This is a genomic window from Bifidobacterium aesculapii (genome assembly GCF_001417815.1).
GTDB lineage: Bacteria > Actinomycetota > Actinomycetes > Actinomycetales > Bifidobacteriaceae > Bifidobacterium > Bifidobacterium aesculapii.
In genome coordinates, this window is record NZ_BCFK01000003.1 from 115,344 (window position 1) to 173,014 (window position 57,671).

Genomic DNA, 57,671 nt, shown 5'->3' on the forward strand with positions numbered 1-57,671 from the left:
GTTCGTTCATGGTCTTCCTGGGGTTTGGGTATTTCCCCGGAAGCGTGCGCCGTCCGGGGCTGTCGGTGCTGGGGACATTGTAGCGCCGTGGCGTAACGGTGCGTCAGGAGCGTCGGCGCAGTCGTCGCCGGACGGACTGCATGAGACGCAGCGCGCCGTAGAACGCCGTCTTCACCGGCACGTCGCGTGAGGGGGCGACGTCCGTGATCTCCTCGGTGAACTTCGTCTTGAATTCGTTGAGCCCCTTGAGCGAGGGGGCGAAGTCGCTGCCGATGCCCATCAGGTCGTAGGCGGTCACGCCCCGCGCGCCGAGCATGCAGCACTCGGTGTACAGGAGCTTGTCGGTCACGTGCATGCGCATCGCCTCCGAACGCATGCCGGCATAGTAGCGTACGGCATGCGTGCCACTGACCGTCACGATGGACCATGCCATCACCTTGCCGTCGAGGCGTGCGGCGAAGACGCGGCAGTGGTCGGGGCCGAGCGTGCGGATCATGTCCTCGTAGTCGCTTTGCGGCGCGGGGGCGAATCCGTCGCGCGACCCGGTCTCGACCATCACCGCGTAGTAGTCGGAGAAATCGGCGGTCGCGAGGTCGGTCTCGTCGGCGCATTCGGCCGCGCACTCGCGCAACGACTTGCGCACGTCCCTCCTGCCGCGCCGCTTCATGCGTTTGAGGATCTCCTCATCGCCACCGGTCACGTCGATGACGACGGTCGAGTCGTACGGCACAGTGGAGAGCACGGGGACCGTCCCGTCCTCATACCAGGTGTCCAGACGCAGGAACGCGGCATTGCGGTCGAACGAGCGCATCGCCTTGACGAGTGCCTGAAGCGTCTCGAGCTCCGTTGCGGCGTCGGGCTTGCCGTCGAGCCATACCGGTCCGTGCATCGCGCGCAGGTAATGGTAGCCATGCGTCAGGTAGTCGACGAGAGAGAGGAACGCGACCGGCTCGCCGTCCCTCAACACACAGAGCACGCCCCAATGGCGCCGACCGTCGATCGTGCTCTGGTACCGCGCCCATGCCTCGGTCTGTTCGATGGGCAGGTCGAGGCCGTGGGCCGCGGCTTCCTGTCCGAACCGTTGAAACGTCGTCTTTTCGATCGTGAGCATGGGAACCGCCTCTGTGTCTTGGATATCCGTCATTCGTGCCGTGTTGCGGATCGAGAGATCCGAGCCACAGCGTACCGGAAGCCTATGTAACGACATGCGAATGCATGCTCGCGGGAAGAAGGCTGAACGTTCGCTGTGGCATGTGTGGGCGCTATTCGCCGCGTATGCCGTCACGCATCCGCTTGGCGGCCTGCAACGCCTGGTACATGGTGCGACGCACCGGAACGTCGCGCGAAGGGGCGACGGGGGTCGTCTCCTCGGCGAACTTCGTCTTGAACGTGTTGAGCGAGCGGATCGACGGCGAGAAGTCGTTGCCCACTCCCATGAGGTCGATGCGTCCGACGCCACGTTCGCCGAGCGCGCAGCAGAACGTGTACAGCAGTTTGTCCGGTACGAGCGCGCGGCGGAATTCGGTGCGCACGCACGCGTAATAGTAGACGGCCTCGTCCCCGTTGACGGTGAGGATCGCCCAGGCGACCACTTCGCCTTCGACACGTGCGGCGAAGACGCGGCAGTGGTCGGGGCCGAGGTCCCGGATCATGTCCTCGTAGTCGCTTTGCGGTGCGGGCTCGAAACCATCCCTCTCGGCGGTCTCGACCATCACGTCGTAGTATGCGGAGAAATCCTCGGCGGCGGCGTCCGTCTCGTCCGCGCAGACGGCGGGGCTTTCGCGCAGCGCCTTGCGCACGTCGCGGCGGCCGCGCTTCCTCATGCGCGCGAGGATCTCCTCGTCGCCGCCGGTCAGGTCCACGACCACCGTCTCGTTGTACGGCACGGTGGAGAGCACCGGGAAGGTGCCCGTTTCGTACCAGGTGTCGAGGCGGAGGAACACGACGTCATGGTCCTTTGCGTGAACGTACGCCGCGAGGGCTTCGAGCAGTTCGCGCTCCTCGTCCTCGCCGGGCTTGCTCGCCCACACCGGTCCGTGCGTGGAACGCAGGTAATGGTAGCCGTGCGTGTGGTAGTCGATGAGCGAAAGCAGGGCGACGACACGGCCGTCACGTCGGGCCAGCACGCATCCCCACGGGGCGCGCCCGTCGATGCCCGCCTGATAATCGGCCCACACGCGCGTCTGCTCTATGGGCAGCGTGACGCCCATCCGCGCGGCTTCGCGCTCCATGGTTGCGGAATCGGTTTCCTCGATGATCGTCGACATATCCTTCGGTGGTCTTCTTCCTTGGTGTTCTGTTGCCCTTGGTGTTCTTCCGTGCGATGGCCAGGTCCCGCGCGTGCGTCAGTTCCGGCGGTCTTCCAGCACCCGCCTGACGACGTTCGCGTCACCGGGCCATGCCACGGCCTCGCCGTTGATGATGTTGCGGGTCTCGTGCCCTTTGCCGATGACGAGCACGATGTTCAGACGCCCGGTGGCGGCCACATCGGCGCGCGCCTCGTCGATGGCCGTGGCGATCGCCCGTTCCCGGTCCACGACCACCTTCGTCTCGGCCTTCGGGTCGGTCACGTGGGAGGCCATCTCCTCCGCGATCGCGCGCGGATCCTCGAAATTGGGGTCGTCGGTGGTGAGGATGAACGAGGAGGCTCGGCCCAACGCCCCCTTGACGATGCCCTCGCGACGGTCGATGGCCTTGCCGCCGGTCGAACCGGCGACCAGCGTGATGCGCGGATCGCGTTCGCCGTACACGCGCAGCACCTCGTCCACGACGGATTTGGTGGAGATGTAGTTGTGCGCGTAGTCCACATACACGTGCAGGTCGTCGCCTTCGGTGAACCGCTCCATGCGCCCGGGGACCTGTACATGCTCGACGGCGCGCATCGCGGGGTCGTCGAACGGCACGCCGGTCCTCATCGCCAGCGTCATCGCGGTGCCGGCGTTGAGGAAGTTGAACTCGCCGAGCATGTCGAGCGCGAGCGTGACGGTCCGGTCGCCGCACGTCACGCGAATGCCGGTCCTGCACGACGGGTCGATGGACACCGTCACGTCCGCGGGCGTCGTGTGGCCGTCGGCCGCATCATGCAGGGCGAACGTGGTGACCGGCGTTCCCGCGCGGCGCGCGTCCTCGCGCAGCAGGTCGGCGTGGTCGCAGTCCGCGCCGAGCACGAGCGTGCGCGAGTTGCCGATGATGCGGCGCTTGCAGTACAGATAATCCTCGAACGTGGGGTGTTCGATCGGGCTGATGTGGTCGGGGGAGATGTTGAGGAACGCGCCGACGTCGAAGGTGAGTCCGTATACGCGGTTCACCTTGTACGCCTGGGAACTGACCTCCATGACCATGTACTTCATGCCGGCGTCGACCGCCTCGCGCATCATGCGGAACGCGTCGAGCGATTCGGGCGTGGTGAGCTTGGAGGGCGTCCATGTGCGCCCGTCCAGACAGCACGCCAGCGAGCTCATCATCGCGGCGCGGCCATGCGAATACGCGTTGAGGATCGCATGCGTGAAGTAGTCGGTGGTGGTCTTGCCCTTCGTGCCGGTGATGCCGACGAGCGTGAGCGAGTCCTGCGGACGGCCGTAGAACTCTGCGGAAAGCAGGCTCATCGCCTTGCGCACGTCCTCGACGATGAGACCGGGCGCCTTCGTGCGGTCCGCGTAGGGGGTCTGCGCCACGTAGGAACCGAGCCCCCGCCCGTCGATGCCGTCAAGGAACTCGGGCTTGAACCGTCCCTTGACGAACAGCATGGAGCCGGGGGCGACTTGACGGGTGTCGTAGGTGACGGCGGGGATCGGGGCATCGGCGCCGGGCAGCGACGCGGCATCCATCGTCCACCGGTCGCCGGCGACGATCTCACGCAACAGATGATGGTTATCCAGCAGCTTGGCCGCGGAGACGAGACTCAACGGCGAAGTCGTGGTGGGCATAGGCAAACTCTCCTGGATGTCATGGCGCTGCGGGTCTCGCGGACGCCACGCAAGATACTACTACAATGGGCAACCGTGACCAGCGAGACGACAGAGACCACGGCGCAGCGCCGGGAACGCTTCGAACGGCTCGCCATGCCGGCGCTCGACGCGCTGTACCGGCGGGCGATGCGCCTGACCAACAACCCCGACGACGCGCAGGACCTCGTGCAGGACACGTTCGAACGCGGGTTCAAGGCGTTCGACTCGTTCCGCCCCGGCACGAACTTCGAGGCGTGGATGACGACCATCGAACGCAACGCCTACTTCAACCAGTATGCGAAGGAGAAGCGCCGCCCGCAGCGGGCGAACGCCTCCGACGGCGAATACGACGACTGGGACCTCTACGAGGCGTCCGAGCACTCCTCGGACGGCCTGAGGTCCGCCGAGGACGAGTATCTCGACGCGTTCGCGCCCGAGGAGATCATGGAGGCACTCGCGAAGCTTTCGCCCGAACGCCGGCAGGTGTTCATCGACACGGCCATCGACGGCAAGACGTACCGGCAGGTCGCCGAGGAGCAGGGCGTCGCCATCGGCACGGTGATGAGCCGTCTCAACCGCGCCCGCACGCAGCTCAAGCACGAGCTCGCCGCATATGCGCGCGAGCACGGCTACGGCACGCAGCTGCCGTCCGGTTCACCCTCGGCGAAGTCCGATGCGAAGCGTGCCGGCGCGCGTGTCTCCGGCGATAATGGAGACGGAGGCCGCGAGGCGTGCGATGGCGCGGACGCGGCCGGGCGAAAGGAGATGCGATGAACGAACGGTCCGTGGGTCGGGTGCGTCATATCTCCGTCACCCGAACGACATCAGACGGCATGGTGAGTCATACCGAGGTGCGCATCAGTGAAGTGAGCGTCGTCGGTGACGCCGATGACGCCGGCATGGGCGATGCCGTGGCCGGCGCGGGGGAGCGTTTCGACCCCTCGACGTGCTGTTCGCGGCGCGAGCAGGCGATGATCGCCGCGTTGCGGGAGTACCTGCGGCCGCAGGAGGCGCCGGAATGCCTCAGGGAACGCATCAGGGTATGCCTCGACCGCTGCTGCGACGGACGGTGACCGCCGGCCGGCGGCCATGCATCTGACGGCGTGAAGCGGCATGGGACGTGGAATGAAAAAGGACCCGTCGAATCTAACGATTCGACGGGTCCTCGCGTCTTGGAACGACAAGAATCAGGCGTTGGGGCGCTTGCCGTGGTTGGCGGCCTTCTTGCGACGATCCCTGCGCTTACGTCCGCGCATGCCCATGATGGACTCCTTTGCTGAAGAGAAATAAGCCTTCGGCATTATGCCATAGGACGCGGACACGCCGCAAACCGCGTTTCGTTCCGTTCGGGAGCGGCCGCGGTCCGCGGCGTGTGGGCGTCTGCGGGCGTCAGTCGAGCTCGGCCTTGATGAACAGCTTCGTGACGCTGGTCTCGCCCGGCTTGATGGCGATGAGGTCCTTGCCAGTGTTGAACGCGTTCGCGTAGGCGGTCTGCGGCTCGACGGCGGTGCCGGCCGGGTGCTTGAACGCGGGGAAGCCGGTGCCGGTGCACACCTGGAAGGAGGTGATCGTCTCGTCGCCGCCGACGTGCACGGTCAGGCCGTCCGGGCGGTGGAACGTCGCGGTCGCGGTGCCGTCGGCGGCGTGCTCGACGTCGGTCCACGCGTCGTCGTACGGCTGCTCGGTGAGCAGGCGCGGCTCGCGGAAGTCGTACTTGGTGCCGTCCACCGGCTCGGTGCCGGTCGGGATGAGGTTCTCGTCGACGGTGACGTGCGTGCGGGCCGGAACGGTGAGCGTGCACTGCGCGTTGTGGCCGTCGATCTCGTCGCCGTAGCCGTTGAAGCCGTTGTCGAGCCACGGGTGGATGGCGAGGGCCCACGGGGCGTCCACGTCGCCGTTGTTGTACGCCTCGACGGTGATCTTCAGGCCGTCGTCGGTCAGCTGGTGCGTCGTGGTGACGACCACGTCGAACGGGTAGCCGAGCAGGAACGGCACGCGCCAGGACTGCGTGACGGAGTCCTCGGTGAGCGCTTCGAGCTTCCAGAAGGAGCGGTAGCCGTAGCCGTGGATGGCGGTGTTCTTGTCGTGCTCGTCGATCGGCAGCTCGTAGGTCTTGCCTTCGAAGGTGTAGACGCCGGCCTCGATGCGGTTCGGGAACGGCACGAGCAGCTGGCCGTGGCAGCAGGTGACCGGGTCGTCGGCGCCGAGCGGGACGATCACGTTGCGGCCCTTGTAGGTGACTTTGCGCATCGTCGCGCCCAGCTCGGTGATGACGGCCTCGTAGTCGCCATGCTTGATCGTGTACTGCTGGCCCGTGCGCGGGGGAAGGTTCTTTACCATATGGCTCACTCCAGAGTGAATATGTTGTGTGGTGTCCGATAACCGGGGTTATCGCTAACATGCCCAGTCTAACGCCTGCGGGGGGCTTGCGGCGCGGATTCGTGCGGCGATTCCTCCGCGGGCGTGCGGCCGTCCGCGTGCGGTAGAGTCGTCAACGGATGCGCCGAGACGCGGCGCGGGGGAGGAGCACCAGTGACCGACAGGGGCAGACGCATCGTATTGGCCGACCCGCGCGGGTTCTGCGCGGGAGTGGACCGCGCCATCCTCACCGTGCGCACGATCCTCAAGGGGGCGCATGGGTCGCGTGGGCAGGGGCTGCCGCCCGTGTACGTGCGCCGTCAGATCGTGCACAACAAGCACGTGGTCGAGGATCTCGCCTCGCAGGGCGCCGTGTTCGTCGAGGAGCTGGGGGAGATCCCCGACGAGGCCGCCGCGGCCGGCGTGCCGGTCGTGTTCTCCGCGCATGGCGTGTCGCCGTCGGTCAAGGCGGAGGCGAAGGCGCGCGGACTCAACGTGGTGGACGCCACCTGCCCGCTCGTCGCCAAGGTGCATCGCGAGGTGCTGCGTTTCGCGAAGTCCGGCTACGAGATCGTCTACATCGGCCACAAGGGGCACGACGAGGCGGTCGGCGTGGTGGGCGAGGCTCCGGCGCACGTGCACCTCATCGAGCATGAGGGCGATGTGGAGGGGCTGGACTTCACGCCGGGCACGAGACTCGTGCTGCTCAGCCAGACCACGTTGAGCGTCGACGAGACCGCAGGCACGATCGCCGCCCTGCAGACGCGGTTCCCGTGGATCGAGATGCCGCCCAGCTCGGACATCTGCTATGCGACGTCGAACCGGCAGGCGGCTGTCAAACTCGTCGCCGAACGCTCCGACTGCGTGGTGATCGTCGGCTCGGCGAACTCGTCCAACTCGGTGCGTCTGGTCGAGGTCGCGCAGGAGGGATTGGGCGGGCGCGGGCGCGCGCACCGCGTCGACGACGCCGGCGACCTGGACCCCGCATGGTTTGACGGCGTCGAGGCGGTGGGCGTCTCCTCCGGCGCGTCCGTGCCCGAGGAGTACGTGGAGGGCGTGATCGCCGCGCTGCGCGAACGCGGGTACACCGACGTCGAATCGGTGGAGACCATCAAGGAGACGATGCATTTCGTGCTGCCGGCAGAATTGCGCCGGCAGCCCTCGCGGTGACCCGCGGGCACGGTCAATACGTGCGGTTATCATCGGGTCGGTTTGACTCATGTTCCAACAAGGCGGCGCGCGGCTCGAACCCGCGCCGTGCGGTTACGCGACAAGAACGACTAGAACAAACAGCATCATTGAATAAGAGAGGTTTCGATGGCGGTTCGCGGTGATATCCGTAATGTGGCGATTGTGGCTCACGTCGACCACGGCAAGACCACGCTGGTGAACGCTATGCTCCAGCAGTCCCACGTGTTCAACGAGCGCGAGGAAGTGCCGGATCGCGTGATGGACTCCAACGACCTGGAGCGCGAGAAGGGCATCACCATCCTCGCGAAGAACACGGCCGTCGAGTACACCGGCCCGCTGGCCGCCAAGTACGGCCACCCGGAGGGCATCACCCTCAACATCATCGACACCCCCGGCCACGCCGACTTCGGCGGCGAGGTCGAGCGCGGCATCTCCATGGTCGACGGCGTCGTTCTGCTCGTCGACGCCTCCGAGGGCCCGCTGCCTCAGACCCGCTTCGTGCTGCGCAAGGCGCTCGAGGCGAAGCTGCCGGTCATCCTGTGCGTCAACAAGGTGGACCGTCCGGACGCGCGCATCGAGGAGGTCGTCGGCGAGACGTCCGACCTGCTGCTCGGTCTGGCCGACGACGTGCAGCACGAGGGCATCGACCTCGACCTCGACCAGCTGCTCGACATGCCCGTCATCTACTGCGCCGCCAAGGCCGGCTACGCCTCCGTGAACCAGCCCGCGGACGGCGGCCTGCCCGACAACGACAACCTCGAGCCGCTGTTCGAGGCCATCATCTCCAACATCCCCGCCCCGGAGTACGAGGAGGGCGCTCCGCTGCAGGCCCACGTCGCCAACATCGACTCCTCCGACTTCCTCGGCCGTCTCGGCCTCGTGCGCATCTACAACGGCACGCTGGAGAAGGGCAAGACCTACGGTCTGAGCCGCGTCGACGGCTCCATCGAGAACTTCCGCGTCGCCGAGCTGCTGCGCACGCAGGGTCTGGACCGTCTGCCGGTCGAGTCTGCGGGCCCCGGCGACATCGTCGCCGTCGCCGGCGTCAACGACATCATGATCGGCGAGACCATCGTCGATCCGAACGATCCGAAGCCGTTGCCGCTCATCCACGTCGACGACCCGGCCATCTCCATGACCTTCGGCGTCAACGACTCCCCGCTGGCCGGCACCGAAGGCAAGGACCACAAGCTCACCGCCCGCATGATCAAGGACCGTCTCGACCGCGAGCTCATCGGCAACGTGTCCATCAAGGTGCTGCCCACCGAGCGTCCGGACGCGTGGGAGGTGCAGGGCCGCGGCGAGCTCGCGCTGGCCGTGCTCGCCGAGCAGATGCGCCGCGAAGGCTACGAGCTGACCGTCGGCCGCCCGCAGGTCGTCACCAAGAAGATCGACGGCGTGGTCAACGAGCCTATGGAGAACACCACCATCGACGTGCCCGAGGAGTACATGGGCACCGTCACGCAGCTCATGGCCGACCGCAAGGGCCGCATGGACGGCATGACCAACCACGGCTCCGGCTGGGTGCGTCTGCAGTTCACCGTGCCGTCCCGCGGCCTCATCGGCTTCCGTACCGCGCTGCTGAGCGCCACCCGCGGCACCGGCATCTCCTCGTCCATCTCCGCCGGCTACGCGCCGTGGGCGGGTCAGATCTCCATCCGTCAGAACGGCTCCATGGTCTCCGACCGCAAGGGCGTCGCCACCCCGTACGCCATGCAGCGTCTCCAGGCGCGCGGCAGCTTCTTCGTCGAGCCGCAGTCCCCGGTGTACGAGGGCCAGGTCGTCGGCGTGAACAACAAGCCCGACGAGCTCGACGTGAACATCACCCTCGCCAAGCACATGACCAACATGCGCTCCTCCACCGCCGACGTGCTCGAGACGCTCACCCCGCCGATCAAGATGAGCCTCGAGGAGTCGCTCGACTTCGCCAACGAGGACGAGTGCGTGGAGGTCACGCCGGAGTCCATCCGCGTGCGCAAGATCATCCTCGGCCGTGAGGACTGGTACAAGTGGCGCGCCAAGCAGCGTCGCCAGAACGCCGCCCAGGGCAAGTGACGGCGAAGAAGGACGGCAACGGGCGGGCCCGCACGCCGGGCCGTGCATCGGACGCGTCGCTGCTGCCGTGGTCGCACCGGTTCGGCCCACTGGGCCGGACCGTCGTCACGGTGTTCGCGGCGGCAGGCGTCGCGTTCGTCGGCACGCTCGCGCACCGTATGGGCGCCATGGTGAACATCCCCTATGGATTGGCGATTGCATTCGCCGTCACGGCGTTGTCCACCTATGCGGCGCGCGCCCGTCAGGGCGTCACCGGTCTCGCCGTGCACCTCATCGTCTCCTCGGCCGTCGCGTGGGCGTTCGCCCTGTACGGCGGCCCCGGAGGGGATGCGCTGGTCGTTGCCGGGTTCAGCGAGCCGGAACCGTTCTTCAGCGAGCATGCCGGCTACATGTGGCTGTACGGCGTGATCGTCGTGCAGGTGGCCATGCTGGTTCTGCCCGCATCATGGTTCCGCATCCCCGCACCGAAGACGCGGTGACGCTACAGTAGTGCCCTATGACACGTGAAACCCTGTTCTATCTCGGGCCGGAAGGCACGTTCACCCATCAGGCGGCCATGGAGGCCGCCGACCAGCTCACGCGCGCCGGCGTCGCGGACGACGGGTTCACGCTCCGGGCGCTCGACGATGTGCCCGCCATCATGCGCGCCGTCGAGCACGGGGAAGGCTGGGGCGTCGTCGCGTGGGAGAACAACGTCGAAGGCTACGTCGTGCCGAACCTCGACGCGCTGATCGACGCGCGCGACGTCGCCGGTTTCGCGCGTGTGCGCGTCGACGTCGCGTTCGACGCGTTCACACGCCACGGCGACGATCCGCTCGCCGCGCGTGCCGACGGCGGCGATGTGGAGGACGCCGCCGCCACAGGCACGACGACCATCCCCGTGTCCGCGCACCCGCACGGTCTTGCCCAATGCAAACGCTTCATCGCCGCGCACGGGCTCACGCCCACGCCCGCATCCTCGAATGCGGCCGCATGCCGCGACCTCGAACCGGGGGGCGTCGCGCTGGGCCCGCACATCTGCGGCGAACTCTACGGACTCGACACGCTCGCCGCGCATGTGCAGGACTTCGAAGGCGCGCACACCGACTTCCTCGTGCTCGGCTCACGCGACGCTGTGCGTGCGCTCAACGCACATGCGCGCGCCTCGCACGGCGAGTTCGAGACCATCCTCACGCTCATCCCGCTCGTCACCGGTCCGGGTGTGCTCGCCGATGTGCTCGACGTGCTGCGTGACGCCGGGCTCAACATGACGAGCTTCATCTCGCGCCCCATCAAAGGCACCGACGGCACGTACAGCTTCATCGCGACGCTCGACGCGGCCCCATGGGAGCCACGCTTCCGTGCCGTGCTCAAGGAGATCGCCGAACACGGCGACTGGCTCAAGACCCTCGCCGTCTACCCGCGGCGTGAGCGTCCGAACCCACCGGTCGAGACGTGGCGCCTGCCCGATGGGGGAATGCGGTTCGACGCCTCGCCCGGAGCCGCAAAGGCGGATGACGGCGATGCGCCCGCCGCGGATTGGGATGAGCGCCATGATGTCAGGAGGGAACTGCTGTGGTAGCCAAGCATGACGGCATATTGGCACAAGACGTCATGACGGGGGGAGAGGGGCCCCGTCCCGATGGTGCGGCGCCGCGCCTCGTCGGCATCGTCGGTCTCGGACTCATCGGCGGGTCCCTCGCGCGCCGGCTTGTGGGCAGGGGCGTCGCCGTCATCGCGTGGAACCATCGTCCGCACCCGTACGAGACGGCCGAACGCGACGGCATCCGCTGCGTGGAGACGCTCGCCGATCTGGTCACGGCGGCGCCGGACGTCATCGTCCTGTGCAATCCGCTCAAGGCGATGCCCGCGATTCTCGGCGAACTCAAGCCGTTGCTCGCTGCGGCGCCCGGCATCACGCTCACCGACGTCGGCAGCGTCAAGGGCATGGTGCGCGACCAGGTCGAGGCCGCGGGGCTCGGGGAATGCTACGTGGGCGCGCATCCGATGGCCGGCAACGAACTGTCCGGCTGGGAGGCCGCCGATCCCCACCTCTACGACGACGCCCTGTGGGCCATCACCGTCACTCCCGGCACCGACTACCGGCGGTTCCTCACCGTCGCCCGTCTCATCGTCGAGGGCGTCGGCGACCGCGTGATCGTCCTCGACGATGAGACGCATGACAGGGCGGCCGCGCTCATCAGCCACATGCCGCACGTCGTCGCCACCGCGATGATCAACACGCTCGTCGCCGATCCGGACCGCAACATCGCCGCCGCGCTGGCGGCCGGCAGCTGGCGCGACATGACGCGCGTCGCCCTCACCGATCCGGACCGCACGCGCGCGATGGTCGAGGAGGACGCCGAGAACGTCGAACGGCTGCTGCGCGATATGGCCGCACGTCTGCTCGACGCGGCGGACCTGCTGCGCGACGGCCGTGCGCGCAGCGAGGCCGTGCGCGGCCATGCGCGTGGCGGCATGCTTGCCTTCTTCACTGAAGGGCAGTCGTTCCGCGACTACAAGGCGCGTGGCCGTGCGCCGGCGACGCCCGCGCCGGCGCACGACACCCGGGAATTCTCGTACGGCATCGATGACTGGCGTGAGCTTCTGCTGGCATCCGCGCGTCGCGGCGAACACGTCGTCGCGTTCACCGGCGAGCACGCCGTGCGTGTCGAGATGCGGTCGGCCGTCTGACGTCGGATGGCCTGACGGTCAGGCGTCCGACATGGTCGGACGAGCCAGGCTCAACTCGACGCCGGCCCGCCGTACCCCGCTACGGACGCGGCTTCGGCCGTTCCGGCACCGGCTTCAACGTGGCGATCGTGTCCGCGTCGATGGCCACGAACTGCTGCGGGCGCGAACCGTTCGCGGCCGCGTCGCGCGACAGTTCCAGCGTGCGCCCGTCCCAGCCGAGCACATGGCCCACATAATCGCGGAACTTGGTGCGCCCGTCGGCGGGGTCCACCCCTTCGATGACGCGCACGACCACGCGCGCGCCGTTCGGAATCTCCTTCGGCAATGCCATGTCTCATCCTTTCCCATGCACGACTGACCATTCTGAACGTTCGCGCCGGAAACGCTCCCGCAGACGAACGTCGGCCGGGCCCCACTGCCCGGTAGAGACCACTGTACGCGCGTGTGGCGCGGCATGCCGGGCACGAAACCGGGAACTCCCAGTGGAACCATGCCGGAAACACCATGCTCGGCGGAATCGAGTTCGGCGGAATCGCGTCAGTCCGTGGCGACCGCGTCGAGCACCGGCACCTTGAGCGCGCGGCGCGCCGGCGGCAGCGCCGCCACGACGCCGACGACGATCGAGGCGACGAGGAACTCGCCCAGCTGGTCCCAAGGTATCGACAGCCGTTCCAATCCGTTCGACGCGTATACGAGACGGATGACCGCTCCGGCTGCCACGCCCGTGACGACGCCGAGCAGCGTGCCGAGCACGGCGATCAGCGACGCCTCGATGGCAAGCATGCCTCGCACCTGCGCCCGGGACGTGCCGATCGCGCGCAGCAGGCCGATCTCGCGCGTACGTTCCGACACGCTCAACGCCAGCGTGTTCACGATGCCGAACACCGCGATCACGATGGACAGGGCGAGCAGCGCGTACAGGATCACGAGGATCTGGTCGACCATCGTGCCCATCGTGGATTTGAATTCGTCGCGGTCCTGCACGTTGACGACGTAGAACGGTTTGACGGCGTCGACGAGACGACGTTTCAGCGCCGCCACGTCCGCGCCCTCCTGCGCGTTGACGAACAGCATGATAGTGAACATCGTGTTCTCGTTGTTCACCTTGCCGGCCAGATCGTCGTTCATCAGCACCATCGAACGGTAGATGGAGTTCTCGATGATGGCGCCGACCCGCACCTTGACGTGCGTGGTCTCGGTCTTCGTGCGCACCAGGGTGGCCGGGTCCACGTTCTTCGCGTCCTCGACCGTCTTCTGCGCTTCGGCGGCCTTAGCCTGAGCGCCCGCCACGTCGCCTGAGGCGGCGAGCCGCTGCGCCTCCGACTGCAATGCGGCCGCCTGCGACTGGACCTGCGCCTGATAGTCGGCCTGCGCCTTGGCCGTCGCCTCCTCGTCGACGACGACACGCTTGCCGTTCACGGTGACCGTGTCACCGATCTGCCATCCGTTGTCCTGGGCGACGGTGAGGCCCACGACGAGCTCGCCCGTGCGCAGCGCCTTGTCGGCGTTTCCGGAGTTCGTGACCGGCGCGAACACCTTCGTGAACAGCGAAGGCTGTTCGGCGAACGTCATCGCCGAATCCTTGTCGTCGCCGGAGCCGTAGGTAACGCCCATGAGCATGCGGCTCTTCGAGACCGATCCGACGCCGCGGACGTCTTCGATGGCCTTGATCGCATCGTCGGGGATGCGCCCGGACGACGCGGACATCACCGAGAAATCGGATTTGAGACCGCTGTCGACGATGCCGGCGACGGACGCCTTCGCGGAGGAGGCCACCACGCCCAGACAGCTGACGATCGCCACTCCGACGAACAGCGCCGCCGCCGTGTTCGCGGTGCGCCGCTTCTGCCGCGCCAGATTGCGCGTGGCGAGACGCCCGGTGACGGTGAACACGTGCGCGGGAATCCAGCCGAGCACCGCGCCGGCCGGACCCACCAGCGCGGGGGCGAGCACGATCACGCCGATGACGATGAGGCCCGCGCCCACGCCGAGCGGCCAGCCGACGCCCCAGCGTGAGGCCAGATCGTTGAGGAACGGCAGCGGGGTGGGGGGCTCGCCGTCGCCAGCGTTCGCGATGGCGACGCAGAACGTCCAGCTCGCCGCGCCGAGCGCGATCATGACGATGCCCGCCACGCCGCGCGGCCACACCGGACGCTCCGGGTTGACGGTCTCGTTCATCGCCTGGATGGGCGGCGCGGTGGCGGCCCTGCGAGCCGGCAATGCGGCGCCGATGAGTGTGACGACGATGCCGACGAGCAGGCCGGCGGCCATGTCGGCCGGGCCCGGGTCGGCGGCGCCCGTCATCGGCGTGCCCATCCGCGCCATGCCGGCGACGATGAGCCTGACCATGCCCCAGCCGAGCGCGATGCCCGCGCCCGAGCCGACCAGGCCGAGCAGCAGCGCCTGCACGATGACCGTCGAGAAGACCTGGAAGGGGGAGGCGCCCACCGAGCGCAGCAGCGCGTAGCCGCGCATCGATTCACGCACGATCATCGAGAACGTGTTCGCGATGATGAACGAGCCGACGAACAGCGCGATCACCGCGAAGATGAGAATCAGCGGTTGGATGAACCCGAGTTGGTCCTTGAGGGACTGCGAATATTCGTCGCGCAGCTGGTCGCCGGTGATCGCATGGGCCTTCGAGCCGCTTGGCAGCGCGCGTTCCACCCGATCGGCGAGTTCGCGCTGCTGCTCGGCCGATAGCGGAGCGCCGCCGTTCGCCGAGCCATAGACGCCGATGTACCGGGTGACGCCGATCTCTCCGCTCTGCTCCTCCTCGAGCTCCTTCGCGACGTTCGGCGCCAGTCCGATGATGATGGCGCCCGCCTGGGAGACGTCCGTGTCGAATACGCCGACGACCTTCACGTCCTCCGGCCCGCTCGGGTAGACGAGTTTCGTGGTGTCTCCGACCTTGAGACCGGCGGTCTCGGCGGCGAAGGCGTGCAGGGCCACTTCGTGGCGGTCCCGCGCCCATCGCCCCTCGGTCAGGTGCGCGGAACGCCAGGTGCCGTTCTCCAATCCGATGCCCATCGTCGGCGATCCTATCGTGGAGACCGCGTTGCCGTCCTTGGCGACGAGCACGAGCGCGCCGCTGACCGAATACGTGACCTCGGCGGTCTTCACGCCCCTCACCTTGGCGATCGTCGTGGCGAGTGAGACGTCGATGTCGTTGTACGTCTTCATCGAGGAGGAGCCGTCGGAGCCGGAGGACGCGGCCGCATCCGCGTCGTCCTCGCGTTCCGTGGAACCGCGCACGTATACGTCGTGGTCGGTGTTCGAGCCGAGCATCTGGTCGACCTGGTCGTTCATCATCGCGCGGAAGCAGAACGAGCCGACCACGAACGACACGCCGAGCGCGATGGCGATGATCGACATGATGAAGCGGGGGAAGTGCGCGCGGGCGTCGCGCAGGCCGATGCGGATCATGCGTCGGCCCGCGCCTTCGTGCCCGCGGCGTCCCCCGCGTCGCCCTCGGTGGCGAATTCGGCGAGGATCCGATCATAGGTGGGGTGCTTCAGGTCGCGGATGATGCGCCCGTCGGCGAGCACGAGCACGCGGTCCGCATACGAGGCGGCGCGTGGGTCGTGCGTGACCATGACGATGGTCTGGCCGTAGTCATGCACCGAATCCTTGAGGAACCCGAGCACCTCGCGGCTGGAGCGCGAGTCGAGGTTGCCGGTCGGCTCGTCAGCGAAGATCACCGAGGGCCGCGCCATGATGGCGCGCGCGCAGGCGACGCGCTGCTGCTGCCCGCCGGACAGCTGGCTCGGACGGTGCTTCAGGCGCGGCCGCAGCCCCACCACGTCGACGACCTTGTCGAACCACGCGCGGTCGATGGGGCGTTTCGCGATCTGCAGCGGCAGGAGGATGTTCTCCTCCGCGGTGAGCGTGGGCACCAGATTGAACGACTGGAAGATGAAGCCGATCTGGTCGCGGCGCAGCTTCGTCAGCTGGCGCTGGCTCATCGAGGAGACCTCCAGCCCCTCGACGACGACCCGGCCGGAGGTGGGGGCGTCGAGTCCGGCCATGCAGTGCATGAGCGTCGACTTGCCGGAGCCGGAGGGTCCCATGATCGCGGTCATCTCGCCACGGGCGAAATCGACGTCGACATGGTCGAGCGCCGTCACCCGCGCGTCGGCGTCGCCGTACGTCTTCGTCAGATCGATCGCACGCGCCACGACCGCGTCGCCCGCCGTCCCCGGGTCGGTGCCCGCGCGCCCCGCCATCGTTCCCCCAGTGTTTCCGAAGCGTTCCATCCGTGCGACCGATTTGGCGGAATGCCGTGCCATGATGCCCCCGTCCGACATGAAGTGAAAACGGTTATAGTCTATCCGAAGACGGTGCTGGCGAAAGGAACGGTATGCGCTTCGATGACCAATTGCGGGCGTTCCTCGGGTATCTCAAGGCGAACCGGGGACTGGGCGCGAACACGCTCAGGGCGTACGGCGCGGACGTCGCCGGATGCCTGCGCACGTTGGAGGCCATGGGGGTGGAAGACCTGCGCGAGACGACGGTCGACGACCTGCGCGCATGGATGGCCGCCGAATCCCGTTCCCACGCGCGCTCCAGCATGGCGCGCATGACCGTCGCCGTGCGGGGGTTCTTCGCGTGGGCGCAGGAGCACGGCGTGACGGCCGTCGACCCCGCGGCCGCGCTGATGACGCCGAAGATTCCGGACACCCTGCCCGCCGTGCTCACCGAGGCGCAGGCGGAACGGCTCATGGACACGGTCGACCGGCGGGCGTCATCCGGCGGATCGGCGGTCGGCGGGGAAGGAGCCGGAGCGGGCATGCCGCGCCGCGGCGAAGACCGGACCGCGCAGGCGGTGCGTCTGCGCGACGCCGCGATATTGGAGCTGCTGTACGCCACCGGCATCCGCGTCGCGGAACTCGTGGGGCTCGACGTGCGCGACGTGGATTTCTCCAACCGCACCGTGAGGGTCACCGGCAAGGGGAACAAACAACGTGTCGTGCCGTTCGGGCTTCCGGCGGCGCGTGCGCTGGAATCATGGATCGGGCGGGGCCGCCCCGTGCTGGCCGCGGCGCGCGGCGCCCGCGCTGTTCGCGATGGGCGTAACGGGCGCGGCGGGGGCGCGGCGGCGTCCGCGCATGGCGACGCGGCGGGAGCGCTGTTCCTCGGCTTGCGCGGCGGCAGGCTCGACCAGCGCGTCGCAAGGAAGACCGTGCACGAGGCGGCCGCGGCCGCCGGCGTGCCGGACATCTCGCCGCACGCGCTGCGCCACTCCGCAGCGACGCACCTGCTCGACGGGGGAGCGGACCTGCGTGAGGTGCAGGAGATGCTCGGCCATTCCTCGCTCAGGACCACGCAGCGCTACACGCACGTCTCCATCGAACAGCTCAAGGCCCGGTACGCGCAGGCGTTCCCGCGCGCCTGAGGCGGTGCGCTCCGGCGCAGGCGGCCGGCGGTGCCCCGTATACGTCCGTACTGTGAGACGGGCGGGAGGAACATGCGACGTGCGCCGAAAGCGGTGGAATTCCCACGGCTTTCCCGCAGCGGTGTTCACGGAACATTTGCAATTCGGTAACACGTCGTCTTGAATCTGCGGCACAATGGGTCGAGTTCAGCAAGGGGGTCGGCTGGCCACAGGCCGTCGGCCCCCTTCGCTAGGCAGGATGCGGAACCCCCGCGTCCGGATGAAACAGGAGAAACCATATGAAGAAGAAAGCCTTCGCGATCGCCGCGGCCGTGTGCGCCGCCGCGACCATGCTGGCGGGCTGCGGTTCGAGCAGCAACGACAGCTCTGCGGCCACTTCCGGCAGCAACATCATCACCGCATACAACTCCGAGCCGCAGAACCCGCTCATTCCGGGCAACACCAACGAGACCGGCGGCGGCAAGCCGGGCGACCTGCTGTTCGCCCGCCTCGTCTCCTTCGACGCCAAGGGCAACGCCTCCAACGAGGTCGCCGAGTCCATCGAGCCGAACGACGACGCCACCCAGTACACCATCAAGCTCAAGGACGGCTGGAAGTTCACCGACGGCACCCCGGTGACCGCCGAATCCTTCACCAAGGCCTGGAGCTACACCGCCAACGCCAAGAACGCACAGAAGGGCACCTCCTTCTTCTCCACCATCAAGGGCTACGACGACCTGCAGAACGCCGACTCCCTGAAGGGCACCGAGCAGCTCTCCGGCCTCAAGGTCGTGGACGACCACACCTTCACCGTGGCCATGTCCCAGCCGGACGCCACCTTCCCGATCAAGGTCGGCTACCTCGCGTTCGCCCCGCTGCCCGAATCCTTCTACAAGGACCCGAAGGCCTTCGGCGAGGCCCCGGTCGGCAACGGCCCGTACAAGTTCAAGTCCTGGGACCACAACAAGGAGATCCAGCTCGTCAAGAACCCCGACTACAAGGGCAATGACGTGGCGAAGAACGACGGCGTGACCTTCAAGGTCTACACCGACGACAAGGCCGCCTACGCCGACATCCAGGCCGGCAACCTCGACGTGATGGAGTCCGTCCCGGCCTCCGCCACCAAGACCTTCCAGAAGGATCCGAAGGTCCAGGCCTACAACAAGGCCGGCTCCGTCTCCCAGACCTTCACCATCCCGTCCAACCTCGAGCACTTCCAGACCAACACCGAGGAAGGCCAGCTGCGCCGCCAGGCCATCTCCATGGCCATCAACCGCGAGCAGCTGACGGACAAGGTCCTCGGCGGCATCGCCACCCCGGCCACCGAGTTCACCTCCCCGCTCACCCCGGGCTACTCCGACTCCATCAAGGGCTCCGACAACCTCAAGTTCAACGCCTCCAAGGCCAAGGAGCTGTGGGCCAAGGCCGACGCCATCTCCAAGTACGACGGCCAGCTCACCTTCGCCTACAACGCCGACGGCGGCGCCAAGCCGATCTACGACGCCATCGTCAACCAGCTGAAGAACAACCTGGGCATCGACGTCGCCACCAACCCGATGCCGACCTTCCAGGAGTTCCGTGACGCGGTCACCAACCGTCAGATCAAGGGCGCCTTCCGCACCGGCTGGCAGCCGGACTACCCGTCCCCGGAGAACTACCTGTTCCAGCTGTACGCCTCCGCCGCCGCAGACGGCAACGGCTCCAACGACGGCGACTACAAGAACGCCGAGTTCGACAAGCTGATGGACGAGGCCTACGCCGCCACCTCCACGGATGCCGCCAACAAGATCTACCAGCAGTCCCAGGAGATCCTGCTCAACGATCTGCCGGCCATCCCGCTGTACTACTCCAACGCCGACGGCGTCGCGAGCACCAACGTCAAGGGCTTCGAGATGAACTGGCAGAACCTGCCGGTCTACGAGGAGCTGACCAAGTGAGCGTAACGCCCGCCTGAATCGCCCTCCCGGCGAAACCCGGCAAAAGGGGGATGGAATCCGTTCGGATTCCATCCCCCTTGCCGTATTCACGCAACGGAATCGGCCTTCGGAGGAGGGTGATGCCGTGTCGTTGCGGACGGTTCCCAGCCGGGATTCACTGCTGTGAAACAATCGTGTCTGTACGTGGGGTAAACTAACGGGGTACTCAACGACCGGCCGAGACGGCTATCCGCACCCGCAGGGGGCGTCCGAGCCGACGCAGGCAGGTCCGTGACACAAGGAGAAACCGATGGGCAAATATCTTCTGCGACGTATCCTGCAGATGATTCCCGTGGTTCTCGGTGCGACGCTGCTGGTCTATGCTCTCGTCTTCGCGCTGCCGGGCGATCCGGTCAAGGCGATGTTCGGTGACAAGCCGGTCAATGAAGCGGTCGCCGCCCAGATCCGCGCCGAATACAACCTCGACAAGCCGTTCATCATCCAGTACCTGCTGTTCCTCAGGAACGCGTTCACCCTGGACTTCGGCAACACGTTCGCGGGCCAGCCGGTCATCGACGAGATCGGCCGCGCGTTCCCCGTCACCATCAAGCTGGCGGTCATGGCGTTCTGCTTCGAGGCGATCTTCGGCGTGGTGTTCGGCATCATCTCCGGCCTCAAGAAGGGCAAGTGGTACGACTCGGTGATCCTCATCGTCTCCCTGCTGCTCATCTCCGTGCCGACGTTCGTCACCGGCTTCGCCGGCCAGTACTTCCTCGGCGTGCAGTGGAGCCTCATCCCGGTGACGGCCAGCGCGAACCCGACCTTCACCGAGCTGCTGTTCCCCGCGATGGTGCTGGGCTCGGTCTCCATGGCGTACATCATCCGACTGACCCGTTCCGAAGTGTCCTCCAACATCGCCGAGGACTACGTGCGCACCGCGCGCGCCAAGGGCATGTCCAACGGATCGGTCATGGTGCGCCACGTGCTGCGCAACTCGCTGATCCCCGTCGTCACGTACCTCGGCCAGGATCTCGGCGCCCTCATGGGCGGCGCCATGATCACCGAGCAGATCTTCAACATCCACGGCGTCGGCTTCCTCACCTACCAGAGCATCCTCAAGGGCGAAGGCAACCTCGTGGTCTCCATCGTCACGTTGCTGCTGCTCGTGTTCGTGATCTGCAACCTCATCGTCGACATGCTGTACGCGGCGCTCGACCCGCGCATCCGCTACGAGTGAGCCAAGGAGGAACGAGATTATGACCGACGAAACCAAGACCTCCGCCGCATACGAGACGTTGCCCGGCCAGGAGCGCTACGTCGCCCCCATCGAGGAGACCCCGCTGCAGGACGTCGACAAGGTGGACGAGTCCGCGCCCGCCGCCAGCATGTGGTCCGACGCGTGGCGCACGCTGCGCAAGAACCCGCTGTTCATCGTCTCCGGACTGCTCATCGTGTTCATCGTCTTCGTGGCGCTGTTCCCGGGCGTGTTCACCAAGGTGGACCCGAACTACTGCAACCTCGACAACTCGCTCGAGCCTTCCGAGGCGGGCCACCCGTTCGGCTACGACTTCCAGGGCTGCGACGTGTTCGCCCGCACCGTCTACGGCACGAGGACCTCGCTGTCCGTGGGCCTGCTGACCACGATCATCGTCGTCATCATCGGCACGCTGATCGGCGCCGTCGCCGGCTTCTGCGGCGGTTGGGTCGACGCGCTGCTCAGCCGCATCATCGACATCTTCTACTCGATCCCGTTCCTGCTGGGCGCCATCGTCGTCCTGCAGATGTTCCGCACCTCCGGCTCCATCTGGAAGGTCGTGCTCGTGCTCGCCCTGTTCGGCTGGGTGTCCACCGCCCGCATCGCGCGAGGCTCGGTGCTGGAGGCCAAGAACCTCGAGTTCAACACCGCCTCCACCGCGCTCGGCTCCACGCCGATGCGCAACCTGTTCAGCCACATCATCCCGAACGCCCTGGCGCCGATCATCGTCATCGGCACCACGTCACTCGGTTCGTTCATCGTCTCCGAGGCGACGCTGAGCTTCCTCGGCGTCGGCCTGCCGACCACGACGGTGAGCTGGGGCGGCGACATCTCCCAGGCGCAGGTCAACCTGATGACCAACCCGATGGTGCTGTTCTACCCGTCCATGGCGCTGGCCATCACCGTGCTGAGCTTCATCATGATGGGCGACGCCGTCAAGGACGCCCTCGATCCGAAGAGCCGCACGGCCTGAGAGTGAGGTAGGAAGACTTATGGAAAACACCAACGACGCCAAGATCGTGCAGATGCAGAAGGACCACGGCCCGCTGCTCGAGGTCAAGAATCTCGCCATCGACTTCACCACCGACGACAAGCGCGCCGTGCATGCGGTGCGCAACGCCTCCTTCTCCGTCTACCCCGGCCAGTGGGTGGCGATCGTGGGCGAATCCGGCTCCGGCAAGTCCACGTCCGCCATGGCCGTGCTCGGCCTGCTTCCCGGCACCGGCCACGTGGTCGGCGGCTCCATCAAGCTCGAAGGCCAGGAGCTCACGGGCCTCAAGCCGAAGGACTTCGACAAGCTCCGCGGCGACAAGATGGGTCTCGTGCCGCAGGACCCGATGAGCAACCTGAACCCCGTGTACCGCATCGGCACGCAGGTCAAGGAGGCGCTCACCGCCAACAACATGGACGTGGCGCACGAGAAGCGCTCCGCCCTCGCGCGCGCCCTGGCCGACGAGGAGGCCGACGTCGAGCTCAAGGGCAACGACGACGAGACCTTCATCGGCTCCGCCGAACTGCCCGCGCTGCTCGACGCCGCCAAGGCCGCGCTGGCCGAGGCCGGCGTGGGCGACGAACAGGCGGCCAAGTCGATGGAGTACTTCAAGGACGAGTGGGTGCCAGGCTCCGAGACCCGCTGGCGTGTCGCCGACGACCTCATCAAGGCCGGCGTGGGCGACGACAAGGCGTGGGCCATCGCCAAGAAGCACGTCACCGGCTCCACGATGGAGGACCGCATCGCCGGCCTGCTTTCCGAGGCCGGTCTGCCCGACGCCGCCACGCGCGCCCGCCAGTACCCGCACGAGTTCTCCGGCGGCATGCGCCAGCGCGCGCTCATCGCCATCGGTCTGGCGTGCCGTCCCGATCTGCTCATCGCCGACGAGCCGACCTCCGCGCTCGACGTGACCGTGCAGAAGAAGATCCTCGACCACCTGCATCAGCTCACCGACTCGCTCGGCACCGCCGTGCTGTTCATCACCCACGATCTGGGGCTCGCCGCCGAGCGCGCCCAGCACATCGTCGTGATGTACAAGGGCCAGGTCGTCGAATCCGGCCCGTCGCTCGAAGTGCTCCAGCACCCGCAGCATCCGTACACGAAGCGTCTGGTCGCGGCGGCCCCGTCGCTCGCCTCGCAGCGCATCATCTCCGCACGCAAGCGCGGCGAGGACACGGACGCCCTGCTCGAGCACCACGTCGTCGGCGAGGACAAGCTCGCCAAGAGCGAGAACGTCATCGTCGTCGACCACCTGACCAAGGAGTTCAAGCTCCCGCGCAAGAAGGAGATGTTCAAGGCCGTCGACGACGTGTCCTTCTCCGTCAAGCGCGGCTCCACGCTGGCCATCGTCGGCGAATCCGGCTCCGGCAAGTCCACCGTGGCGAACATGGTGCTGAAGCTGCTCGAACCGACCTCCGGCAAGGCGTTCTACGAGGGCGAGGACATCGCCTCCTTCAAGGGCGCGAAGCTGCTTGAGTTCCGCCGCCACGTGCAGCCGGTCTTCCAGAACCCGTACGGCTCGCTCGACCCGATGTACTCGATCTACCGGTCCATCGAGGAGCCGCTGCGCATCCACGGCATCGGCGACAAGGTGAGCCGCGCCAAGCGCGTGCGCGAGCTGCTCGACATGGTCGAACTGCCCGAATCCGTGATGACCCGCTACCCGAACGAGCTGTCCGGCGGTCAGCGCCAGCGCATCGCCATCGCGCGCGCCATGGCCCTCAACCCCGACGTCATCGTGTGCGACGAGGCGGTCTCCGCCCTCGACGTGCTCGTGCAGGACCAGGTGCTGCGCCTGCTCAACGACCTGCAGGCCGAAAAGGGCCTGAGCTACCTGTTCATCACCCACGATCTGGCCGTCGTGCGTCAGATCGCCGACGAGGTCGTGGTGATGCAGCACGGCAGGCTCGTCGAGCACGCCACCACCGACGAGGTGTTCAACCACCCGAAGATGCAGTACACCCGCGACCTGCTCGACGCGATTCCGGGCGGCAAGCTCAAGCTCGGACTGGACTGACGCACGGCTCGGCGCATGCGCGCCGTCCATTCCGCGTCATCGAGGCCCCTTCCGTGTCCGCACGGAAGGGGCCTCTTCCGTATCGACCGCCTCGTCCGTATCGGGCGGCATCCGTCGCGCATCCGGTGGCGTATAGTGAACCGCATGATCTCCATCACGACATCGAATATGAACGGCATCCGCGCGGCCATGCGCAAAGGCGTCGACGCGTGGGCCCGTGCGAACACGCCCGACGTGTGGTGCATGCAGGAGGTGCGCGCCCCGCAGCCGGACGTCGACGCCATCTTCGACGGGTTCGCCGCCGACTACGCCGAAGCGGGCCGCGTCGAGGCGCCGGCCTCGCTCACGCGCGTCAACGAGGTGTGCCGCGTCAAGGGGCGCGCCGGCGTGGGTCTGCTCACGGATCTTGAAACCACGGACGTGCGCCACGGTCTGCCGGGGCTCGACGAGGACGTCGACTCCGGCCGTTGGATCGAGACTGATGTGAGGACCCCGCAGGGCTACACGCTCACCGTCGTGTGCGTGTACGTGCATGCCGGCAACGCGGACGACGAGACGAAGATGGCGCAGAAGTACCGGTTCCTCGACGCGATGCTCACGCGCATGGGCGAGCTGCGTGACGAGGCCGCGCACGGCGGGCGTCAGGCGGTGCTGTGCGGCGACTTCAACATCGCGCACACGCCGCTCGACATCAAGAACGCGAAGGGCAACGTCAAGCATGCCGGATTCCTGCCCGAAGAGCGCGCCTACGTGGACCGCTGGCTGGGGGAGTACGAGTTCGTCGACGTGATGCGCGACCTCGCCGGCGACATCCAGGGACCGTACACGTGGTGGAGCCAGCGCGGCCGCGCCTTCGACAACAACGTCGGCTGGCGCATCGACTACCAGTTCGCCACGCCGGAGCTCGCCGAGACGGCGCGCGGCTTCGTCATCGACAAGGCGCCGACCTACGAGGCGCGATGGTCCGACCACGCGCCGCTGACCATCCGCTACGACGTGTGAGCGGTCGGCGGCCTTCCGGTCGCGGGATTAGGTGTTAGTCTTGACAGGGTTGCAACCGTAGCATCAGAAATGAGGAACCATGGGATTGTTCGGATTCGGCAGGAAGAAGGATCAGGCGGATGCCAAGCCCGTCGAGGACGAGGACGTGAAGGCCGCCAAGGCCGCCAACGCCGCCGCCAAGGCGGACAGCGAGTCCGCCGAGAAGACCGCCGCGGCGGCCCTGCCCGAGGCGAGCGATGCATACGAGGGGCGCGGCGAGGAGCGCGGCCCGTGGGATGTGAACGACGAGGACGTGCCCGACTACGACGACTACCTCGATCTGGGCGCCTACTACCTGCCGTTCATGCAGCACATCGAGCTGCGCATCAAGGCGAACCGCGCCACGCGCGCCATCCTCGGTTCCACGATCACGTACAAGAACTCCAGCCTGGAGATCGAGGCGTACGCCGCGCCGAAGACGCTCGGCCTGTGGGAGGACTGGCGTGAGGACTTCCTCGCCGCCAACAAGAAGGCCACCGCCGTCGACGGCGTGTTCGGCACCGAGATCAAGCTGCCCGTCGAGATCAAGGGCGGCAAGACCGTCACCACGCGCATCATCGGCGTGGACGGCCCGCGTTGGATGCTGCGCGGCATCTTCTCCGGCGTGGCCGCCGTCGACCCGGACGCCGAGGAGACCAAGGCGCTCAACGGCTTCTTCGCCGGCATCGTCGTCGAACGCGGCGACGAACCGCTGGCGCCTCGCGACCTCATCCCCATGCACCCGCCGGTCGGTCCGGCCGAGCGCAAGGCCGCGAAGGCCGCCGCCGAAGGCGAGGAGCAGCCGGAAGGCAAGGAGCATCTCAAGGACGTGCCGACCCGCCCGGAAGGCCCGCTGAGCCAGGACCAGCAGACCGAAGTCAAGACCACGCTCTCGCGCGGCCCCATGTTCTCCGAAGTCCGCTGAATTGGCCGATCAACGCAACGAGAGGAAACGCACCGGCCTCGGCGCGCTCGCCCAGGCCGGCGGCGACGATGCGGACTTCTCCGTCATCGAGGCGATCGGCGGCCCGAGGGGCGTCGTCGAGTCGATGCTGCCCGGCGTGGTGTTCGTCGTGCTGTTCATCGCGACGAGCGACTTGAACCTCACCATCGCCGTATCGGCGGCGCTGGCCGTCGTCCAGGTTCTCGCGCGCCTCGTGCAGCGGCAGTCCGTCATGGGCGCGCTGAGCGGCCTGATCGCCGTGGGCATCTGCCTGGTGTGGGCGTGGAAGAGCCATGAGGCGCGCAACTACTACATGATGGGCTTCATCACGAACGCCGTGTACGCGGTGCTGCTCGCCATCTCGCTCGCGGTGCGCGTGCCCGGCCTCGGACTCGTCATCGAGTTCATCCGCCAGATGCCCACCGAGCGTTTCAAGACCTGGTTCCACGGTTGGATGGACGACAAGCCGTTGAAGCGCGCCTATACGATCATCACCGGCCTGTGGCTCGGGCTGTTCGCGTTGCGTCTCGTCGTGCAGGTGCCGCTGTACCTGACCGACCATGTGGCCGCGCTCGGCGTGACGCGTCTGCTCATGGGCATCCCGTTCTGGGCGTTGGCCATCTGGGTGAGCTATCTCGTCATCGCCACGCCTCTGCACCGGCACAAGGCAGCCGCGGCGGCGAAGGCAGCGACGGACGACTCGCCGGACGCAGCCGCATCGGACGGCCGCTCCTGACATCCGCCGTGCACCGCACGACGACCACCGTCCCCATCCGTCCCATCGAACCGAAAAGGAATCCATGGAAGCCGAAGTCCGCATTGAACGCTACGCCGACCAGGGCCGCTGCGTCGCCCATATCGACGGGCGCGTCGTCTTCGTCCGCTTCGCCCTGCCCGGCGAACTCGCGCGCGTCACGCTCGACGAGCCGCATGACCGCGACGACCGGTTCTGGACCGGCGAGGTCACCGAGGTCATCGAGGCGAGCGCCGATCGCGTCGACCCCGCGTGGCCGCTCGCGGGCCCGCTTGCCATGGGCGGCGGCGTCGGCGGCGCCGACCTCGTGCACGTCTCCCTGCCCGGCCAGCTACGGTGGAAGGCCGAGTCCGTGGCCGAACAGATGCGCCGTCTCGGGCACGTCGACGTGGAGGTCCCCGTCGAACGCGCCGAAGGCGACGAGGCGTTGGGAGGTCTGCACTGGCGCACCCGCATCGAGATGATCGCCGACGAGGAGGGGCGCCCGTCGATGCGCCGCCGCGGCACCCATGTGCGTGTGCCCCTCGACACGATGCCGCTCGCCACGAAGGCGCTCCTCGCCGTCGCCGACGAACAGCGCCTGTGGGACGGCGGCTTCACGCCGGGCGCGCAGATCCGCCTGTCCGTCCCGGAGCCGCGCGGCGTCGCCATCCGCGGCAACCATGCGGTTCTCGTCGACGGCAAGCTCACCGCCGGCGTGCGCACGCTCAACGAGCAGGTCACCGTCGCCGGACGCGACTTCACCTATGAGGTGGACGCGAACGGCTTCTGGCAGGTGCACCGCGAAGCGCCGGTCGCCTTGGCGAACCACGTCATCGAACTGGCACGCCGCGAGCTCGACGGCCGTTCCAACACCGTCGCTTGGGACCTCTACTCCGGTTCCGGCCTGTTCACGCTGCCGTTGGCGACGCTGCTCGCGCAGCGCACGCGCATGTTCAGCGTCGAAGGCGGCCGTGACGCGGTCAAAAGCCAGCAGCGCAACCTGCGTCGCATGGGATTGTCCGAAGTGGACGTGCGCTGCGGCGACGTCGCGCGCACGCTCGCCAACGTGCCGGCCGACCTCGCGCGTCCCGACCTTATCGTCCTCGACCCGCCGCGCGCCGGCGCCCGTGCGAAGGTCTGCCGTCAGATGGCCGAATCCGGCGCACGCTCCGTCATCTACATCGCGTGCGATCCCGCGTCGCTCGCGCGCGACACGGGCACATTGCGCGGCCTCGGCTACGAGCTGGCCGACGTGCGCGCCTACGACATCTACCCGATGACCCATCACGTCGAGACGGTCGCCCTGTTCCGCCGCACCGCGGAGGCGGCGTGAACGTGACGGGCCGCATGCGACGGCTCGTCACGTTCACGCGCGCCGGCGCCGCCACCGTCTGCGCCGTCATGCTGGCCGCTTCGGCCGCATGCGCGCCGCGCGGCACGGCCGTCGGCGACACGCAGGGGCGTGAGCCGTCGCCGGTCGAGCACGTCGGCACGGTGCGCGACGACGCGCTGATCGGTCTCGTCGGTTCCGTGCAGGCGACCGCGGACTCCGCGGTGCTCGACGCGCTCGCCGACGCCAGCATCGAGACCGTGTACCGTTCCGTGAAGGACGGCGGCGAGGCGGGTGCCGCCGCGCGCGGCCAGCAGGGCGTGCGTGACATGGTCTCGCGCGTCGTGAGTCTCGTCGTCATCAGCGACCTCGACGTCTCCACGGACGTGCAGGGCTGGGACGATGCGCTGCGCGACGCCCGTGAGGCGGGGATTCCGGTCGCGCTGCTCGATCCGGTGCATGCGCCCGACGACGAGACCCTGTACGCCGCGACGCTTGTGCTCAACGACCGCGACGCCGAAGCGACGCCCATCGACGACGCTGCCATGACCGTCCTCAACGACCTGCCCCACGATCGCGAGATCACCGTCACCACCGTCCGATAAGACCCGGCGCGCCGCGTAGCGCTTCGTTGTCGTGCAGGGCTTGGCGTGACGCAGACGTTTGCGGCATGAGGGGTGAAGCGACGCGGTAGGGTAGTGGCATGAGCGCAACCGCAGACACGACCTCATCCGCAGCCGGACAGCCGGTGGATTCTCCCGTCTCCCGGAGCGGCCCGGCCTCCGAGTCCGGCACCCCCGTCCCGCACATGCCGGCGGTATCGCAGGCCGGTCTCACCGCGGAAGAAGTGCGGGCCCGCGTGGAGGCCGGAGCCTCCAACAAGGTGAGGACCTCCACGTCCCGGTCGGTGAAGGACATCGTGCGCGCGAACGTGTTCACCCTGTTCAACGGCATCATCCTCGCGGCCATGCTGCTCGTGCTCGCCACCGGGTCATGGCGTGACGCGGTCTTCGGTTTCGTCATCATCATCAACACGGGCATCGGCATCGTCACCGAGCTCAAGGCGAAACGCACGCTCGACCGTCTGTCCATCCTCGTCGCCGCCGACTATCTCGTGCATCGCGACGGCCATGACGTGACCGTGCCGCACGACGGCATCGTCATGGACGACCTGCTGTGGGTGCGTGCCGGCGAACAGGTGCCCGCCGACGCCGAAATCGTCGCATCATGGGGCTTGGAGACCGACGAGTCGATGCTTACCGGCGAATCGCGCACCGTACGCAAGCAGCCGGGCGACGACGTGTACTCCGGTTCCACCGCCGTCTCGGGGCTCGCGCTGGCGCGCGTCACCGCGGTCGGCGCGCACTCCTATGCGGCGTCGCTCACCGCGAAGGCGAAGGTGTACACGAAGACCGTGTCCGACCTGAGCCGGGGCATCAACACGATCCTCAAGTTCATGACGTTCCTCGTCGTGCCCCTCTGCGTGCTGCTCATCCTCTCCCAGATCCGCACGGTCGGCGGCTGGGATGCGGCGCTCGCCACCGGCGCGTGGCGACAGGCCGTCGTCTCCGCCGTCGCCGGCGTCGTCGGCATGATTCCGGAAGGACTCGTGCTGCTCACGTCGCTCAACTTCGCCGTCGCCGCGATGCGACTCGCACGCCACGAGACCCTCGTCCAGGAGCTCGAATCGGTGGAGACGCTCGCACGCGTCGACTGTCTCAACCTCGACAAGACCGGCACGATCACCGACGGCGGCATCGCGTTCGACCGCGTCGTCATCGTCGACGACGCGGCGGACGGTGATCCGCACACCGCCGACGCGGGCATGCGGCGTCGTGTGGAACAGGCGTTGTACGATCTCGCGGACGAGGAGCAGCCGAACGGCACGGGCCGGGCCGTGCTCGCCGGTCTCGGCGCGCACGGCTACGGCCCCGGCGCCGTCGAGGAACGCACGCCGTTCTCCTCCGCGCGCAAGTGGAGCGCCATCACGTACGGCGGCGCAACCGGCGCCGGCGAGAGGCGCGCCAACGGCGAAACCTGGTATCTCGGCGCGCCCGAGGTACTCCTGTCCGCGATCGAAGGCGATCACACGGCGTTGCTGGACCAAGTCGGCGAGTACGCCGGCGACGGCGCGCGCGTGCTCCTCATCGCGCGTGCGCCGCGCGGCGACGGCGAAACGGAGCTCGCGCCCGACCCGTCCGCGCGTCCCGTCGCGCTCGTCCTGTGCTCCGAGAACATTCGTTCCGACGCGGCCTCGACGCTCGCATGGTTCCGTGAGCAGGGCGTGCGATGCCGCGTCATCTCCGGCGACAATCCCACCACCGTCGGCGCGATCGCGCGCAAAGTCCGGCTCGCCGGCGACCGCGAACTGAACTGCGTCGACGCTCGCGACCTGCCCGACGACGTGAACGCGCTCGGACGCATGCTCGAGGACGTGGACGTCGTCGGCCGCGTCCTGCCCGACCAGAAGAAGCTCATCGTCGACGCGCTGCACGCACGCGGCTACACGGTCGCGATGACCGGCGACGGCGTCAACGACGCGCTCGCATTGAAGGAGGCCGACCTCGGCATCGCGATGGGCAACGCGGCGCCCGCCACCAAAGCCGTCGCGCAGGTCGTGCTCGTCGACTCGAAGTTCTCCCATCTGCCCGACGTGGTGGCGCGCGGCCGGCAGGTCATGGCCAACATGGAACGCGTCGCCGGTCTGTTCCTCGTCAAGACCGTGTATTCGGCGCTCATCTCCCTCGGCGTCGTGCTCACGGGCATGCCCTACCCGTACCTGCCGCGCCACATCACGTACATCGGCGCGCTCACCATCGGCATGCCCGCGTTCATCCTCGCGCTCGCGCCCAACACGCGCCGCTACGTCCCCGGCTTCCTCACACGCGTCGTCCGCTTCGCGTTGCCCGGCGGCGTGGCCACCGCGCTGTCCGTGCTCGCATGCGCATGGTGCCTGCCCGGCATCATGGGCTGGGACATCACCGGATCGGCCGCGGACCTCGCCGCCCTGCGCGCCACCGAGGCGATCATCCTGTTCGTCATGGGCGTGTTCGTGCTCGCCCGCGTCGCCCGGCCGCTCAACGGCTGGCGCGGCGCGCTCGTCGCCGTCTTCGCATCCGCCGGCGTCATCGGCATGTTCATCCCGTTCGTGGCGCGCTTCTTCGCGCTCATCGTGCCCACCGGCGCGATGGTCGCGCCCACGCTCGTCGCGCTCGCCGGCGCGTCGGCGATCTTCGCCGTATGCCTGTTCCTCGTGCCGTGGGTCACGCGCACATTCGTCGAACGGCATCTGCGGCGCCGACCGGAGCGGCCGGCGCGGCATTGAGCGCAGCGTCGCGACGGGCGACGCATTGTCTCACGTTTCAAGCCGACACGCCAGAGAAAAAGTTACGTTCCCGTACCATTCCGAGTGGATAATCGGCGGCAACAAGCCGGTCCAATGATTCGGAGGAAGCATGTCCCTACGTGACGACCAACTGGCGACGCTACACGCCGCCGGCAAGGAGTACGACTACTACACGATCGCCGACCTCGACGGCGTCGATCACCTGCCCTACTCGCTCAAGGTGCTCGTCGAGAACCTCGTGCGCAACATCGACGGCGCCAACATCACCGACGAGCACGTCAAGGCGCTGCTCGGCTGGGACCCGAACGCCGCGCCCAGCCACGAGATCCAGTTCACACCGTCGCGCGTCGTCATGCAGGACTTCACCGGCGTGCCCTGCATCGTCGACCTCGCCACCATGCGAGACGCCGTCAAGCAGCTCGGCGGCGACCCGGAGGTCATCAACCCGCAGGTCCAGTCCGACATGGTCATCGACCACTCCGTGCAGATCGACAAGTACGCGCTCGCCAACGCCGTCGAACTCAACATGGACATCGAATACCAGCGCAACGGCGAACGCTACCAGTTCCTGCGCTGGGGCCAGCAGGCGTTCCGCAACTTCCGCGTCGTGCCGCCGGGAACCGGCATCATCCACCAGGTCAACATCGAATACCTCGCCAAAGTCGTCATGACGAAGGCTGGGGAGCGCGGCCGCCAGCTCGCCTACCTCGACTCGTGCGTCGGCACCGACTCGCACACCACCACCGAAAACGGCCTCGGCGTGCTCGGCTGGGGCGTCGGCGGCATCGAGGCCGAGGCCGCCATGCTCGGACAGCCGATCTCCATGCTCGTGCCGCGCGTCGTCGGCTTCAAGCTCACCGGCTCGATCCCCGAGGGCGTGACCGCCACCGACGTGGTCCTCACCATCACCGACATGCTCCGCAAGCACGGCGTCGTCGGCAAGTTCGTCGAATTCTACGGCGAGGGCATCGCCTCCGTACCGCTCGCCAACCGCGCCACCATCGGCAACATGAGCCCCGAATTCGGCTCCACCTGCGGCATCTTCCCCATCGACGACGTCACCCTCGACTACCTGCGCCTGACCGGCCGCTCCGAGGAACAGGTCGCGCTCGTCGAAGCGTACGCGAAAGCCAACAAGCTGTGGGGCGACGCCAAGGACCCCGACTACGTCGAGCCGGAATACTCCGAATACATGGAGCTCGACCTGGGCGACGTCGTGCCGTCCATCGCCGGCCCGAAGCGCCCGCAGGACCGCATCACGCTCGCCGAGGCGAAGCGCACGTTCGAGGAGACGCTGCCCCAGTACGAGACCGAGAAGACCGTCAAGGAGCCGGTGCCCGTCTCCACCTCGTTCCGCGGCGACTTCGAACTCGCCAACGGCGACGTGGCCATCGCGTCCATCACCTCCTGCACGAACACCTCCAACCCGTCCGTCATGATCGCGGCCGGTCTCATTGCCCGCAACGCGCACGCCAAGGGCCTCACCCCCAAGCCGTGGGTGAAGACTTCGCTCGCGCCCGGATCGCAGGTCGTCGCCGACTACCTCAAGGCCGCCGGCCTCCAGGACGACCTCGACGCGCTCGGCTACCAGCTCGTCGGCTTCGGCTGCGCCACCTGCATCGGCAACTCCGGCCCGCTCCTGCCCGAGATCAGCGAGGCCATCAACGCCAACGACATGACCGTCACCGCGGTCCTGTCCGGCAACCGCAACTTCGAAGGCCGTATCAGCCCGGACGTCAAGATGAACTACCTCGCCTCGCCGCCGCTCGTCATCGCGTACGCGCTCGCCGGCACGATGGACTTCGACTTCGAGTCCCAGCCGCTGGGCGTCGACAAGGACGGCAACGATGTGTTCCTCAAGGACATCTGGCCCACCAACGAGGAGGTCGCCGCCGTGGTGAACGGCACGGTGAGCCGCGAGATGTTCCTCAAGGACTACGCCTCCGTGTTCGAGGGCGACCGCCGCTGGAAGGGCCTCGACGTGCCGGAGGGCGAACTGTTCGCCTGGGATCCGAAGTCCACGTACGTGCGCCGCCAGACCTTCTTCGACGGCATGAACGCCGAACCGGATCCGGTCGCCGACATCCACGGCGCCCGCGTGCTCGCGCTGCTCGGCGATTCGGTCACCACCGACCACATCTCCCCGGCCGGCGCGTTCAAGGCGTCCAGCCCGGCCGGCAAGTATCTGACCGAACGCGGCGTGGAGCCGAAGAACTTCAACTCCTACGGGTCGCGCCGCGGCAACCATGAGATCATGGTGCGCGGCACGTTCGGCAACATCCGCCTGCGCAACCAGCTGCTCGCCTCCACCGGCAACGAGGTCACGCCCGGCGGCTTCACCTACGACTTCACCACCGGCAAGCCGTCCACGATCTTCGAGGCGTCCCTGAACTACAAGGCCGCCGGCACGCCGCTCGTGGTGCTCGCCGGCAAGGAGTACGGCACCGGCTCCTCGCGCGACTGGGCCGCGAAGGGCACGCTCATGCTGGGCGTCAAGGCCGTGATCACCGAGAGCTTCGAGCGCATCCACCGTTCCAACCTCATCGGCATGGGCGTGCTGCCGCTGCAGTTCCCGGAGGGTGAATCGTACACGTCGCTGGGGCTCGACGGTACCGAGACGTACGACATCGACGGCATCGAGAGGCTCAACGCCGGCGAAACGCCGAAGACCGTGCATGTCACCGCCACGAAGACGGACGGCACGACGGTCTCCTTCGACGCGGTCGTGCGCATCGACACGCCCGGCGAGGCCGACTACTACCGCAACGGCGGCATCCTCCAGTACGTGCTGAGGAACCTCATGCGCAAGTAGTCCGCACGGCGTCGTCGCGTCGTGCGCAACGCGCGGCACGACGACGCACGGTCCATGGCCGTATATTGTGATGCCCGTCCTTCCTGATGGAGGGACGGGCATCACACATATATGAAAGGATCGTCGCAGTCCCGCAGGGTGACGGCGCATGCTTACTGCGCCTTGAGGCGGTACTCCTTCCAGATCTCCGACAGGCGGCGCCCGTCCGAGGTGCGCTTCCACACGTCGAGGCCGCCGCTGGCCTTGCCGCCCGCCGCGGCCTTCGCCGCCGCGGTGGGCGAGGAGTGCTCCGAACCGTCGTCGAGACGGAAGCGCCCATCCTCGGTGACGGTCGCGAACCAGCGTTCGCCCTTGCGCGGACGCTCCCATACGAGCTTCTCTCCGGGGATGAGCAGCCCGGCCTGGACGACCTGCCTGATGGTCACGCGGCGCGAGCCGTGCGCCGGTTTGGCCGCCGCCGCGGTTTCCGCCAGGCCTTCGCCGCCCTGGGCCGTCAGGTCCGTGTGGTTCTCGTCGTAGCGGATCCGCCAATAGTCGGCGATCAGTTGAATCGTCTCCTCCTGACGGTGCCTGAGCATGGCGGGCGTGCACTCGTTGAAGTCCTTGAGCCCGTCGGTCAGCGGGAACCGACGCGAATCGGCGCGCATGAGCATCCGCTCGCGGCGAGGCGCGTACTCGTTCATCTTGTCGAGCTGGTCTGCTGTGCCCTGCGCGAGCGCCATGTCGCCGAGACGGTACATCCAATAGTCGTGGTCGTCCTGCGACCAGTGCGCGAACGAGGCGGACCGTCCGATGTCCAACGGCATGATGGTCAGCACGCTGAGCTTGCGTGGCCGTGCCAGCCGCATACCGGCCTTCTGCTCGTTCGCGCGGATGAGCAGAAGACGCACCAGATCGTCGTCGCCCTGCATCTCGCCGTGCAGACGCACCAGGGCGCTCAGACGGTCGTTTGCCCGGACGGTCAGTCCGCGCACCAGATTCGTCGGGTAGCCCTTGTCGAGGTCGCGGATCGCGGCCGTGGCGTGCCCGCGGCGTGTGAACGCGTCCACACGGTTGAGCGTGTCCAGGCCGGTGACGCGCTCCAGCGCCGTCAGCACCTCGATGAGGCGCTGCTCGTCATGCCCGCCCAACTCCCTGACCGTCGTCTTCGTACGCGCGGCGCGGCCGGCGCGCGACGCGAACGGCGAGACGTCCGGCGAGCCGAGCTTGCGGTACGAGTGGACGAGCACCCACATGGCGACCGCCTTCCACTCGTGGTGGCGGTAGTCGTTCAGGGCCTCGAGCCGCTCCTTCACCTCGTTGGGCAGGACGGTCTCCGGCGCATGGGCGATGATCTGCCATGCGGCCGCATAGGGGGCGAGCGTGCCGTCGATGAACGCGGGCACCGTGCCCGCCTCGATGTGCGGCTGCAGTACGTCGGCGAGGAACTCCTCGATGAGCTTGCCGGTGGAATGCTGGTGCGTGACGATCATGTGCAGCGTCTCGAAGAACTCCTCGGTGGACTGCGGGTCGTCGCCGAGCGGCTCCATGATGTCGTCCCAGCGTGCGGCATAGGCGTCGATCTCGGCCGGAGGCAGCGCGGCGGTGGCGCGCGCCTTGAACACGTCGGACGCGGTCAGCGGCAGTCCGCGCATGTTCATCACGTCGAAGATGCGGTGCGCGCCGTCGAGGTCGTCGGTGGTGACGATGACCAGGGTGACCATCTTCACCATGTACGAGGCGAAGGCGCGCCGCTCCTCCTCGCCCAGATCCGCCAGCGCATCGTAGACGCGTCGCGTGTTGCGCGTGATGTTGCGCTGCGCCGCAGTGGTCCAATCCTCGTCGCTCAGATCGAACAGCGCCTCCAGATTGCCTTCCTGCACGTACTCGCGGAAGAACGCGGCGTCCTTCTCGCGCAGCGTGAGCCTTGGCTCGTTGGCGATGCCGCGCAGTTTGTCGCCCGGGTCGACGATGAGCTTGTCCAGCAGCCCCATCCACTCCGGATCGTGTTCGAGGTCGCGCAGGGCGGCGATGACGATCGACAGGGACACGAGACGCTGCTGGCCGTCGATCACCTCATAGCGGGTCCCGCCTTCTCGCACGAGGATGAGCGAGCCGAGGAAATACGGCGTTCCCGGTGTCTTGCACGCTTCGAGCAGGTCGTCGACCAGCTGCATGATGTTCTCCGGCTGCCAGATGTAGGCGCGCTGGAACGAGGGAATGGACAGCCGGTAGTTCGGCGTGAACACGTCGCCCAACGGCAGTTCCTTGGCGCTGATTCCCATGTGGGCTCCCTTCGATGGTGCGGCGCCGCCGGCGCGGCGGCGCTTCGCTACCATTCAGCCTAGCAGCGGCGGCACGTCCGCGCGCTCGACCAGTCGCGCCATCTGCACGCGCCCCATGGCGAGCTTGTCCGAGGCGGAGGAGAGGTGAGCCTTCGCCGTACGCTCCGAGATGAACATCCGCGAGGCGATCTGCGCGTTCGTGAGCCCCTCGGCGGCGAGCAGCACCGCCTCGCGCTCGCGATCGGGCAGCGCGTCGAGCAGTGCGCGCGCCTCGTCGCGGCGGGAACGGGGGCGCGATCCGTTCAGGTCGGCGATGAGCTGCCGCTGGCTGGCGGTGTTGAACTGGGGTGCGCCTTCGCATACGCCGACGATACGGCGGATGATGTCGTCGGGGGCGTCGGTCTTCGATACGAAGCCTTCGGCGCCTGCCTCGACGGCGCGTTCCACGGTGCCGGACGGGCTCAGCGAGGTGAGGATCAGCACGTGTGGGGCGGGGGAGAGGGCGCGCAGCCGTCGTGTGGCCTCGATGCCGTCCACGCCGGGCATGGCGATGTCCATAAGCACCACGTCGGGATGCTCGTCGGCGGCATTGAGCACGCATGACTCGCCGTCGGTGGAGGTGGAGACGACCTCGATGCGGCCATGCGAATAGTCGCGGAGTATCAGCCGCATCGCCTGGCAGATCATCGGATCGTCGTCAATGACGCTGACCCGGATCGGGCGGTCGCACCCGTCGTCGTTCCTCTGCTCGTCCACGCCGTTCATCTTAGCCGCGCCACGGCAGCCACACGTCGACATGGAACAGCCGCCGGTCATCCACCCCGTACCAGCACCGGCCGCCGACGGCGTCCACGCGCGCGGCGAGCCCGGGCAGCCCGGCCCCGTGCGTGGCCTGCGCTCCCGGTTCCCGTCCGCCGTGCTCCGGCATCGGATTGCTCAGATGGATGTGCACGCCGGTCTGCGGCGCCGCCGACGCCTCCAGCGACGCCGGCGCGCCAGGAGCGTGCCGGCGCGCGTTCGTCAGCCCCTCCTGTATGGCGCGGTACGCCACTTTGCCGATTGCCTCGTCGAGACCGCTCAGCTGCCGGATGTCGATCCACGTGTTGAGCGTCGTGCCGGAGCCGCGCACGTCGGCGATCAGCGCGTCCAACGATTCGCGGGTCAACGACGTATCGTCCGAAGGAGCGAGCTGCTCCCACGCCTGTACTGGGTCGCGCAGCATGTCGATGATCGCGTGCGCCTCGTCGAGCGCCCCGGCCGATTGACGGCGGATGTCCTCGGCCTTGGCGGCCAGCGAACGTGCCTCGGGGGAGTCTCCGAGCCGTTCCGCCTCCGCTTTGAGCGCGGCGGCGTTCAACGCCATCAGGGAGAGCGAATGGGCGAGCGTGTCATGCGCCTCGGCGGCGATCGCGTCCGCGAGCTGCTGGTTGTTCAGGTCGCTGGCCAACGTCGCGGCCTTGCTCTTGGCCGCGTCGGCCAATGCGTTCGCCGTGCGCAATCGGGCGCGCGAACGGATATGGAGCCCTATGAGCGTCGCGCCGGCGACGAACACCAGCGAGGCGATCGCCGCGGTGACGACCACGGTGGGTTCCTCCACCATCATGACCGGGGGACGGCCCGAGTCGCCGCCGGTGTGCGGTTTTGCGAAGACCGTATGCCACAGGGAGGCGTCGGCGGGCTGCAATGCGTCGCGGATCTGCGAGACCAGCGTCGCGATGGTCGCCGCGGCGACGGCACGTATGGTCAGGGTGCGGTCGGCGCGGCGGGCCAGCAGCGACGTCAGCGCCATCAGCGCGATCAGGGAATCGAACGGGAAGACGACCACCATCGCGCAGGCGATCCAGAACGTCAGCTCCGGATGGTTCCTGCGTGCCGACAGGAGCAGTCCGGACGGCAGGGCGACCAGCGTGCACAGCACCATCAGCATGAAGCCGGCCGAATCCTTGTCGAACTGCTGCGCGAAGAACGAGGTCTGCGCCAGACACATGAAACTCGCCGAAGGCACCATCACCAACGTGCACCATGTGCGTGTGGCCACCGGCACGTCGTCCGCGTTCTGGGTGTTCGCGGAAGGAACCGGCGATGGGCCCGCGGCGGCGGCGCCCCGCCGCGGGTCGGTGGGGCCGCCGTCGGGCGCGCCGTGCTGAGTGGTCATGGTCATGCCTTCACTTTATGGGCGTGCGCCGCGTTCCGCCATTGGACATGCGGGCATGGACGCATGCCGTCCTACCGCCCGATGGGGCAGTGCGAAAGGGCCGTTCGTACACTGACGTCCGCGTTCCGGTTCCGATAGCGTGTCTGGTAGCAGGACGATTCCAGTCCGCGGACGAACGAGGAAGGAGAAGGATCATGAGCGATCCGAACACATCCATGCAGCCGGGCGCGCAACCGTTGGCGCCGCAGCAGGCGCCGTCGGGCGCGGGACAGCGGCCCGGCCGCACCGCGAAGCCGAAGAAGCCGCTGCTGAAACGATGGTGGTTCTGGGTGATCGTGGTGGTCGTCGTGCTCGCCATCGGCGGCGCGCTCGGAGGCGGGGCGTCGGATGGCGCCGATTCCGGGGCGACGGCGACTTCCAGCCAGCAGTCGTCGGGCGGCGACGCCGCGAAACAGGGCGATGACGCCTCTGCGGCGAAGACGGAGAAGACGGTCGAGTTCCAGGCCACGGCCACCGGCAACGGCACCGTGATCTGGACCCGCAGCGGCTCGAGCAACACCGAACAGTTCAACGGCAGCTGGTCGAAGACGTTCACCGGCGATGAGGCCAAGGACCTCACCGGTGTGAGCGTCACCGGCGACATCATGGGAGGCAACGACCAGACGGTCAGCTGCAAGGTCATCGTCAACGGCGAGGAGAAGGACGCGAAGGAGGGCAGCGGCTCCGCGGGCAGCGCGTTCTGCACGGTGCCCCTGTTCTGACGATGCCGCAGGCGTGCGGTTCCCGGCGAATGCGACGGGAACCGCACGCCCGTCGTATGCCATGCGGGGCGCAAGTCGCCCGGAGCTGAAATTCCCAGCCAACACCAATCTTCACGGGTACGATGGGGTACGACATCAACGAGAAGGAGCGATCATGACATTCGGTCAGCAGCCCCAGCCCAACCCCAACTATGAGCCGCAGGGCGGCCATACCCTGAACGCCGGCTACGGCACGCAGCCCCAGCCCGGCTACGAGTACGCGAACGCCGGCCAGTCCCAGTACGGCCAGGCCAACACCCAGTACACCCAGTACGTGGGCGGGCAGGTGCCCCCGCAGTACGGCCAGCCCCAGTACGTCTACGCGGGCGCGGGCGCCGCGACCGTCAACGGTCAGGTCGCCTACTCCTACGAGCAGGCCGAACGCGTCTCCGTCGCCAAGGCGTACGGCGAGATGACCCTCGGTCTGATCGTCACCGCACTGGTCGCCGTCGCCGCGCAGGTCACCGGCGCCTACTACTACTTCCTCGCCGCCACCGGCGTCATCGGTCTCATCGGCCTGTGCGTCGTGCAGGTCGGCATGGCCATCGTGCTCGGCATGCGCATCCAGAAGATGAGCGTCGGCGGGGCGCGCGCCATGTTCTACATCTACGCCGCGCTCATGGGCTTCACCCTGAGCTCCATCTTCTGGGTGTACGACCTCGGCCAGATCGGCATCGCACTGGGCGTCACCGCCGCGTTCTTCTTCGCGCTCACCATGTTCAGCCTCACCACGAAGATCGACATGCTCAAGTTCGGGCCGATCCTCATGGTTGCGCTCATCGTGCTCATCATCACGCAGCTGGTGCTCGCGTTCATCCCCGGAGTCAGCAGCATGACGCGCATCGTGTGCGCCATCGGCCTCGTCATCTTCGCCGGCATGACCATGTACGACGCCCAGTCCACGCGCGCGCTCTTCCAGGCCTATGAGAGCCAGGGTCCGGAGATGATCAGGAAGATCTCCATCCTGTGCGCCCTCAACCTGTACCTCGATTTCGTGAACATGTTCCTGTACATCCTGCAGCTGTTCGGCAACAGGGACTGATGCCACGGAGCCGACGACGCGTCGGCGACAAGGGGTGTGCGGCACGGCCCGGTGCGCCCCGCATATGGGAGGACCCGACCACATGGTGGTCGGGTCCTCCCATATGCGGGGCCTCACGTAGGTTGGCACTCTATGGGAAGACAGCAGATCGCGGGCGTGGTGTGCCTGACCGTATGCGCATTGATATGGGGGTTCGCGTTCGTCGCGCAGGTACAGGGTATGGACGCGGTCACGCCGCTGTTCTTCAACGCCTCGCGGTTCACGCTCGGCGCGGTCTCGCTCATCCCCATCCTTCTCGCGCGCAGGGCTCGGCGGGAACCCGCACCCGTCGCGTCGCCGCGCCCCGTGCTCGCCAACCCGATCGTCGTGGGCGTCATCTGCGGCGTCGTGCTGTTCACCGCGAGCACGCTCCAGCAGTACGGCATCCTGTACGGCAAGTCGGCGGGGCGTGCCGGGTTCCTCACCGCCCTCTACATCGTCATCGTGCCGCTGCTCGCCTTCGTGTTCCTGCGCCGTCGCATCGGCGTGCTCGTCGGCGTGGCCGTAGCGTTCTCCGTCGCCGGATTCTACCTGCTGTGCGTCACCGACGGATTCGGGTCGATAGGCCTGGCCGACCTGCTGCTCCTGTTCACCGCCGTGCTGTTCGCGACGCACATCCTCGTCATCGACGAGCTTGGCTCGCATGTGGACGCGATCGCATTGTCGTTCATCCAGTTCTGCACCACCGCCGTGCTCAGCTGGATCGGCTCTGCCATCGAAGGGTCCATCGACTGGCAGGGCGCCTTCGCCGCCTGGGAGCCGATTCTCTACGCCGGCATCGGCTCCGTGGGCATCGCCTACACATTGCAGGCGGTCGGCCAGCAGTGGGTGCCGCCGACGCAGGCCAGCCTGCTCATGAGTCTCGAATCGTTCTTCTCCGCGGTGGGCGGGGCGTTGTTCCTCGGCGAGATGATGACCCCGCGCGGTTATCTGGGGTGCGCGCTCATCTTCCTCGGCACGATGCTCGCCCAGATGCCGGCGCGGCTCCCCGCATGGCTCAGTCGCTCGTCTTCGGCGTCTGATCGACCACGGGGGCGCCGTTGATGTCGCGGTGGATGTTCTGCATCTGCACTTCGATGTTCTGCAGTGAGCGCGCGCAGTCGAGCAGGGTCTGCGAATGCTCGTTGAGCTTCGCGTCCGGCAGGTCGGTCTTGTAGCGCAGCGCGTGCTCGAGACTCGCCCAATAGTCCATGGCGATGGTGCGGAACTGCACCTCCACCGGCGTGTAATGCGCGCCGGAGGAGAGGAACACCGGCACCGCGTAGATCACGTGCAGCGACCGGTAGCCGTTCTGCTTCGGCTTCTTGATGTAGTCCTTGACGCGCAGCACCTGGATGTCCGACTGGGCGGACAGGTAGTTCGACACCGAGTACACGTCGTCGCGGTAGTTGCAGATCACGCGGATGCCCGCCACGTCGAACAGATTGTCTCGGATGGAATCGACGGCGATCGGCAGTCCCTTGCGTTCCAGCTTGCCGATGATGGAGTTCACCGACTTGAGACGCCGTTCCATGTGATGGACGGGGTCGTGCGAGAACCGCACCTGGAACTCGTTGTCGAGGATCTCCAGCTTCGTCGAGATCTCGTACATCGCGCCCTCGTACACCTGCATGAGGTCCACGAACTCGGCGATCTGGTCCGCGTCGAAGATGCTGTCCGAAATGTTCAGGCCCTTCAGGCGGGCCTTGAGATCGGCGCTGCTCAATCGGGAATGTCGGTCAAGTATCACGGCAATGATTATAGCCATCGGGCGCGTGTGTGCCGGTGGTCTGCAGGAAATCTCCCCACAACGCCGAAAGGCGCCGTCATCCCTCCCGCATGATGCGACATCCGTTGCCGCGTTGCCCCATTATCATGTGCGGGACATGCCGTGACCCGCCCGTCCCATAGAATGGAACGCTGTGAACGAAGACATGATGACCGAGGCGGAGCGCGCCTCAATCGACGTCGAGACCGCCGACGCGGCCGCAATCGCCGGCCGGCGAGGCAAGGGCGTGTTCCATATCGACACGCTCGGATGCCAAATGAACGTGCACGATTCGGAGCGCATCGCGGGCGTGCTGGAGGCGGACGGCTACGTGCCCGCCACCGAGGAGCAGGTCGCCTCGCGCGACCTCGACCTGATCGTGCTCAACACGTGCGCGGTGCGCGAGAACGCCACGGAGAAGATGTACGGCACCGTGGGCCGCTACAACCGCGTCAAACTGCACCGCCCGAACCTGCAGATCGCGGTCGGCGGGTGCATGGCGCAGATCGACCGGAGAAAGATCGCCGACAAGGCGCCGTGGGTGTCGGCCGTGTTCGGCACGAAGAACCTCGAATCCCTGCCGCGCCTGCTCGACCAGAACCGCATGACCGGCAGGCCGCAGGTCGAGGTGACGGACGCGCTCGAACACATGCCCAGCGACCTGCCCGCCGCCCGCGCCTCCCGTGTGAGCTCGTGGGTGGCGATCTCCGTCGGGTGCAACAACACGTGCACGTTCTGCATCGTGCCGACCACGCGCGGCAAGGAGCGCGACCGTCGTCCCGGCGACATCCTCGACGAGATCCGCCGCTGCGTGGCGAACGGCGCGAAGGAGGTCACGCTGCTCGGTCAGAACGTGAACTCGTTCGGCTACGGCATGGGCGACCGGTACGCGTTCAGCAAGCTGCTGCGCGCGTGCGGCACGATCGAGGGATTGGAGCGCGTGCGCTTCACCTCGCCGCATCCGGCCGCGTTCACGGACGACGTGATCGCCGCGATGGCCGAGACGCCGAACGTCATGCACCAGCTGCACTTCCCGCTGCAGTCCGGATCCGACCGCATCCTCAAGGCGATGCGCCGCTCCTACCGTTCCGCGAAGTTCCTCGACATCCTCGGCCGCATCCGAGCCGCCATGCCCGACGCGCAGATCTCCACCGACGTGATCGTCGGGTTCCCCGGCGAGACCGAGGAGGACTTCCAGGCCACACTGGACGTGATGCGCGAGGCGCGCTTCTCCACCGCGTTCATGTTCATCTATTCGCCGCGCCCCGGCACGCCCGCCGCGGCGATGGAGCAGCTGCCTCATGACGTCGTGCAGGAGCGTTTCGAACGCCTTGTGGCGTTGCAGGAGCGGATCACCGAGGAGAATCTCGCCACGTTCGAGGGCCGAGACGTCGAGGTGATGGTCACCGGCCACAACGGCAAGAAGGACTCCGACACGCACCGCGTCACCGGACGTGAGAAGACCGGCGTGCTCGTCCACATCGGCGTTCCCGAAGGCGAGCCGGAGCCCGCCATCGGCGATTTCGTCACCGCGACCGTCACGCATGCGGGCCGCCACAACCTCATCGCGGACCCGGATCCGAGGAAGGGGCAGACGTATCATGTCCGCCACTGAACCGACCGCGGCCGGCACGTCGGCCGTCCCTGACGCGCAGTGCGAGGACGGCCCCCGCGTCGTCTCCATCGTCGGGCCGACCGCGTCCGGCAAGACCGGTCTCGGCATCGCCATCGCGCGACGTCTCGCCGCGGACGGGCAGCGAGCCGAGATCGTCAACGCGGACGCCTACCAGATGTACCGCGGCATGGACGTCGGCACCGCGAAACCGACGAAGGAGGAGCAGGAGGCCGTCCCGCACCACCTCATCGACATCATCGACCCGGACGAGACGATGACCGTCGCGCGCTTCCAGCAGCTCGCGCGCGAGACCATCGCAGAACTCCGGTCGCGCGGCGTGCGTCCGATCCTCGTCGGCGGCTCCGGCCTGTACGCGCGCGCCGCCATCGACGACATCACGTTCCCCGGCACCGATCCCGCGGTGCGCTCGCGGTTGGAGGAGCGCGAGAGGACGGAGGGCGCGACGGCCCTGTTCGAGGAGCTTGAAGAGAAGGATCCCGAAGCCGCCGCGCGCATGGACCCGCGCAACCCGCGGCGCACGATCCGCGCGCTCGAGGTCATCGAGATCACCGGCAGACCGTATTCGGCGAGCCTGCCGCGCTACCGGTACGTGATCCCGTCCGTGCAGATCGGACTCGACCTGGACCGTCGCGAGCTCGACCGTCGCATCGGCATCCGCACGGCGCGTATGCGCGAGGACGGATTCCTCGACGAGGTGCGCCGTCTGCGCCCGCATCTCGGCTTCACCGCGGTGCGCGCGCTCGGCTACCAGCAGATGATCGACCTGCTCGACGGCATGTGGGACGAGGAGGAGGACGCCTGGGCTGACATCGCGCAGAAGACCCGCCGTCTCGCCCGCAAGCAGATGGGATGGTTCGGTCGCGACCCGCGCATCCACTGGCTCGAGGCGCTGAACCCGCGCCTCGTCGACAACGCGATGGCCGTCATCGCGCATGCCGACGCCGGCGACTACGACGCGATCGACGCGCGGGCCGACGAGTACGTGCAGCATCATCTGGGCGACATCGCCTGAACCGTGCCGCCTCGGCGGCGTCGGCATGGTCCGGGCGACGCCGAGGCATACCGCCATGCCTGGGCTCGGGGCTCGGGCTCAGTGCGCGGGCCCCTGCTCGAACCCCGCGATGAGGAACACGCGCGTCGGGTTCGCTGGGCCGATCAGCGCCACGAACATGCGCTCGAAGCCCGACGTGTCGCCGCGGAAGGCGGCGCGCTTGGCCTCCTTGTACGATTCGCGCGTCACCGGTCCCCAGTCGATGTCCCATCCAGCGTCGTGCGCGAGACGCGAGGCGAACATGCGCAGCGTCATCCCGTTGCCGCCGCGGAACGGGTGCAGGTACCCGAGCTCGTCGTAGACATGGGCGAGCCGGTGCGCGAACACGCCCCGGTCGAGCGACTGGAGGTTGCGCGCCTCCGCGAGCTCGGTGGCGATGTTGAGCGCGCCGGTCTCGATGAGCGCGGCGGGGAAGAACGCCTCGGGGTTACGCGCCAGAGCCGTGTCGTCCGTCACCCCGCGCGTCGTATCCGACGTGCGCAGACGCCCGGCATCGTCGAACACGCCGGAGAACAGTCCCTTGTGGATCGCGGTCAGCTCGTCGAGGTCGCCCGTCGCGCGCCACGGACGTTCGACCAGCAGCACGGTCCTCGCGAACACCGATGCGGCGCGGTCGCGCGCATGGTCGTCGAGCGAGCCGTCGGCCAGTCTTCCGCCGCCGACCGTCTGCGCGGTCTCGCCGTCCGCCACGTCGATGAGACCGGCCACGTCGATGCGCCCCGCCTCATAGTCCGCCGCGGCGCGCATCGTCGCGGCGCCCGGCACCATCGCTTCCAACGCGCAGTTCTTCAGTGCAAATGCGACTGCGCTCGCACGTTCCGCTGGAGTCATGCAACCCATGATAAACCACGGCGGTATGGGGGAATGACGATGATTCGGCGGCGGCGGGCGTGACGGTACGAGCGGTTCGCTACATTGGAGTGCGTTATGGCTAAGACACGAAGCAGCAGGGGCGCCTCGTCGGGCGCGAATGACGGGCGGACCCGTCGCATGGATCCCGTGGGCGCGGGCGGCGGCATGGACGACGAACCGTGGTGGCGCAAGGCGTTGCTCGCCGTGCCGCGCGGACTCGGCTCCGCCGTCCGTTCCGTCTCGGGCGTGGGGGAGTTCGATCCCGCGTACCGGCGTGACGGACTGTGCTTCGTACTGCTGGTGTTCGGCGTGCTGTTCTGCGCGTCCGAATGGTTCCGCGTGCAGGGACCGTTCGGACGTCTGCTGCACGCGCTCGCCTCGGGCGTGTTCGGCCTGATGAGCGTCATGCTCCCCGTGCTGCTGTTCCTCGTCGCGTTCCGTCTCATGCGCAACTCCGGTCATGGTTCGGGCAATCCGCGTGTGATGACCGGGTGGATGCTGCTGCTGTGGACGGTGTGCTCCATCATCGACGTGGTGCTCGCCGCCGGAACCCCCGGCTTCGACTGGACGGCGATTCAGAATGCCGGAGGCCTCATCGGCTATGCGCTCGGCTCGCCTCTGGCATGGGGATTGTCGCGCGCGTTCGCCATCGTCGTGTTCGTCATCGTCGGCCTGTTCTCGCTGCTGCTCATCGCCGGCCTGCACGTCACCGACCTGCCCGGCCTGTTCCGCCGAATCGTCGCACGGGTACAGGGCAAGACGCCTGCCGCGCCGGACGCCGACGGGAACGGTGACGACGAGTTCCCGAACGAGGTGCGCGTCGGCGGCGACGTCATCGCCTTCGCCGACGGCGTGCCCGCGCACGACGGCACCGACGAGACCGAAGACGATGGCGCGTCGTCGGGCGGGGCGTCGTCGGGCGGGGCGTTCGGCTGGCTGTCGCGCCTGTTCTCCCGCCGTCGCGACCGCGCCGCCGACCCGTCGCTCGACCGCTACGACGCCGACGATCCGTTCCTCAGAGCAGCCAGACATCACGGCGACGCCGCCGAGACCACGGTGATCGACCCCGATTCGCTCGACCTGCCGGCCGTCGGCACGCCATATGCCGACGAGGCCGGTGCTGCCGCGGGCCGCGTGGTCAGCTCCGCGGCCGGCACGATGGGCACCACGGTGATGGGCACGTCCCCGATGGGCGCCGCGGCGGGCGCCGCCGCGCTTGGCGGGGCCGCGGCGCGCGCCGCCGGAGCGTTGGCGGACGCGGCCGATGGCGTTCCGGGCGCCACGCCCATCCGCGACCCGTGGGCGTCGATCGCCTCCGAAGGAACCCGTGAGGGGCAGCCGGCGACGGTGGCGCTGGGCGCCGGATCGGGCGCCTACGGGTCGGACACCGACGAGCAGGACGTCACACCGTCCGCTGCGGCGGTCCCGTTCGATCCGCATGTCGACCCGGAATCCGGCGAGGTGGTCGACGGCGCGCCGGTCGCGCCCGTCTCCGGCGCATCCGCATCCGCCGATTCGTCCGCGGCCCCGGCGGACGGCGCCGCTCCGGAGCCGCCGTACCGCCTGCCCGACCTGAACCTGCTGGTCAAAGGCAAGCCGCACGCGGCCCGCACCCCCGCCAACGACCGCGTCATCCGCGCGCTGACCTCCACCTTCCAGCAGTTCAAGGTGGACGCGAAGGTCGTCGGATTCCTGCGCGGCCCGTCCGTCACCCAGTACGAGGTCGAGCTCGCCCCCGGCGTCAAGGTGGAGAAGGTCACCAACCTCCAGCGCAACATCGCCTATGCGGTCGCCAGTTCCGACGTGCGCATCCTCTCGCCGATCCCCGGCAAATCCGCCATCGGCATCGAAATCCCGAACGAGGACCGCGAGATCGTCCACCTCGGCGACGTGTTGCGCTCGCAGGGAGCGCTCGCCGACCCGAACCCGATGCTCACCGGCATCGGCAAGGACGTGGAGGGCAAGTTCGTCACCGCGGACCTGACCAAGATGCCGCACCTGCTCGTCGCCGGCGCCACCGGCTCCGGCAAGTCCAGCTTCATCAACTCGATGCTCACCTCGATCATCATGCGCGCCACGCCCGAACAGGTGCGGCTCATCATGGTGGACCCCAAGCGCGTGGAGCTGTCGGCGTACGCCGGCATCCCGCACCTGCTCACGCCGATCATCACCGATCCCAAGAAGGCCGCGCAGGCGCTCGAATGGGTCGTCAAGGAGATGGACGCGCGCTACTCCGACCTCGAATACTTCGGCTTCCGCCACGTCAAGGACTTCAACAAGGCCGTGCGCGCCGGGCAGGTGCATGCGCCCGCCGGTTCGAACCGCAAGGTCGCCCCGTACCCGTACATCCTCGTGGTCGTCGACGAGATGGCCGACCTCATGATGGTCGCCAAGAACGATGTGGAAAGCTCCATCCAGCGCATCACGCAGCTGGCGCGCGCCGCCGGCGTGCACCTCGTGCTCGCCACGCAGCGTCCCTCCGTGGACGTGGTCACCGGCCTCATCAAGGCGAACATCCCCTCGCGTCTGGCGTTCGCGACCTCCTCCGCCACCGATTCGCGCGTCATCCTCGACACCACCGGCGCCGAGACCCTCATCGGCCAGGGCGACGCCCTGTTCCTGCCGATGGGCGAGGCGAAGCCGAGGCGCGTGCAGGGCTCGTGGGTGTCAGAATCGGAGATCCGCAAGGCCGTGGAGGCCGTGCGCACCCAGCGCAAGCCGAAGTACCGCGAGGACATCGAGCAGATGGCGAAGGAGTCCGAGAAGAAGGGCGCCGAGGTGGACGAGGAGATCGGCGATGACATGGACGTGCTGCTGCAGGCGGCGGAGCTCGTCATCACCACGCAGTTCGGCTCCACCTCGATGCTCCAGCGCAAGCTCAGGGTGGGCTTCGCGAAGGCGGGGCGCCTCATGGACCTGCTCGAATCACGCGGCGTGGTCGGTCCCTCCGAAGGTTCGAAGGCACGTCAGGTGCTGGTCCAGCCGCAGGACCTGCAGGCCGTGCTCGCGTTCATCCGGGGTGACGGTCCGGCGCCGCAGTCGGCGGGCACGGGCGGCGCGTGACGGTCCGGCGGCGGCGCCCCTCATACGATGCACAGGGTCTTCACAGATGACGCGCACCCTTAGGTAGACCAGTAAGGGTAACGTGTCATGCATGACTGACGAACAGATCGTAGACAACAAGAAGCCCTCGCTGCTGGACGGATGGAACGCCGCCCCTAACCTGGTCACCTACTCGCGCATCGTGCTCGTCGTGGTGTTTCTGGTGCTGTACGTGATGGCGGGAGCATGGGGCGAGACGAACCCGACCATGCGCTGGGTGGCGGCGGTCATCTTCATCGTCGCCGCGTCGACCGACAAGCTCGACGGCTGGATGGCGCGCAAATACAACCAAGTGACCGAGCTGGGCAAGCTCATGGATCCGATCGCGGACAAGCTGCTCACCTGCGGCGCGCTCATCGTCGCCTCCGTGTTCGCCGAATTCCCCTGGTGGGCGACGGCCCTGTTCCTCATCCGCGAGATCGGCATCACCGTGATGCGCTTCTTCGTGATGGAGCGTCCCGGCGGCAAGGTGATCGCCGCCGCTTGGCCGGGCAAGCTCAAGACGCTCTTCCAGTGCATCGGCCTGTCGATGCTGCTGCTGCCCCTGTGGGTGTTCGACGAGGGGCAGGCCACTCCGACGTGGCTGAGCGCCTACTACTTCCTCACCTACGCGCTGCTGTACGTGGCGCTCGTCCTGTGCCTGTACTCCGGCGTCGTGTATCTGGTGAACACGTTCGCCGGGTCGAAGAAGCGCTGAACCGCCGTGCATGGGGAGACCATCGCGGCCGCGGTCCTGACGACCTGCGAGACGCGCGGATGGCGGATCGCCTGCGCCGAATCGCTCACGGGCGGGCTGCTCGCGGACGCCTTCGTGCGCATCCCCGGGGCGTCCCGCGTCTTTCTCGGCTCGGCCGTCACCTATGACATCCGCGCCAAGGCATCGATCCTCGGCGTCGACCGTGCGCTGCTGGCGCGGGAGGGCGCCGTCCACCCCGAGGTCGCCGCGCAGATGGCCGGACGGACCGCCGCGCTCTATGCCCAGCCCGAAGACGGCGACACGGTGATCGGCCTCGCCACCACCGGCGTCGCCGGTCCCGGCCCCGACGGCGACAAACCGGCCGGGCTGGTATACGCGGGCATTTCGCTGCCTCCCTCGGCCGCGAAGACCGCCCCCGAGGAAACGCTCGCCCCGATCGGCGCCGAGATGCCGACGGGCACCGTGCGCATCGACCGCACCGACGCGGCGGGCCGCCGCGTCATCGCGCTGGAGCTGCGTCTCGACGGCACGCGTCAGCAGATTCGTGAGCGCACGGTCCTGCGCGTGCTGCAGAACGTGAGCCACTTCACATCAACATTCTGATTCGCTCTGGGAATAGTTCCGTTCCCGTCGCTGTTGGAAAGGTTATCGAGTGACGAGGGATTCCGGCGACCAAGGAAAGGATGAGCCATGGAGATGATGACGCGTATCGAGGAGACCGCCACGACCAAGCCGGCGACGATGGTGAAGCCGGGCACCGCGCGCATGCGCGAGCTCACGCCCGCCCAGCGCCGCGCGGTCATGTTCGCGCAGCAGCAGATGATTCAGGCGCGTGCCGCCCGCAAGGCGAAGGACGAGGCGGAGCAGGCCCGGCGCCGCATGTGGCAGGAGGCGGACGGCGACGAGAGCCCCGTCCGCGCCGAGCGCGCATCCTCCGCCGTCCGTGAGCAGCAGGGGCGCGAACCCGTCGAGCTCACGCTGCGCGAGGCCATCGGCCGTGTGCTTCGCGACCTGCGCACGCGCGATCACAAGACGTTGCGCGAGGTCAGCGAGAAGGCCGGCGTCTCCCTCGGGTACCTTTCCGAAGTCGAGCGCGGCCAGAAGGAGGCCAGCTCCGAACTGCTCAGCTCCATCGCCGAGGCGCTTGGTGTGAGCACCGCGCAGCTGCTGCGCATGGTCGCCGACCGGCTCGACATGGTCGAGAACTGAACGGCGGCGGTGCTGCGGCGTGAGGGAGAGGGAGTTCTGGCAGCTGCTGGAGGAGGTGTTCGGCCGTAGCTACGGCCGGGCGCTTTCGCGTGACCAGCAGATGCCGAAGTTGGCGAACATGACCGTCGTGGAGGCGTTGGACGCGGGGGAGGAGCCACGCGTGGTGTGGAACGTGCTGTGCGATCAGATGGGCGTTCCCGATGCCGAACGGTGGGGGCGCGACCACAATGCGCCCCCGTTGCCTGCGCGGTGAGTCGCCTGTATGGTACCGGATCGGCGGATGCGTGGGGTGTCATGGCGGTGCGGCCGTGACACCTCCGATAGCGCCCCGCATCCGATTGTGATGATTTTGTAAAGTCGAACATTTGTTCGTGTTTCTGCGTTATAGTTATCCACAGCAGACAACCCATCGAGCCAGGCGTGGTGATACCGCGCCCGGCGTGAAACCGTTGCGACCCAAAGGGTTTCGCCATGTTCCGCCTGCGGCGGGGCATAAGGGGCCGAGGGGCTCCGACCACAATGGCCGCCGGCCCTTGCCCTCGGGTGGACGCGCCCCGTACCGTGGAACGCGACAGGTCGTCGCAAGCGTGAAGGAGAACAGCATGGCACAGAAGACGAGCGCCGCATCCGGCAAGGGGCAGCCGGCGTCCGGCAGGAACGGGCAGGATCTCGAGGCGAGCCGCAAGGCCGCTCTGGACACCGCCCTCGCGCAGGTGGAGAAGAGTTTCGGCAAGGGGTCGGCGATGAGGCTGGGCGACCGTCCGGAGCAGAACGTCGAGGTCATCCCCACCGGGTCCCTCGCCCTGGACATGGCGCTCGGCATTGGAGGCCTGCCCAAGGGGCGCATCATCGAGATCTACGGCCCGGAATCCTCCGGCAAGACCACGCTGGCCCTGCATGTGGTCGCCAACGCACAGAAGAAGGGCGGCGTGGCCGCGTTCATCGACGCCGAACACGCGCTCGATCCGGTCTACGCCCGCAAACTCGGCGTCGATACCGACTCCCTCATCGTCTCCCAGCCGGACAACGGCGAGCAGGCGTTGGAGATCGCCGACATGCTCATCCGGTCCGGCGCCCTCGACGTGATCGTCGTCGATTCGGTCGCGGCGCTGGTGCCCAAGGCCGAGATCGAAGGCGAGATGGGCGACAGCCACGTCGGCCTGCAGGCCAGGCTCATGAGCCAGGCGCTGCGCAAGATGACCGGCGCCCTCGCCCAGGCGGGCACCACCGCCATCTTCATCAACCAGCTGCGCGAGAAGATCGGCGTGTTCTTCGGCAGCCCCGAGACCACCACCGGCGGCAAGGCGCTGAAGTTCTACTCCTCCGTGCGCCTCGACATCCGCCGCATACAGACCATCAAGAACGGAGAGGAGGCCATCGGCAACCGCACGCGCGTCAAGGTCGTCAAGAACAAGATGGCGCCGCCGTTCAAGTCCGCGGAATTCGACATGCTCTACGGCGAGGGCATCTCCCGCGAGGGATCGGCGCTGGACATGGCCATCCAGGTGGGCGTGGTCAAGAAGTCCGGCTCCTGGTTCACCTACGACGGCGACCAGCTCGGGCAGGGCCGCGAGAAGGTGCGTCAGTTCCTCAAGGACAACCCCGACATCACCGAGGAGATCGAGAACAAGGTGAAGGCCGAGTTCGGCCTGATCAGCCCGACGGACCAGTTCGCCGAGGACGACGCCACCAAGGAGGCCTCCGAGGCGGACGCGAACACCGAATCGGTCGCCGCCACGGAGTCCAATGCACCCGCCGCCGCATCCGGCAAGGGCGAGTCGAAGACCGCGGCCTCCGACGGCAAGACGGGGGCGAAGGCCTGACATGATCGACGCGGAGGCGTTTCTGCGGTCCCATGACGCCGTCGCACCGTCGGCGCCGCCGCGTCGTGAGGGGACGCGCCGCATGCGTCCCCTTCAAGGAGACGGCGTCGCCGTGCGGAAGGGCATGGCTCAAGACGGCGGCTTCGACGACTGCCGCGAGGCGGCGTTGCGTCTGCTCGATGCGGCGCCGCGCTCGTCCGGCGCGCTGCGTGACCGTCTGCTCGGCAAGGGCTATGACGAATCGGTCGTGGACGGGGTCATCGAACGGCTGGCGGCGGTCGATCTGCTCGACGACGACGCCTACGCCGAATCCGCCGTGCGCTGGTGCGCCGGCCGCCTGATGGGGCGCCGGGGCACGGTGATGGAGCTGATGCGCAAGGGCGTGGGTCGTGCACTGGCCGAACAGGTGGCGTGCCGTGCGGAAGAGGACGGCGTGTTCGAGGATGCGGCATGGGAATTGGGCCGCAAAGTGGCCCGCAGAACGCAGGGGCTCGATCGTCGCGTGCGCGTGCGCCGCTTCTGGTCGGCGGGTGGCCGCAAGGGCCATGATCCGGAGACTCTGGGACGAGTCGCCGCCGAACTGTTCTGACGGCTCTTGGAGAGCCTTGGAGAAGAATGAGGGAACGAGACCCCTTATACCCCGGGTTCTGTCATGCCGTGCGCGAACGCGCGGCACGGATGGCCATCCATCTCGACCTGACGTCGCCGCCAGGCTCCAGCAGCCTACCCGATGGCACGGGCGAGCAGCCCTTACCGCCATCTGCTTGGCCTTGCTCCCGATGAGGCTTGCCATGCGGCCCGCTGTTACCAGAGGCCCGGTGGTCTCTTACACCGCCGTTTCACCCTTACCCGTCGAGGACGGGCGGTCTGTTCTCTGCTGCGCTATCTCTCAGGTCACCCTGGGCGGACGTTATCCGCCATCGTGCTCTATGGAGCCCGGAAGTTCCTCAGTCACTCCCAATGAAGATCGTGACCGCGGCCATCAAGGGGTCTCGACCGCACCACTATACACGATGTGGTGACGAGTCGGCTTGCGGCGGGCTGGGAGACACGCTCGGGAGTGTCACGCATGAACCCGTCCCGGCCATGGAATCATGCGGATATTACGGGTACGCATGGTGCAGATGACGACAAGTCGATAATCTTTCCGCGAGTTCTCCCACCGTTAACGTGCGCGTCGTCTACAATGGGGCGTACCCGGACGGTGAAGACGCCGTACGGAACGCAAATAGCGGGAGACCGCTTGAGTCAAGGGAGGTCCACATGGAAATCGTCGTTACCGGACGTCACACGCAGGTCAAGCCCAGGTTCCGTGATGTCGTAGAGAACAAGATGAATCGTGTGACCGCTATCGCGCCCGATGCGCAGCGCGCCCAGGTGGTGCTCTCGCACGAGGGCAACCCGCGTCAGGCGGACACCGCCAAGCGCGTGGAGATCACCATCATCGCAGGCCGCACCGTGGTGCGCGCCGAGGCCTCGAGCGCCGACGAGTACAGCGCGCTCGATCTGGCCATGGACAAGCTGACGCTGCGTCTGCGCCGCACGCGTGACCGTCGCAAGGACCATCGCCGCGGCTACACGAACCCGGTCCCGGTGGACATGGGCGTCGTTGAGCCGCCCGTCGTCGAGGAGGAGAGCGCGGAGGAGGAGCCGAACAACAGCCCGGCCGCCGCGGTAGCATCCGATCTCGGCCCCGGCGAATCCGTCGAGGTGCAGGTCGGCGACACCCCGATCGTCATCCGCCGCAAGCTGCACATCGCCGAGCCGATGAGCATCGACGAGGCGCTGTACGAGATGGAGCTCATCGGACACGACTTCTTCCTGTTCGTCAACAAGGAGACCGGGCGTCCGTCCGTCGTCTACCACCGCCACGGCTGGAGCTACGGCGTGTTCGAGATCGACACCCCGGAGAACGTCGCCAAGTGACGCACCGGTGACGTGGACGTCCTCACGGCGTTTATGACGTCATCCGACACGAGAGTCATCCGACACGAGATATGAGTGGGGGCCGCTTCCTGATGACCGGAAGCGGCCCCCACTCGTATCTCCGGCGATGGTCCGTCACGCCGTGCGCCATGGTTTGCGAGACGAAATACGCGATAATGTGGAGAATCGCACGGCCTTATCGGCATTATCGCGTAAGATAATCGGCAGTGTGTCCGCACAGACGCGTCACGGGGCAGGCAAGTGGGCCAGAACCGCGACGGATGGGCGGATGCTTGGGAACGACACAGGAGCGAACAGTGGTAGATATCGTTGACAAGGCCCTGCGCATGGGCGAAGGCCGCCAGATCAAGAAACTCGAGAACGTCGCGAAGGCCGTGAACGCGCTCGAGGACGAGATCTCGGCGCTCACCGACGAGGAGCTCAAGGCGCAGACGCCGAAGTTCAAGCAGCAGCTTGACAACGGCAAGAAGCTCGACGACATCATGCCCGAGGCGTTCGCCACCGTGCGCGAGGTGTCCAAGCGCACCCTCGGCCAGCGCCACTTCGACGTGCAGCTCATGGGCGGCGCCGCCCTGCACTGGGGCAACATCGCCGAAATGAAGACCGGTGAGGGCAAGACCCTCGTCGCCACCCTGCCGAGCTACCTCAACGCCCTCGAAGGCAAGGGCGTGCACGTGGTCACCGTCAACGACTACCTGGCCAGCTACCAGAGCGAGCTCATGGGCCGCATCTACCGCTTCCTCGGCATGAACGTCGGCTGCATCATCACCGAGCAGAAGCCGCCGGAGCGCCGCAAGCAGTACAACGCGGACATCACCTACGGCACGAACAACGAGTTCGGCTTCGACTACCTGCGCGACAACATGGCGTGGGAGAAGAGCGAGCTGGTGCAGCGCGGCCACCACTACGCCATCGTCGACGAGGTCGACTCCATCCTCATCGACGAGGCCCGAACCCCGCTCATCATCTCCGGCCCGGCCGAAGGCGACGTGACCCGTTGGTACCGCACCTTCGCCAAACTGGTCCTCAAGCTCGTGCGCGACGAGGACTACGAGGTCGACGAGAAGAAGAAGGTCGTCGGCATCAAGGACCCGGGCATCACCAAGATCGAGGACTTCCTCGGCATCGACAACCTGTACGAGCCGGCCAACACCGCGCTCATCGGCTACCTCAACAACGCCATCAAGGCCAAGGAGCTGTTCCTGCGCGACCGCGACTACGTGGTGACGCACGGCGAGGTGCTCATCGTCGACGAGCACACGGGCCGCATCCTGCCGGGCCGCCGCTACAACGAGGGCCTGCACCAGGCCATCGAGGCCAAGGAGGGCGTGGAGGTCAAGGCCGAGAACCAGACCTTCGCGACCATCACCCTGCAGAACTACTTCCGCATGTACGACAAGCTCGCCGGCATGACCGGTACCGCCGAGACCGAGGCGGCCGAGTTCATGAGCACCTACAAGCTGGGCGTGCTGCCGATTCCGACGAACCGCCCGATGATCCGCAAGGACCAGGACGACTTCATCTTCCGCACGAAGAAGGAGAAGCTCGCCGCCATCGTCAAGGACGTGGCCGCCCGCCACGCCAAGGGCCAGCCGGTGCTGCTCGGCACCGCGTCCGTCGAAAGCTCCGAGGTCGTCTCCACGCTGCTCGACGTCGCCAAGATCCCGCATCAGGTGCTCAACGCCAAGCAGCACGAGAAGGAGGCCGCGGTCGTCGCGGTCGCCGGCCGCAAGGGAGCCGTCACCGTCGCCACCAACATGGCCGGCCGTGGTACCGACATCATGCTCGGCGGCAACGTCGAGTTCCTCGCCGACGCCAAGCTCAAGTCCGAGGGCTACTCCCCGGAGGACACTCCGGAGGAGTACGAGAAGCGTTGGCCGGGCACCCTCGCCGAGGTCAAGGCTCAGGTCAAGGACGAGCACGAGGAGGTCAGGAAGCTCGGCGGCCTGTACGTGCTCGGCACCGAGCGCCACGAGTCCCGCCGTATCGACAACCAGCTGCGCGGCCGTTCCGGCCGTCAGGGCGACCCGGGCGAGTCCCGCTTCTACCTGTCCCTCGAGGACGATCTCATGCGCCTGTTCAACACGCAGCTCGTGGCGCGCGTCATGGCGAAGGGCCTGCCGGAGGGCGAGCCGATCCACGCCAAGAGCGTGTCCAAGGGCGTGCGCACCGCGCAGAAGGCGCGCGAGTCGCAGAACTTCGAGATCCGCAAGAACGTGCTCAAGTACGACGACGTGATGAACAAGCAGCGCACCGTCATCTACTCCGAGCGTCAGGCCGTGCTCAAGGGCGAGGACATCCACGAGGACATCCTGCGCTTCATCTCCGATACGGTCGCCAGCTACGTCAAGGGCGCGAACAACGGTTCCGACAAGCCGGCCGACTGGGATTGGGAGGGCCTGTTCAAGGCGCTCAACACCGTCATCCCCACCGAGGTGACCGTCGAGGAGGCCAAGAAGGCCGCCGAAGGCAAGAAGGGCGAGAAGGCCGTCGAGGCCGTGCGCGACGTGATCGTCGCCGACGCGAAGGCCAAGTACGCCGAGTTCGAGGAGACGCTCGGCGCCGAGGGCCTGCGCCAGCTCGAACGCCGCGTCGTGCTCGCCGTGCTCGACCGCAAGTGGCGCGAGCACCTGTACGAGATGGACTACCTCAAGGACGGCATCGGCCTGCGCGGCATGGGCCAGCGCGACCCGCTGGTCGAATACCAGCGCGAAGGCTACCAGATGTACAACTCCATGGTCGAGGCCATCAAGGAGGAGTCCGTCCAGCTGCTCTTCCACGTGGATATCCAGCAGGTCGCCCGCACCGAGGACACGACCACCGAAGCGGATGAGGACGCGGCCGTCGACGCCACCGAATCCGAGCTCGGCATCGCCGCCGCCACTCAGGCCGCCGGCCCCGACGAGGACGGCGAGACCGAGTCCGAGGCGGCCGAAGGCGAGGTCGAAGAGGAGGATGAGCAGGACGAGGCCGAGAAGGAGGCCATCGCCGAGGCTGCGAAGGCCTCCGAAGCGGGCGAGACCACGTCCGCGATCTCCGGTCCGGCTCCGATCAGCCACGCCGAAGGCAAGGTTCCAGCCAACAAGCGTCCGAAGAACGAGGAGCTGAAGACCCCGTGGGCCGACGGCCGCACCTTCCCCGGCACCGGCCGCAACGCCCCGTGCCCGTGCGGTTCGGGCCGCAAGTACAAGATGTGCCACGGCCAGAACGAGCAGTGATCTGACCGCTTCCGCGTGATGGGAGGGCCCCGACGGTTCATCATGAACCCGTCGGGGCCCTCCCATATCCGCTCGTCAGCGTGTTCCCGCTGCTCCCGTCGTCGACTCGAGCAGTTTCAGGTTCT

General features: G+C 67.4%; 48 protein-coding genes and 1 other RNA gene (2 of these 49 cut by a window edge). 33 read left to right on the top strand and 16 right to left on the bottom strand.

Annotated elements, in window-relative coordinates:
• From BFAL_RS00635 to BFAL_RS00650, 4 genes are all read right to left on the bottom strand, one after another.
• On the bottom strand, positions 1 to 10 hold the start of the coding sequence (locus tag BFAL_RS00635; protein ID WP_055426515.1) for a carboxylate--amine ligase. The gene continues 1,283 nt to the left of window position 1, outside the view; 10 of the gene's 1,293 nt are visible here — the first part of the coding sequence; its start codon is at positions 8 to 10; its stop codon lies beyond the left edge, outside the window.
• Between the two features lie 93 nt (positions 11 to 103).
• Positions 104 to 1,111 (bottom strand): lipid II:glycine glycyltransferase FemX, encoded by a 1,008-nt coding sequence (locus tag BFAL_RS00640; protein ID WP_055426516.1) that lies wholly within the window; start codon positions 1,109 to 1,111, stop codon positions 104 to 106.
• A gap of 151 nt (positions 1,112 to 1,262) precedes the next feature.
• Complete coding sequence (locus BFAL_RS00645) at positions 1,263 to 2,267, bottom strand: lipid II:glycine glycyltransferase FemX (RefSeq protein ID WP_055426517.1); 1,005 nt, start codon at positions 2,265 to 2,267, stop codon at positions 1,263 to 1,265.
• A 78-nt stretch (positions 2,268 to 2,345) separates the two neighbouring features.
• Positions 2,346 to 3,926 (bottom strand): UDP-N-acetylmuramoyl-L-alanyl-D-glutamate--2,6-diaminopimelate ligase, encoded by a 1,581-nt coding sequence (locus tag BFAL_RS00650; protein WP_055426518.1) that lies wholly within the window; start codon positions 3,924 to 3,926, stop codon positions 2,346 to 2,348.
• A 135-nt stretch (positions 3,927 to 4,061) separates the two neighbouring features.
• On the opposite strand from BFAL_RS00650, the gene BFAL_RS00655 reads away from it, so the two are divergent.
• A complete protein-coding gene (locus BFAL_RS00655) occupies positions 4,062 to 4,721 on the top strand; it encodes a sigma-70 family RNA polymerase sigma factor (RefSeq protein WP_152973443.1) in 660 nt (219 codons plus the stop codon).
• Complete coding sequence (locus tag BFAL_RS00660) at positions 4,718 to 5,020, top strand: hypothetical protein (RefSeq protein WP_055426520.1); 303 nt, start codon at positions 4,718 to 4,720, stop codon at positions 5,018 to 5,020. Before BFAL_RS00655 ends, BFAL_RS00660 begins: the two co-directional genes overlap by 4 nt.
• 114 nt (positions 5,021 to 5,134) lie before the next feature.
• Here BFAL_RS00660 and BFAL_RS11825 read toward each other — a convergent pair whose 3' ends face one another.
• Positions 5,135 to 5,209, bottom strand: a complete 75-nt coding sequence (locus tag BFAL_RS11825) for a 50S ribosomal protein bL37 (RefSeq protein WP_370696044.1) — start codon at positions 5,207 to 5,209, stop codon at positions 5,135 to 5,137.
• Positions 5,210 to 5,336: 127 nt separating this feature from the next.
• Entirely contained in the window at positions 5,337 to 6,287 is a 951-nt protein-coding gene (locus BFAL_RS00665; RefSeq protein ID WP_055426521.1) for an aldose 1-epimerase family protein, read from the bottom strand.
• A 192-nt stretch (positions 6,288 to 6,479) separates the two neighbouring features.
• Between BFAL_RS00665 and BFAL_RS00670 the strand changes: the two genes are divergently transcribed.
• From BFAL_RS00670 to BFAL_RS00690, 5 genes are all read left to right on the top strand, one after another.
• Positions 6,480 to 7,475 carry a 4-hydroxy-3-methylbut-2-enyl diphosphate reductase gene (locus BFAL_RS00670; RefSeq protein WP_055426522.1) on the top strand — a complete coding sequence of 332 codons (996 nt, stop codon included), beginning with the start codon at positions 6,480 to 6,482 and terminating at the stop codon, positions 7,473 to 7,475.
• A gap of 147 nt (positions 7,476 to 7,622) precedes the next feature.
• The gene (gene typA, locus BFAL_RS00675; protein ID WP_055426523.1) at positions 7,623 to 9,551 is read left to right on the top strand and encodes a translational GTPase TypA; all 1,929 of its coding nucleotides are present in this window, start codon (positions 7,623 to 7,625) and stop codon (positions 9,549 to 9,551) included.
• Positions 9,548 to 10,030, top strand: coding sequence for a hypothetical protein (locus BFAL_RS00680; RefSeq protein WP_055426524.1), 483 nt, complete (start codon positions 9,548 to 9,550; stop codon positions 10,028 to 10,030). Before typA ends, BFAL_RS00680 begins: the two co-directional genes overlap by 4 nt.
• 17 nt (positions 10,031 to 10,047) lie before the next feature.
• A complete protein-coding gene (locus BFAL_RS00685) occupies positions 10,048 to 11,112 on the top strand; it encodes a prephenate dehydratase (protein WP_082440226.1) in 1,065 nt (354 codons plus the stop codon).
• Between the two features lie 32 nt (positions 11,113 to 11,144).
• Positions 11,145 to 12,224, top strand: coding sequence for a prephenate dehydrogenase (locus BFAL_RS00690; protein WP_055426580.1), 1,080 nt, complete (start codon positions 11,145 to 11,147; stop codon positions 12,222 to 12,224).
• Positions 12,225 to 12,303: 79 nt separating this feature from the next.
• Here BFAL_RS00690 and BFAL_RS00695 read toward each other — a convergent pair whose 3' ends face one another.
• The 3 genes from BFAL_RS00695 to BFAL_RS00705 form a co-directional block, all read right to left on the bottom strand.
• Positions 12,304 to 12,555, bottom strand: coding sequence for a DUF6725 family protein (locus tag BFAL_RS00695; protein ID WP_055426525.1), 252 nt, complete (start codon positions 12,553 to 12,555; stop codon positions 12,304 to 12,306).
• Between the two features lie 206 nt (positions 12,556 to 12,761).
• On the bottom strand, positions 12,762 to 15,650 hold the full coding sequence (locus tag BFAL_RS00700; protein ID WP_055426526.1) for an ABC transporter permease: 2,889 nt from the start codon (positions 15,648 to 15,650) through the stop codon (positions 12,762 to 12,764).
• Positions 15,647 to 16,450: an ABC transporter ATP-binding protein gene (locus BFAL_RS00705; protein ID WP_055426527.1), complete on the bottom strand. Its 804-nt coding sequence runs from the start codon at positions 16,448 to 16,450 to the stop codon at positions 15,647 to 15,649. The genes BFAL_RS00700 and BFAL_RS00705 overlap by 4 nt, the downstream gene beginning before the upstream one ends.
• A gap of 134 nt (positions 16,451 to 16,584) precedes the next feature.
• On the opposite strand from BFAL_RS00705, the gene BFAL_RS00710 reads away from it, so the two are divergent.
• The 12 genes from BFAL_RS00710 to acnA all read left to right on the top strand — a co-directional run bounded on the left by BFAL_RS00710 (position 16,585) and on the right by acnA (position 33,964).
• Positions 16,585 to 17,619: a tyrosine recombinase XerC gene (locus tag BFAL_RS00710; protein WP_055426528.1), complete on the top strand. Its 1,035-nt coding sequence runs from the start codon at positions 16,585 to 16,587 to the stop codon at positions 17,617 to 17,619.
• Between the two features lie 278 nt (positions 17,620 to 17,897).
• Complete coding sequence (locus BFAL_RS00715; RefSeq protein ID WP_055426529.1) at positions 17,898 to 19,535, top strand: peptide ABC transporter substrate-binding protein; 1,638 nt, start codon at positions 17,898 to 17,900, stop codon at positions 19,533 to 19,535.
• A gap of 289 nt (positions 19,536 to 19,824) precedes the next feature.
• Positions 19,825 to 20,751, top strand: a complete 927-nt coding sequence (locus BFAL_RS00720; RefSeq protein WP_055426530.1) for an ABC transporter permease — start codon at positions 19,825 to 19,827, stop codon at positions 20,749 to 20,751.
• Between the two features lie 19 nt (positions 20,752 to 20,770).
• A complete protein-coding gene (locus BFAL_RS00725) occupies positions 20,771 to 21,742 on the top strand; it encodes an ABC transporter permease (protein ID WP_055426531.1) in 972 nt (323 codons plus the stop codon).
• 19 nt (positions 21,743 to 21,761) lie between these two features.
• Positions 21,762 to 23,777 carry a dipeptide ABC transporter ATP-binding protein gene (locus BFAL_RS00730; RefSeq protein WP_055426532.1) on the top strand — a complete coding sequence of 672 codons (2,016 nt, stop codon included), beginning with the start codon at positions 21,762 to 21,764 and terminating at the stop codon, positions 23,775 to 23,777.
• A 144-nt stretch (positions 23,778 to 23,921) separates the two neighbouring features.
• Positions 23,922 to 24,779 carry an exodeoxyribonuclease III gene (locus BFAL_RS00735; protein WP_055426533.1) on the top strand — a complete coding sequence of 286 codons (858 nt, stop codon included), beginning with the start codon at positions 23,922 to 23,924 and terminating at the stop codon, positions 24,777 to 24,779.
• 79 nt (positions 24,780 to 24,858) lie between these two features.
• Positions 24,859 to 25,722: a DUF3710 domain-containing protein gene (locus BFAL_RS00740; protein ID WP_055426534.1), complete on the top strand. Its 864-nt coding sequence runs from the start codon at positions 24,859 to 24,861 to the stop codon at positions 25,720 to 25,722.
• Between the two features lies 1 nt (position 25,723).
• Positions 25,724 to 26,476, top strand: coding sequence for a DUF3159 domain-containing protein (locus BFAL_RS00745; RefSeq protein WP_055426535.1), 753 nt, complete (start codon positions 25,724 to 25,726; stop codon positions 26,474 to 26,476).
• Positions 26,477 to 26,540: 64 nt separating this feature from the next.
• The gene (locus tag BFAL_RS00750) at positions 26,541 to 27,809 is read left to right on the top strand and encodes a class I SAM-dependent RNA methyltransferase (RefSeq protein ID WP_055426536.1); all 1,269 of its coding nucleotides are present in this window, start codon (positions 26,541 to 26,543) and stop codon (positions 27,807 to 27,809) included.
• Positions 27,806 to 28,411: a type 1 periplasmic-binding domain-containing protein gene (locus tag BFAL_RS00755; RefSeq protein WP_055426537.1), complete on the top strand. Its 606-nt coding sequence runs from the start codon at positions 27,806 to 27,808 to the stop codon at positions 28,409 to 28,411. The genes BFAL_RS00750 and BFAL_RS00755 overlap by 4 nt, the downstream gene beginning before the upstream one ends.
• A 203-nt stretch (positions 28,412 to 28,614) precedes the next feature.
• Positions 28,615 to 31,131, top strand: a complete 2,517-nt coding sequence (locus BFAL_RS00760; protein ID WP_055426581.1) for an HAD-IC family P-type ATPase — start codon at positions 28,615 to 28,617, stop codon at positions 31,129 to 31,131.
• A gap of 130 nt (positions 31,132 to 31,261) precedes the next feature.
• Entirely contained in the window at positions 31,262 to 33,964 is a 2,703-nt protein-coding gene (acnA, locus tag BFAL_RS00765) for an aconitate hydratase AcnA (RefSeq protein WP_055426538.1), read from the top strand.
• A gap of 152 nt (positions 33,965 to 34,116) precedes the next feature.
• On the opposite strand, the gene BFAL_RS00770 is transcribed toward acnA, so the two are convergent.
• The 3 genes from BFAL_RS00770 to BFAL_RS00780 are packed head-to-tail and all read right to left on the bottom strand — an operon-like array spanning position 34,117 to position 38,236.
• The gene (locus BFAL_RS00770) at positions 34,117 to 36,228 is read right to left on the bottom strand and encodes a GmrSD restriction endonuclease domain-containing protein (RefSeq protein ID WP_055426539.1); all 2,112 of its coding nucleotides are present in this window, start codon (positions 36,226 to 36,228) and stop codon (positions 34,117 to 34,119) included.
• A gap of 54 nt (positions 36,229 to 36,282) precedes the next feature.
• On the bottom strand, positions 36,283 to 36,993 hold the full coding sequence (locus tag BFAL_RS00775; RefSeq protein ID WP_055426540.1) for a response regulator transcription factor: 711 nt from the start codon (positions 36,991 to 36,993) through the stop codon (positions 36,283 to 36,285).
• A 1-nt stretch (position 36,994) separates the two neighbouring features.
• Positions 36,995 to 38,236 carry a sensor histidine kinase gene (locus BFAL_RS00780; RefSeq protein ID WP_055426582.1) on the bottom strand — a complete coding sequence of 414 codons (1,242 nt, stop codon included), beginning with the start codon at positions 38,234 to 38,236 and terminating at the stop codon, positions 36,995 to 36,997.
• Between the two features lie 341 nt (positions 38,237 to 38,577).
• Between BFAL_RS00780 and BFAL_RS00785 the strand changes: the two genes are divergently transcribed.
• The 3 genes from BFAL_RS00785 to BFAL_RS00795 all read left to right on the top strand — a co-directional run bounded on the left by BFAL_RS00785 (position 38,578) and on the right by BFAL_RS00795 (position 41,308).
• Positions 38,578 to 39,144, top strand: coding sequence for a hypothetical protein (locus tag BFAL_RS00785; RefSeq protein WP_055426541.1), 567 nt, complete (start codon positions 38,578 to 38,580; stop codon positions 39,142 to 39,144).
• 154 nt (positions 39,145 to 39,298) lie between these two features.
• Positions 39,299 to 40,225: a Bax inhibitor-1/YccA family protein gene (locus BFAL_RS00790; RefSeq protein ID WP_055426542.1), complete on the top strand. Its 927-nt coding sequence runs from the start codon at positions 39,299 to 39,301 to the stop codon at positions 40,223 to 40,225.
• Between the two features lie 132 nt (positions 40,226 to 40,357).
• Positions 40,358 to 41,308: a DMT family transporter gene (locus tag BFAL_RS00795; RefSeq protein WP_055426543.1), complete on the top strand. Its 951-nt coding sequence runs from the start codon at positions 40,358 to 40,360 to the stop codon at positions 41,306 to 41,308.
• Here the strand turns inward: BFAL_RS00795 and BFAL_RS00800 are convergent.
• Positions 41,262 to 41,993 (bottom strand): GTP pyrophosphokinase, encoded by a 732-nt coding sequence (locus BFAL_RS00800; RefSeq protein ID WP_503089868.1) that lies wholly within the window; start codon positions 41,991 to 41,993, stop codon positions 41,262 to 41,264. The two genes, BFAL_RS00795 and BFAL_RS00800, sit on opposite strands and share 47 nt — an antisense overlap.
• Before the next feature lie 184 nt (positions 41,994 to 42,177).
• On the opposite strand from BFAL_RS00800, the gene miaB reads away from it, so the two are divergent.
• On the top strand, positions 42,178 to 43,626 hold the full coding sequence (gene miaB / locus BFAL_RS00805; protein ID WP_152973447.1) for a tRNA (N6-isopentenyl adenosine(37)-C2)-methylthiotransferase MiaB: 1,449 nt from the start codon (positions 42,178 to 42,180) through the stop codon (positions 43,624 to 43,626).
• The gene (miaA, locus tag BFAL_RS00810) at positions 43,613 to 44,659 is read left to right on the top strand and encodes a tRNA (adenosine(37)-N6)-dimethylallyltransferase MiaA (RefSeq protein WP_082440229.1); all 1,047 of its coding nucleotides are present in this window, start codon (positions 43,613 to 43,615) and stop codon (positions 44,657 to 44,659) included. The genes miaB and miaA overlap by 14 nt, the downstream gene beginning before the upstream one ends.
• 78 nt (positions 44,660 to 44,737) lie before the next feature.
• On the opposite strand, the gene BFAL_RS00815 is transcribed toward miaA, so the two are convergent.
• Positions 44,738 to 45,529: a Fic/DOC family protein gene (locus tag BFAL_RS00815; RefSeq protein WP_082440230.1), complete on the bottom strand. Its 792-nt coding sequence runs from the start codon at positions 45,527 to 45,529 to the stop codon at positions 44,738 to 44,740.
• Positions 45,530 to 45,625: 96 nt separating this feature from the next.
• On the opposite strand from BFAL_RS00815, the gene BFAL_RS00820 reads away from it, so the two are divergent.
• The 7 genes from BFAL_RS00820 (at position 45,626) to BFAL_RS00850 (ending at position 52,970) form a co-directional block, all read left to right on the top strand.
• Positions 45,626 to 48,613 carry an FtsK/SpoIIIE family DNA translocase gene (locus BFAL_RS00820; RefSeq protein ID WP_082440231.1) on the top strand — a complete coding sequence of 996 codons (2,988 nt, stop codon included), beginning with the start codon at positions 45,626 to 45,628 and terminating at the stop codon, positions 48,611 to 48,613.
• 91 nt (positions 48,614 to 48,704) lie between these two features.
• Entirely contained in the window at positions 48,705 to 49,349 is a 645-nt protein-coding gene (gene pgsA, locus BFAL_RS00825) for a CDP-diacylglycerol--glycerol-3-phosphate 3-phosphatidyltransferase (protein WP_055426547.1), read from the top strand.
• Positions 49,350 to 49,355: 6 nt separating this feature from the next.
• A complete protein-coding gene (locus BFAL_RS00830) occupies positions 49,356 to 49,952 on the top strand; it encodes a CinA family protein (RefSeq protein WP_055426548.1) in 597 nt (198 codons plus the stop codon).
• An 87-nt stretch (positions 49,953 to 50,039) separates the two neighbouring features.
• Complete coding sequence (locus tag BFAL_RS00835; RefSeq protein ID WP_055426549.1) at positions 50,040 to 50,558, top strand: helix-turn-helix domain-containing protein; 519 nt, start codon at positions 50,040 to 50,042, stop codon at positions 50,556 to 50,558.
• 19 nt (positions 50,559 to 50,577) lie between these two features.
• Positions 50,578 to 50,811, top strand: coding sequence for a DUF3046 domain-containing protein (locus BFAL_RS00840; RefSeq protein WP_055426550.1), 234 nt, complete (start codon positions 50,578 to 50,580; stop codon positions 50,809 to 50,811).
• A gap of 349 nt (positions 50,812 to 51,160) precedes the next feature.
• Complete coding sequence (gene recA, locus BFAL_RS00845) at positions 51,161 to 52,381, top strand: recombinase RecA (RefSeq protein ID WP_055426551.1); 1,221 nt, start codon at positions 51,161 to 51,163, stop codon at positions 52,379 to 52,381.
• 1 nt (position 52,382) lies between these two features.
• Positions 52,383 to 52,970, top strand: coding sequence for a regulatory protein RecX (locus BFAL_RS00850; protein ID WP_055426552.1), 588 nt, complete (start codon positions 52,383 to 52,385; stop codon positions 52,968 to 52,970).
• Positions 52,971 to 53,001: 31 nt separating this feature from the next.
• Here BFAL_RS00850 and rnpB read toward each other — a convergent pair.
• Positions 53,002 to 53,376: RNase P RNA component class A (gene rnpB, locus BFAL_RS00920), an RNA gene on the bottom strand.
• 268 nt (positions 53,377 to 53,644) lie between these two features.
• On the opposite strand from rnpB, the gene hpf reads away from it, so the two are divergent.
• Both hpf and secA read left to right on the top strand, forming a co-directional pair.
• Positions 53,645 to 54,307: a ribosome hibernation-promoting factor, HPF/YfiA family gene (hpf, locus tag BFAL_RS00855; RefSeq protein ID WP_055426553.1), complete on the top strand. Its 663-nt coding sequence runs from the start codon at positions 53,645 to 53,647 to the stop codon at positions 54,305 to 54,307.
• A 317-nt stretch (positions 54,308 to 54,624) separates the two neighbouring features.
• Complete coding sequence (gene secA / locus BFAL_RS00860; protein WP_055426554.1) at positions 54,625 to 57,546, top strand: preprotein translocase subunit SecA; 2,922 nt, start codon at positions 54,625 to 54,627, stop codon at positions 57,544 to 57,546.
• Between the two features lie 75 nt (positions 57,547 to 57,621).
• Here the strand turns inward: secA and BFAL_RS00865 are convergent, their stop codons facing one another.
• A protein-coding gene (locus BFAL_RS00865) for a TetR family transcriptional regulator C-terminal domain-containing protein (protein ID WP_055426555.1) crosses the window boundary here: on the bottom strand, positions 57,622 to 57,671 show its final stretch. It continues 697 nt past the right edge of the window; only the last 50 of its 747 coding nucleotides appear in the window; the start codon falls outside the window, past its right edge — the gene reads right to left on this strand; its stop codon occupies positions 57,622 to 57,624.

Excerpts from the sequence above, each read along its gene's own strand:
- BFAL_RS00640 (WP_055426516.1), bottom strand. The coding sequence starts at position 1,111 with ATGCTCACGATCGAAAAGACGACGTTTCAACGGTTCGGACAGGAAGCC.
- BFAL_RS00645 (WP_055426517.1), bottom strand. The coding sequence starts at position 2,267 with ATGTCGACGATCATCGAGGAAACCGATTCCGCAACCATGGAGCGCGAA.
- BFAL_RS00650 (WP_055426518.1), bottom strand. The coding sequence starts at position 3,926 with ATGCCCACCACGACTTCGCCGTTGAGTCTCGTCTCCGCGGCCAAGCTG.
- BFAL_RS00655 (WP_152973443.1), top strand. The coding sequence starts at position 4,062 with ATGCCGGCGCTCGACGCGCTGTACCGGCGGGCGATGCGCCTGACCAAC.
- BFAL_RS00660 (WP_055426520.1), top strand. The coding sequence starts at position 4,718 with ATGAACGAACGGTCCGTGGGTCGGGTGCGTCATATCTCCGTCACCCGA.
- BFAL_RS00665 (WP_055426521.1), bottom strand. The coding sequence starts at position 6,287 with ATGGTAAAGAACCTTCCCCCGCGCACGGGCCAGCAGTACACGATCAAG.
- typA (WP_055426523.1), top strand. The coding sequence starts at position 7,623 with ATGGCGGTTCGCGGTGATATCCGTAATGTGGCGATTGTGGCTCACGTC.
- BFAL_RS00685 (WP_082440226.1), top strand. The coding sequence starts at position 10,048 with ATGACACGTGAAACCCTGTTCTATCTCGGGCCGGAAGGCACGTTCACC.
- BFAL_RS00690 (WP_055426580.1), top strand. The coding sequence starts at position 11,145 with ATGACGGGGGGAGAGGGGCCCCGTCCCGATGGTGCGGCGCCGCGCCTC.
- BFAL_RS00695 (WP_055426525.1), bottom strand. The coding sequence starts at position 12,555 with ATGGCATTGCCGAAGGAGATTCCGAACGGCGCGCGCGTGGTCGTGCGC.
- BFAL_RS00700 (WP_055426526.1), bottom strand. The coding sequence starts at position 15,650 with ATGATCCGCATCGGCCTGCGCGACGCCCGCGCGCACTTCCCCCGCTTC.
- BFAL_RS00705 (WP_055426527.1), bottom strand. The coding sequence starts at position 16,450 with ATGGCGGGGCGCGCGGGCACCGACCCGGGGACGGCGGGCGACGCGGTC.
- BFAL_RS00710 (WP_055426528.1), top strand. The coding sequence starts at position 16,585 with ATGCGCTTCGATGACCAATTGCGGGCGTTCCTCGGGTATCTCAAGGCG.
- BFAL_RS00715 (WP_055426529.1), top strand. The coding sequence starts at position 17,898 with ATGAAGAAGAAAGCCTTCGCGATCGCCGCGGCCGTGTGCGCCGCCGCG.
- BFAL_RS00720 (WP_055426530.1), top strand. The coding sequence starts at position 19,825 with ATGGGCAAATATCTTCTGCGACGTATCCTGCAGATGATTCCCGTGGTT.
- BFAL_RS00725 (WP_055426531.1), top strand. The coding sequence starts at position 20,771 with ATGACCGACGAAACCAAGACCTCCGCCGCATACGAGACGTTGCCCGGC.
- BFAL_RS00730 (WP_055426532.1), top strand. The coding sequence starts at position 21,762 with ATGGAAAACACCAACGACGCCAAGATCGTGCAGATGCAGAAGGACCAC.
- BFAL_RS00735 (WP_055426533.1), top strand. The coding sequence starts at position 23,922 with ATGATCTCCATCACGACATCGAATATGAACGGCATCCGCGCGGCCATG.
- BFAL_RS00740 (WP_055426534.1), top strand. The coding sequence starts at position 24,859 with ATGGGATTGTTCGGATTCGGCAGGAAGAAGGATCAGGCGGATGCCAAG.
- BFAL_RS00750 (WP_055426536.1), top strand. The coding sequence starts at position 26,541 with ATGGAAGCCGAAGTCCGCATTGAACGCTACGCCGACCAGGGCCGCTGC.
- BFAL_RS00760 (WP_055426581.1), top strand. The coding sequence starts at position 28,615 with ATGCCGGCGGTATCGCAGGCCGGTCTCACCGCGGAAGAAGTGCGGGCC.
- acnA (WP_055426538.1), top strand. The coding sequence starts at position 31,262 with ATGTCCCTACGTGACGACCAACTGGCGACGCTACACGCCGCCGGCAAG.
- BFAL_RS00770 (WP_055426539.1), bottom strand. The coding sequence starts at position 36,228 with ATGGGAATCAGCGCCAAGGAACTGCCGTTGGGCGACGTGTTCACGCCG.
- BFAL_RS00775 (WP_055426540.1), bottom strand. The coding sequence starts at position 36,993 with ATGAACGGCGTGGACGAGCAGAGGAACGACGACGGGTGCGACCGCCCG.
- BFAL_RS00780 (WP_055426582.1), bottom strand. The coding sequence starts at position 38,236 with ATGGTGCCTTCGGCGAGTTTCATGTGTCTGGCGCAGACCTCGTTCTTC.
- BFAL_RS00785 (WP_055426541.1), top strand. The coding sequence starts at position 38,578 with ATGAGCGATCCGAACACATCCATGCAGCCGGGCGCGCAACCGTTGGCG.
- BFAL_RS00790 (WP_055426542.1), top strand. The coding sequence starts at position 39,299 with ATGACATTCGGTCAGCAGCCCCAGCCCAACCCCAACTATGAGCCGCAG.
- BFAL_RS00795 (WP_055426543.1), top strand. The coding sequence starts at position 40,358 with ATGGGAAGACAGCAGATCGCGGGCGTGGTGTGCCTGACCGTATGCGCA.
- miaB (WP_152973447.1), top strand. The coding sequence starts at position 42,178 with ATGATGACCGAGGCGGAGCGCGCCTCAATCGACGTCGAGACCGCCGAC.
- miaA (WP_082440229.1), top strand. The coding sequence starts at position 43,613 with ATGTCCGCCACTGAACCGACCGCGGCCGGCACGTCGGCCGTCCCTGAC.
- BFAL_RS00815 (WP_082440230.1), bottom strand. The coding sequence starts at position 45,529 with ATGACTCCAGCGGAACGTGCGAGCGCAGTCGCATTTGCACTGAAGAAC.
- BFAL_RS00820 (WP_082440231.1), top strand. The coding sequence starts at position 45,626 with ATGGCTAAGACACGAAGCAGCAGGGGCGCCTCGTCGGGCGCGAATGAC.
- pgsA (WP_055426547.1), top strand. The coding sequence starts at position 48,705 with ATGACTGACGAACAGATCGTAGACAACAAGAAGCCCTCGCTGCTGGAC.
- BFAL_RS00835 (WP_055426549.1), top strand. The coding sequence starts at position 50,040 with ATGGAGATGATGACGCGTATCGAGGAGACCGCCACGACCAAGCCGGCG.
- recA (WP_055426551.1), top strand. The coding sequence starts at position 51,161 with ATGGCACAGAAGACGAGCGCCGCATCCGGCAAGGGGCAGCCGGCGTCC.
- BFAL_RS00850 (WP_055426552.1), top strand. The coding sequence starts at position 52,383 with ATGATCGACGCGGAGGCGTTTCTGCGGTCCCATGACGCCGTCGCACCG.
- hpf (WP_055426553.1), top strand. The coding sequence starts at position 53,645 with ATGGAAATCGTCGTTACCGGACGTCACACGCAGGTCAAGCCCAGGTTC.